Below are 55,812 nucleotides of genomic sequence, written 5' to 3' on the forward strand. Positions count from 1 at the left end.
ACCTACGACACCGAGGCCTACAAGCGCCGCAACGTCGTCGAGCGCGGATTCAACATCTTCAAGCAATGGCGCGCCTTGGCCACCCGCTACGACAAACTCGCCCTGACCTATCGCGGCGGCGTCGTCCTACGCGCCATCACCATCTGGCTCAAGGCTTTAAGAGACACGCCCTAGTGGCCGCGGTGTCCTACGCTGGAGAGATGACATCCGATTCGGACGACGCCCTGAGCTGGGAGGGCGACGACAGCGCGGAGCGACGCCCCCGGGACGCCGCACGGCGCACCACGCCGGCTCCGGAACCGACCCCGGCCGAGGCCGTCACGCCCGCGGCGTCCGCACCGGCGTCGGGGGACGAGACGACCGCGGCGCCCTCCGGGCTCAGCAACGCGATGCTGGTACTCGTCGGCGTCGTCGGCGGCGTCTACCTGCTCTACACCCTCGGCTGGATCGCGGGCGGTCTCCGGCTGCAGCCGCTCGCCTCGTTCCTCGTCGCGGATTTCATGTTCCTGCCCTGGTTCGTGCTGGCGATCGCCGCCCCCGCGCTGTGGTTCCTCGCGACATGGGTGCTGACGCGGGGCCGGGCCTCCTGGATCCGCGCCGCCGTGCTCCTGGCGGGCGTCGTGCTGCTCGTGCCGTGGCCGTTCGTGACCGTGGGGGTGATCGGCTCATGACCGCTCCGAAGTCCCCGTCCGCGGTGGCGACCGGCTCGCCGCGCTGGCTCGTATGGACCGTCGTCGCCCTCGCCGGGCTCTTCTACGCCTACGCGGTGTGGAACGCGGTCGCCCACCTCATCACCATGGCCCAGACCGGCCTCACCGGCACCGGATGGGCGACGCTCCTGTTCGGCGTGGTGTTCCCCGTCCTCGTGTTCGGGTTCGCCTTCGCGATCGGTCGGCGGCGGCGGGTGGGCGAGCTCGCTCTGACGTTCCTCGCCGGACTCGGGATCGTCGCGGTGTTCTGGATGAGCCTGCTCGCGCTGAGTCTGACGCTGCCCAGCGCCTGAGCAGGATCCGTCACGCCGTCACACGGCACGGAGCGGTCCCGGCGCTCCGGTAGAGTTGTCGCGATCGCGCCCCCGACGGTGTGCGGCGCATCGGCCCCTCCCGCCTGTCGCGCTGCCCCGAAGGATCCACTGTGCCGAAGCCTGTCGTGCTCATCGCCGAAGTACTCTCTCCCGCCACGATCGAGGCGCTCGGCCCCGACTTCGACGTCCGCCACGTCGATGGCACCGATCGCGAGGCGCTCTTCGCCGCCCTCGCGGAGTCGGACGCGGTGCTCATCCGCTCCGCTACCCGCATCGATGAGGAGGCGCTGTCGCACGCGCCGAAGCTCAAGGTCGTCGCGCGGGCCGGTGTCGGCCTCGACAACGTCGACATCAAGGCCGCGACTGCGGCCGGCGTCATGGTCGTCAACGCACCGACGTCGAACATCGTCTCCGCCGCCGAGCTGACGGTCGGCCACATCCTCAGCCTGGCCCGCCGGATCCCGGCCGCGCACGCCTCGCTGTCCGCCGGGCAGTGGAAGCGCAGCTCCTTCACCGGCGCCGAGCTCTTCGAGAAGACCGTCGGCATCGTCGGACTCGGCCGGATCGGCGCTCTCGTCGCCGCTCGCCTCGCCGCCTTCGACATGCGCGTGGTCGCGTACGACCCCTACGTCACCTCGGCGCGCGCCCAGCAGCTCGGCGTGCAGCTCCTCTCGCTCGACGAGCTCGTCGCCGAGGCCGACTTCCTCACGATCCACATGCCGAAGACCCCGGAGACGACGGGCATGATCGGCGCCGAGCAGTTCGCCGCCATGAAGCCGACCGCCTTCGTCGTCAACGTCGCCCGCGGCGGGCTCATCGACGAGGAGGCGCTGCACGAGGCGCTCGTCGCCGGCGAGATCGCCGGCGCCGGCCTGGACGTCTTCACCTCCGAGCCCCCGGCCGAGGGTGGCAGCGCCCGCGCTCTGCTCGACCTCCCGAACGTCGTCGTGACCCCGCACCTCGGTGCGAGCACGGAAGAGGCGCAGGAGAAGGCCGGCGTCTCGGTCGCGCGCTCGGTGCGGCTCGCGCTCGGCGGCGACCTCGTCCCGGACGCGGTCAACGTCGCGGGCGGCGTCATCGACCCGTACGTGCGTCCCGGCATCTCGCTCGTGGAGAAGCTCGGCCAGATCTTCGCCGCGCTGGCCACGTCGCCGCTCACGAGCCTCGACGTCGAGGTGCACGGCGAGCTCAACGACTACGACGTGAGCGTGCTCAAGCTCGCCGCCCTCAAGGGTGTCTTCACGAACATCGTGAGCGAGACCGTGTCGTACGTGAACGCGCCGCTCCTGGCGGAGCAGCGCGGCATCACGGTGCGCCTGCTCAAGGACGACGTGAGCGAGGAGTACCGGAACGTCATCACCCTCACGGGGGCGCTGTCCGACGGATCGCAGCTCTCGGTGTCGGGCACGCTGACCGGACCGAAGCAGGCCGAGAAGCTCGTCGGCATCAACGACCACGCCCTGGAGCTGCCGATCGAGAAGCACCACGTCGTGATGCTCTACACCGACCGCCCCGGCATCGTGGCCGTCTACGGGCAGAAGTTCGGCGAGGCCGGGATCAACATCGCCGGCATGCAGATCTCGCGGCTCGCAGCGGGGGACCAGGCGCTCAGCGTGCTGACGCTCGACTCGCCCGTCTCCGAGGAGTTGCTGGACGACGTGCGCGGCGCCATCGACGCCGACCTCTTCCGCCAGATCGAGATCACCGAGGTCTGACACCGCAGAGCGGGGGAGAAGGGCGGGAGCGCGATGCTCCCGCCCTTCTCCGTATCTGCAGCCTTTTCCGGCGTCAGGCGGTGGCCCGCAGCACGAGCGCGATGAGATCGGCGAGCTCGTCGCTCCGCGGGACCAGGCGCTCCGGGCCGTGCACGTCGAGCGAGTTGTTGAAGTAGAGGCCGTCGCTCACGAGCATCACGAGGTCGAGGCTGGCGGTGTCGCGGACGTGCGGGCGGATCGTCTCCGCCCAGCGGCGCCGGGTATCCCGGAGCATGTCGGACGCGGCGCTCGAACCGCCCTGGGCCAGCCGGGTCGTGGCGATCAGCGCCCGATCGAGGGCGTCGTCCTCCATCACCGAGGTCCGGACGTAGTACGCGACGGGGCCCTCCTCGGCGGCGCGCATGCGCTCCAGGTCGAGCGTGGTCAGGTGGTCCAGGCGCTCCAGGAGCCCGGCCTCGAGGTCGTCCTTGGAGCGGAAGTGGTAGAGCAGGCCGCCCTTCGACACGCCCGCGGCCTTCGCCGTGGCCTCGAGCGTCGCGGCGCGTTCGCCGTCGTCGATGAGGATCGCCTCGAAGGCGTCGAGGACCTTCTCGCGGGCGAGGGGAGGGCGGGGCATCGGTCATCCTCTGAGCGGAAACGGGAGGGCAGCATCTGTTACTATACCAGCCGGACGGTTTAGTAACGAGTCGTCCGCAGGAAGGAAAGGTGTTCCATGACCCGTACTGCGTCGATCCCGACGACAGAGACGGAAGCTCCCCGCGTCGGGGCTCGGGGGTGGGCGGCGCTCGTCGTCCTCATGCTCCCGGTGCTGCTGGTGTCGGTGGACAACACGGTGCTGAGCTTCGCGCTGCCCGAGATCTCGATCTCGCTCGCGCCGAGCGGGGCCGAGCAGCTCTGGATCATCGACGTCTATCCGCTCGTGCTCGCCGGACTCCTGGTGACCATGGGAACGCTCGGGGACCGCTTCGGGCGTCGCCGCCTGCTCCTCATCGGCGCCACCGGATTCGCCGTGGTCTCCGCGCTGGCCGCCTTCGCGCCGACCGCGGGCCTACTGATCGCCGCCCGTGCCCTGCTCGGCTTCTTCGGCGCCATGCTGATGCCGTCGACGCTGTCGCTGCTGCGATCGATCTTCCAGAACCGCGACCAGCGCCGCATGGCCATCGCGGTCTGGGCGTCCGCGTTCTCCGCTGGATCCGCGCTCGGCCCGATCGTCGGGGGCTTCCTCCTCGAGCACTTCGCGTGGGGCTCGGTGTTCCTCATCGCCGTCCCCGTCCTCATCCCGTTGCTCATCGCCGCACCGCTGCTCGTGCCGGAGAGCCGTGACCCGAACCCCGGCCGTATCGACCCGCTCAGCATCGCCCTCTCGATGGCCGCGATGATCCCGGTCGTCTACGCGATCAAGTCGTTCGCGGTCGACGGTCCGTCGCTGTACGCCGGGGGATGGGCTCTGCTCGGTCTCGTGATGGGGACGCTGTTCGTGCGCCGTCAGCTCCGCGCCGACACCCCGATGCTCGACATGGCGCTGTTCCGCCGTGGGTCGTTCTCGGGCGCGATCCTGGTGAACCTGCTCAGCGTCGTGGCCCTCGTCGGGTTCCTCTACTTCGTCTCGCAGCACCTGCAGCTCGTGCTGGGGCTCTCGCCGATGGTCGCGGGCCTCGCTCTCGTGCCCGGGATGGCGGCCATGATCGTCGCCGGACTCACGGTGGTGCCGATCTCGCGGCGGGTGCCGCCGCACGTCCTCATCCCGGCGGCACTGGTGTTCTCCGTCGCGGGGTACCTCATCGTCGCCTTCACGACGCACGAGCACGGCGTGGCACCGCTCATCCTCGCCTTCGTCGTCCTCGGCATCGGCATCGGTGCGGCCGAGACCATCTCGAACGAGCTCATCCTCTCCAGCGCCCCCGCGGCGAAGGCGGGTGCCGCGAGCGCGGTGTCCGAGACGGCGTACGAGCTCGGCGCCGTGCTGGGTACCGCCATCCTCGGCGGCATCATCACCGCGTTCTACCGCGGCGCGCTGGTGCTGCCCGAGGGGCTTCCGGCCGAGGTGGCCCGCGCTGCGCAGGAGACGCTGGCCGGCGCGTACACCGCCGCCCACGAGCTCCCGGCCGCGCTCGGCGACGCCCTGTGGCAGGCGGCGGCCGATGCGTTCGGCTCGGGAGTCACGGTCACGTCGCTCATCGGGGCGGGCCTCGTCGTCGTCGCGGCGGTCATCGCGGCCGTCACACTGCGCAAGGCACCCACGCACTGACCACTACGCTGGGGGGACCGGCCCGTTCGACCCGCGGTCGCGCCGCGGCCGGTCCACCCCCGTGCAGTGCGCAAGGAGTCTCATGTCGCGTGTCGTGAAGCTGGCCGTCATCCCGGGTGACGGCATCGGTCCCGAGGTCATCGCCGAGGCGGAGAAGGTGCTCGACGCCGTCACCGCCGACAGCGCCGTGACGTTCGACAAGACCCGCTTCTCGCTCGGTGCCGGCCGGTACCTCGAGACCGGCGACACGCTCACCGACGAGGACCTCGCCGCGATCTCCGCCCACGACGCGATCCTCCTCGGCGCGGTCGGCGGCACGCCGGGGGACCCGCGCCTGAAGGACGCGAACATCGAGCGCGGACTCCTGCTGAAGCTCCGGTTCACCCTCGACCACTACGTGAATCTGCGCCCCTCGAAGCTCTTCGCCGGAGCGCCCGGTCCGCTGTCCGACCCGGGCGAGGTCGACTTCGTCGTGGTCCGTGAAGGGACGGAGGGGCCCTACGTCGGCAACGGCGGAGCGATCCGGAAGGGGACGCCGCAGGAGGTCGCGAACGAGACCTCCGTGAACACGGCGTTCGGCGTCGAGCGGGTCGTCCGCTACGCCTTCGCGCTTGCCGAGCGCCGCCGTCAGAAGCTCACCCTCGTGCACAAGACCAACGTGCTCGTGCACGCCGGTGCGATCTGGCAGCGCATCGTGAACGAGGTCGCCACCGAGCACCCCGACGTCGCCGTCGACTACCTGCACGTCGACGCCGCCACGATCTTCCTCGTCACCGATCCGTCGCGTTTCGACGTGATCGTGACGGACAATCTCTTCGGTGACATCCTCACCGACCTCGCCGGCGCCGTCACGGGCGGCATCGGCCTCGCCGCCTCGGGGAACATCAACCCCGATGGCGCCTTCCCGTCGATGTTCGAGCCCGTGCACGGCTCGGCTCCGGACATCGCGGGTCAGCAGAAGGCCGACCCGACCGCCGCGATCCTCTCCATCGCGCTGCTGCTCGACCACCTCGGCCTGACGGCCGAGTCGGCGCGTGTGAGCGCCGCGGTCGAGGCGGACATCGCCGCCCGCAGCGGTGCCCGCACCACCGCGGAGATCGGCTCCGCGATCACTGCCCGTCTCTGAACGGCGGGCGTAGGCTGACAGGGCGCGAGGATGCGCCCACCCCACGAGGATTGGATGACGACATGACGACGATCGACGCCGAGACGAGCGTGGCTCCCCTGGAGTTCGCCGTGACGAAGAACCTGAACGCGGCCTCGCCGGCACGCGTCGCCGAAGTGCTGGAGAACCCCGGTTTCGGGGTCGTCTTCACGGACCACATGGTCGACATCTGCTGGTCGGCCAAGGGCGGCTGGCACCGTCCGCGCGTGCAGCCCTACGGCCCGATCCCGCTCGACCCCGCGGCGTCCGTGCTGCACTACGCGCAGGAGATCTTCGAAGGCATCAAGGCCTACCGGCACGCGGACGGTTCGATCCACACCTTCCGTCCCGACCGCAACGCCGCGCGCCTGCAGGCGAGCGCCCGCCGCCTGGCGCTGCCGGAGCTGCCGACGGAGTACTTCATCCAGTCGCTGCGCGAGCTCATCGCCGTCGACGGCCGCTGGGTGCCCTCCGGCGCCGACCAGAGCCTGTACCTGCGGCCGTTCATGTTCGCCAAGGAGGCCTTCCTCGGCGTGCGCGCGGCGCAGAAGGTCGCCTACTACGTGATCGCGAGCCCCGCCGGTGCGTACTTCACGGGAGGCGTGAAGCCCGTGCGGATCTGGCTCTCCGAGGACTACGCCCGCGCGGGTCGCGGTGGCACCGGCAAGGCGAAGACGGGCGGCAACTACGCCTCCAGCCTCCTGCCGCAGGCCGAGGCCAGTGCGAAGGGCTGCGACCAGGTCGTGTTCCTCAACGAGAACCGCGATGTCGAGGAGCTCGGCGGCATGAACGTCGTGTTCGTGTTCAAGGACGGTCGTGTCGTCACGCCGGAGTCGGACAGCATCCTCGAGGGCATCACGCGCGACTCGCTGCTGCAGCTCGCCGAGGACCGCGGCTACACGGTCGAGAAGCGTCCGATCTCGATCGACGAGTGGCGTGAGGGCGTGGCCTCCGGTGACATCGTCGAGGTGTTCGCGTGTGGCACGGCCGCGGTCGTGACCCCGATCGGAGCGCTCGTGGGCGAGGGCTTCGACGAGCCGCAGCCGCTGGGCGAGCTGGCGCTGTCCCTCCGCGAAGAGCTCACCGACATCCAGTACGGGCGCCGCGAGGACAAGCACGGCTGGCTGCTCCGCCTCGACGCCTGATCCGATTCCCCGAGACCCCGTCTTCCCGCCGACACCCCGCCGTGTCGCCGCGTGGAAGGCGGGGTCTCGGCGTGTACCCGGGGGCTCGCGCGCTGGGACTGTTCCTGCACAATGCGGGGGGAGTGGGGGAAGAGAGGTGGGGGGTGTGGAGAAGGAGAGGTGAGGGGAGTAGGCGGGGGAGAGTGAGGGGATGTCGCGGCGCCTCTCGTTCTCCGAAGCCTGGGATCTTGTGCGATCGCGGGAGGACGTCCTCGACACGGGGGTCACGGAACGGGAGCTGGGGGAGGCGGTCGCACACGGCAGGCTGCGGCGCGTGCACCGCGGGGCGTATGTCGACGGGGAGGTCTGGGACCAGCTGTGGCCCGAGGGAAGGCAGCTCGTGCGGGTGTGCGCCGTCCGTCGGGCCAGCCTCGGCGGAGGTCCGGTGTTCTCGCATCTCTCCGCGGCGGCGCTCTGGGGGCTGCCGCTCGTGGGGCCGATCCGGGACGACGTGCACACCGCGATCCGTAGCCGTCGGCACAGCAGGACCGAGGCCGGGGTCGTCCGACACCAGATGGCGCTCGACGAGGGCGACATCGTCCGGCGGCACGGGCTCCGGTGCACCTCGTTGATCCGTACCGTGGTCGACCTCGCCCGGCTGCTGCGTCCGGAGGCCGTCGTCGCGGCCGGGGACGCGGCTCTGCGGATGGTCTCGATCGACGGACACGAGGTTGACCACGGTGAGGTCGACGCCTGGCGGGCCGAGGTCGACCGGCTGTGCGTGGCGGGGCTCCGGGGCGTGCGTCGCGCGCGGTGGATCGGAGCCTTCGCCGACGGACGGGCGCAGCTTCCGGGCGAGAGCGTGAGCCGCCTGCAGCTCCACCGACTCGGCTTCCGGGACATCGATCTGCAGATCCCCGTCGTCGGCCCCGACGGCGCGCGGTACTTCGCCGACTTCGGGTTCCCGCGGTCGCAGGCCTTCGGGGAGTTCGACGGGGAGGACAAGTACCGGGACGCGGAGCTGCGGACGACGGCGGCCGATGCGGTGATGGCGGAGAAGCACCGCGAGGACGAGATCCGTGGGGTCACGGGGTGGCGCGTGGTGCGCTGGGGCTCCTCGCACATCCGCACCCCCGAGGATCTCGGGCGCCGGCTCGCCGCGTTCGGCATCCGCCCGCCCGGCTGAGGTCTGTCGAGCCCCCGGGGTCGCGTCGAGACCCCACCCCGCCTCCGCACGTGAGCCGGGGTCTCGACGAGAGAGCGGGGTCTCGACGGGGGAGCAGGGGATCTAGGGTGGAGGGATGAAGATCGCTCGGTTCCGCCACGACGACGCCATCATGTACGGGATCATCGACGACCGCGAGCTCGTGGTCCTCGCCGGGGACCCGATGTTCTCCGGGTACGAGACCACGGGCGCGCGTATCCCGCTGACCGAGGCCACGCTGCTCGCGCCCGTGATCCCGCGCTCCAAGGTCGTGTGCGTCGGGAAGAACTACCACGACCACGCGGTCGAGATGGGCGGAGTGGCCCCCGAGGAGCCGTTGCTGTTCCTCAAGCCGAACACCGCCGTGATCGGCCCGGACGACGCGATCGTGCGTCCTGTCGCGCTGTCCGAGCGGACGGAGTACGAGGGTGAGCTCGTGGTCGTGATCGGGCGGATCGCCAAGAACGTGAAGGCGGAGAACGCCCTCGACCACGTGCTCGGCTACACGATCGGCAACGACGTCACGGCGCGCGACCTGCAGCGCAAGGACGGACAGTGGTCGCGGGCGAAGGGCTTCGACACGTTCTGCCCACTCGGCCCCGCGATCGAGACGGACTTCGACCCCGCGCAGGCCACGATCGAGACGCGGGTGAACGGCGAGGTCCGCCAGCATGCGCCGCTCACCGACATGATCCACTCGGTCGCCGCGATCATCGAGTACGCCTCCGCGGTGTTCACGCTCCTTCCGGGCGACGTCATCATGACGGGGACCCCCGCCGGCGTGGGCACCTTCGAGGCGGGTGACACGGTCGAGGTCGAGATCTCCGGACTCGGCATCCTCCGCAATACCGCGCGCGACGCCGCTCCCGCGTCATGATCGAGGTCGCCCTCACGGCGACGCAGCAGCAGGCGGTCCAGCGCCGCACCGTGCTCGTGCTGTCGCTGGGGCAGGTGCTCGGCGGCATCGCGTTCGGAGCCACCGTGTCCCTCGGTGCGCTGCTCGCCGCGGACATCTCCGGCAGCGACGCGCTCTCCGGACTAGCGACGGCGTCGGTGACCCTCGGAGCCGCGGTCTGCGCGATCCCGCTGGCCCGGATGGCCGCGCGCCTCGGACGGCGTCGCGCCCTCACCCTCGGCAACCTCTTCGCCCTCGTCGGCATCGCCGTGGTGATCCTCGCGGCATCCGTGCGCGTCTTCCCGCTCCTGCTCGTCGGCATCCTGCTGATCGGTGCGGGGAACGCGGGCAACCTGCAGTCCCGGTTCGCGGCGACGGACCTCGCGGCGCCGCAGCATCGCGGGCGCGACCTCTCGATCGTCGTGTGGTCCACGACGATCGGCGGCGTGGCGGGCCCGCTGCTGCTCGGTCCGGGGGAGATCGTCGGTCAGGCGATCGGCATGCCGCCGCAGACCGGCTCGTACGTCTTCTCGTTCGTCGCGCAGTGCGCGGCGCTCGCGCTCTACCTCGTCGCCCTCCGCCCGGATCCGCTGCTCGCCGCGCAGCGACTCGCGCAGGCGGCGGCCGCCGCGACGAGCGCCGCCGTGGCGGACCGCCCGCGCGTGGCCCGCTACGCGATCTTCGCGATTGCGGGCTCGCACGTGGTGATGGCGTCGGTCATGGCGATGACCCCCGTGCATCTGTCCCACATGGCGCACGGCGCCCACGGTGCGGCGGCGACCCCGGCCGACGTCTCGGCGCTCGTCGGGATCACCATCGCGCTGCACGTCGGCGGCATGTACGCGCTCTCGCCGGTGTTCGGCGTGCTGGCCGACCGCTGGGGGCGGCTGCGCGTGGTGCTGCTCGGGCAGGCTCTGCTCGGCGGTGCCCTGGCCTTCGCCGTCTTCGCGGGAACCGAGGCGTGGGGCGTCATGGTGGCGCTCATCCTCCTCGGCCTCGGGTGGAGCGCCGCCACGGTCGCCGGCGCCGCCCTGCTCACCGAGGCCTCGGCCCCCGACGTCCGCACGCGGCGGCAGGGACGCAGCGACTCGCTGATGAGCCTGTCGGCCGCCGCCGGGTCCGTCCTCGCCGGCGTCGTGCTGTCGAACTTCCAGTACGCCGGACTCGGCATCGCGGCCTCCGTACTCGTCCTCGCGATCGTCGCGCTGTCGCCGCTCGCCCGGAGCAGCGCGCGGTGAAAGCCTGGGACGGCGTCGGGGAGGCCTATGCCGCCTCGTACGCCGCCCTGTGCGCGGGCACGGTCGATGTCCTCGCCTCCGCCCTCGGACCAGCGGAGGGTCGCAGCCTCCTCGACGTCGGGGCGGGGGAGGGTGGCCTCGCGGCCCGCTTCGCCGGTCTGGGGTGGAACGTCACGGCCTGCGAGCCCGAGCCGACCATGCGCGCCGTCGCCCACCGGAGGCACCCGACGCTGCGCATCATCGACGGCGGCCTGCCGACGCTGCCCTTCGACGACCGTTCCGTCGACGCCGTCGTGGCGAACTTCGTGCTGAACCACGTCTCCTCCCCGCGGACCGCCGCCCGGGAGCTGGGGCGGGTCGCACGGGAAGCGGTCGCCGCGACGACTTGGACCCGTTCCCCGTCGTGGTTCTGGACAGAGGTCGTCGAACGCGCGGGGCTGCCGCCGTCTGCGGGGGAGAGGCTTCCGGCCGAGGAGGACTTCGATCGCACGGCGGACGGCTTCGCGGCCATGCTCGTCGAGGCCGGACTCCCGGAGGTGGCGGTCAGCGAGCACACCTGGACCTGGCGCGCCGACCCGGACGCCCTGTGGGTCTCGGTCGAGGGCGGTGTGGCCGGCGCCGGGGCGCAGTATGCCGGGCTCTCCTCCGCCGAGCGATCCCGGTTCCGCGCGGGGTTCGAGGAGACCGTCGCGGCGCATCGGGTGGGAACGGTGCTGCCCCTGGAGCACCGCGCGGCCGTGGCGGTCTCGCGCCGGGGCTGACCGGCCCGCACCCGTAGAATCGAAGGGCTATGGCTACTCCGCATCCCCTCACCACGACCGCCAGCGGCGCCGACGTCCGCGTCCGCTTCTGCCCCTCCCCGACGGGGCTGCCGCACGTCGGCATGGTCCGCACGGCTCTGTACAACTGGGCGTACGCCCGTCACAACGGCGGCAAGATGGTGTTCCGCATCGAGGACACCGACGCCGCCCGCGACAGCGAGGAGAGCTTCCGCCAGCTCGTCGACGCGCTCACGTGGCTGAAGATCGACTGGGACGAGGGCGTCGAGGTCGGCGGACCGCACGCCCCGTACCGCCAGTCCGAGCGGCACGACATCTACCGCGAGGTCATCGACAAGCTCCTCGCGACGGGCGCGCTCTACGAGAGCTACTCGACAGCCGAGGAGATCGACGCCCGCAACGAGGCCAACGGCCGCGCGAAGCAGCTCGGCTACGACAACTTCGACCGTGACCTCACCGATGAGCAGAAGGCCGCCTTCCGCGCCGAGGGCCGGCAGCCCGCCCTCCGCCTGCGGGTGCCGGACGAAGACCTCACGTACGTCGACCTCATCCGCGGCGAGGTCACCTTCCCCGCCGGATCCTTCCCGGACTTCGTCGTCGTGCGCCCCAACGGTGTGCCGCTGTACACCTTCGTGAACCCCGTCGACGACGCGCTGATGGGCATCACCCACGTGCTCCGCGGCGAAGACCTCATGCCGTCCACCGCGCGCCAGCTCTCGCTCTACGCCGCTCTCATCGACGCGGGTGTGACGACGTTCGTGCCGCGGTTCGCCCACATGCCGCTCGTGCTGGGCGAGACCGGCAACAAGAAGCTCTCCAAGCGCGACCCGCAGGCCGATCTGTTCCTGCACCGGGAGCGCGGCTTCATCCACGAGGGCCTGCTGAACTACCTCGCGCTGCTGGGCTGGTCGATCGGCCCGGACCGCGACGTCTTCTCGCTCGACGAGTTCATCGCCGCGTTCGACATCGAGAACGTGAACCCCAACCCGGCCCGCTTCGATCAGAAGAAGGCCGAGTCGATCAACGGCGACCACATCCGCATGCTCGACGTGAAGGATTTCGCCGAGCGCACGGTGCCGTACCTCGCCGCGGCCGGCCTGTTCGACGAGCCGACCCACGAGCAGCTCGTCCTGGCGTTCCGTGCGGCTCCGCTGGTGCAGGAGCGCGTGCAGCTGCTGGGCGAAGTTCCGGGCATGCTCGGCTTCCTGTTCCGCGACGAGGTGTCGTACGACGCGGATGCGCTCAAGGGGCTGCCGGCCAACGCGGCCGAGGTGCTGGACGCCTGCGTCACCGCCCTGGAGCCGGTCACGGACTTCACCCCGGAAAGGATCCAGGAGGCGCTGTCGACGGCGCTCGTGGAGAACCTCGAGCTGAAGCCGCGCGTGGCCTACGGGCCGCCGCGTGTGGCCATCACCGGCCGCCGCGTCTCGCCGCCGCTGTTCGAGTCGATGGAGCTGCTGGGCAAGGACGAGTCGCTGCGCCGCCTGCGCGCGCTCTCGGCGTTCCTCGCCGACTGATCCGCGACGCGCCCGAGCGGCGACACGACACCGGTGGTTTTGGTGATCGGTCGCCGCTCGGGTAAGCTTGACTCTCGGTGCGAGGCTCCGGTTTCGCCCTTGGGGTATGGTGTAATTGGCAACACGGCTGATTCTGGTTCAGTTGTTCTTGGTTCGAGTCCAGGTACCCCAGCACTTCGAAAACCCCCGCTCCGGCGGGGGTTTTTCGTTTCCGGCACGGGCCCTCAGTGCACGAAGACCTTCAGCACGATGAAGACCATGCCGAACGCCGCGGTGCCCGCAGCGCCGAGCAGGCGCACCCACCAGACGCTGCCCCGTCTGAGGAAGGCGATGTAGCCGAGCAGCGCCAGGATCACGACGCCGGACCAGAGGGCGGCATCGTTGGCGAGGTCGTCGGGGATGAGCCGCGTCGTCCCGGCGGTGAGGATGAGGCACGGTATGGCCGCGGCGCCGAGCATCCCCAGGGAATCGGCGAGGGAGTGGCGGAGGGCCGCACCGATGCCGATCACCTGGCCGTCGACCTCACCGTGCCGGGCCACCGTGCCGGCGTACACGTGGGCACCCCAGAAGACCAGCACCGTCGCGATGACCGTGAAGAGCACCGACGCCGACGTCTCGCCATGGGAGGAGGACAGCGCGACCAGACCGCTCACCAGGATGGTGCCGTATACGGCGGACTCGGTGCCGAAGCCGGGACGCAGGGTGCGGCTGGCGTTCAGCAGGGCGGCGCTGGCGGGGGCGGGTCGCGGAGCCGGGTCGCTCATCGTCGTCACCTCCCTCCTCGCGGCGTCGGCCGTGGCCGTGCGGCGCGCACGCCGACGCGTCGAACCGTAGCGGGGAACCGGTCGGGGCACATCACCCCGGGAGTGTGACGACTCAGGTCTCCGCCGCGCGGCCGGGATCGTCATCGACGGCGTCCTCCCGCACCCGCGGGCGCCGTTCCCAGCCCGTCACGACGCGCGCGACGACGGTGACGAGGAAGAGCTGCCCGACGACGGCCTCGCAGATCGCCACGCTCTGGGCGCCGGCCTCGACCGGGACGACGTTGCCGTAGCCCGTCGTCGTCATCGTCGTGAACGAGAAGAAGAGCACGTCGGTGATGGCGTCCGGCTCGCGTCCTCCGAAAAGCGGGCCGCCGGTCAGCGCGATCGCGCTGAAGACGTAGGTGAAGAACATGCCGATCAGGAGGTAGGCGCAGACCGCCGCCCAGAGGGTCCGGGCGTCGATGCGCCGCCCCCGCAGCTCCGAGGCGATGATCACGACCAGGGCGAACAGGTAGGCGGCGGCCGCGGCGACGCTCAGCCCGACCGCGAGCACGGTGCCGGGCTGTCCCATCGCGAAGGCGGCGATGGTGACGAGCAGGACGATCCCGAGCGCGGCGTCGCCCACCGCTTCCGTCCTCCGCCGCACCCCGGCGGCGTGCAGCGCCGCCGCGACGGTGAGCAGTTGCGCGGCGAGCGCGACGAGACTCGGGCTCGCCGACGCCTGCGCCGCCGTGAAGCCGTACGACACGACGATCGAGGCCAGGACCAGCGGGTAGCCGCGCAGACGCCTCCACGTCGATCGCGTGCCCATGGCCTCAGCGCGCTCGATCGAGCCGGTCGTTCAGCGACAGTGCCGCGTCGATGAGGGCGAGATGCGTGAAGGCCTGCGGGAAGTTCCCGATCTGCTCCCCGGTCGGCGAGATCTCCTCCGAGAACAGCCCGACGTGATTGGCGTAGGTGAGCATCTTCTCGAAGACGAGCCGTGCCTCGGCGACGCGCCCCGCACCCGCGAGCGCCTCCACGTAGAGGAAGGTGCAGAGGGAGAACGTGCCCTCCGAACCGGCGAGCCCGTCGGGGGACGCCGCGGGGTCGTATCGGTAGACGAGGCTGTCCGAGAGCAGCTCGTCGCCCATGGCGTCCAGCGTGGACAGCCACATCGGATCCCTCGGCGCGATGAAGCCCACCTGCGCCATCTTCAGCAGTGAGGAGTCGAGCACCGTGTCGCCGTAATGCTGCACGAACGCCTGCCGCTCCGGGTTCCAGCCGTGGGCCATGATCTGCTCGTACACGGCGTCCCGCTCGCGGATCCACCGATCGAGCGGCGCCGGCCGACCGTGCACCGTCGCGAGACGGATGCCGCGGTCGAAGGCCACCCAGCACATCAGCCGTCCGTAGGTGAAGTCCTTGCGGCCGCCTCGGGTCTCCCAGATGCCCTCCTCGGGCTGATCCCAGTTGTCGACGAGCCAGTCGAGCAGTTCGCAGATGGTGACCCATCCCGGATGGCCGATCGGCGCCCCGTGCTGATCGAGGTACCAGATGGCGTCCAGGGCCTCCCCGTAGATGTCGAGCTGCAGCTGGTCGGCCGCGCCGTTGCCGATGTGCACGGGGGAGGAGCCGCGATAGCCGCTCCAGTGGTCGAGGGTCTCCTCGCGGAGGTCGGGGGATCCGTCCACCCGGTACATGATGGCGAGCGGGCCGGCGGCATCCGGCGCGCGTTCCGCGACCCGGCCCTTCAGCCAGCCGCCGAGCGTCACCGCCTCGTCGTGGAACCCCATCCGCAGCAGCGCGTGGACCGAGAAGGAGGAATCCCGCACCCAGGTGTACCGGTAGTCCCAGTTGCGTTCGCCGCCGATCTGCTCCGGCAGCGCCGCGGTGGGAGCGGCGACGAGGCCGCCGCTCGGCGCGTAGGTCATCAGCTTCAGGGTGATCGCGGAGCGGTGCAGGAGTTCGCGCCAACGGCCCGAGTACGGCGACTGGCCCACCCAGTCCTGCCAGAATCTCGCGGTGTCGTCGTGGAGCCGCTGGATCTCCTCGGGGCTGATCTCCCTCGGGACGGCGTCCGGGCTGGTCTCGAGGACCACGCCTCGGACATCGCCGGCGCGGAGCGACACGCGGAGGGTCAGGTCTCCGTCGTCGTCCGTGAACGCACCCGCCGACCGCTGATCGGTGGGATGGCGGACCACGCTGACGGCGAGCCGTGCGTCCTCGGCGACGAAGAGCGCACCGGCGTCGCTCACCTCGAGCGTGTGCGCGTGCCGGCCGTAGTCGAACCGCGGGGCGATCTCGACCGCGAACGTCACGGTTCCGCGGACGCAGCGGAGGAGACGGATCAGGCTGTGGCCTTCGCGGGCGGATTCCCCTGCCGTGGGCATGAAGTCGACGAGCTCGGCGACGCCGTCGTCCGTGAGGAACCGGGTGATCAGGATCGCGGTGTCGGGGAGATAGAGCTGCTTCTTCGTGAAGGAGTCGGTCTCCGGGCGGATGCGGAACCTCCCGCCGTCCTCGTCCAGCAGGCCGCCGAAGATGCTGGGCGAGTCGAACCGCGGGCTGCAGAACCAGTCGATCGTGCCGTCGGTCGCGACGAGGGCGGCCGTCTGCAGGTCGCCGATGAGCCCGTGCTCGGCGATGGACGCCGGCGCCTCGGGGGCAGGGGCGTTCATCTCTGCCGTCCCGGCTGGTCGTGCCGCGCGTCGGCGGGTGGCGGTGCGGCACCGTCCGCCTCCTGGCGCAGGAGCGCGGAGATGTCGATCGGCTGCGTGTCCGTCGGGGTGGGATCCATCGTGCGCATGGCTACTCCCTCGTTCGCGCGCCCCCGGTGGGCGCACGGCGCCACCGTACGTCCGGGGCGTACGGAGTCGGATCACTCGGAAGGGGTGATAGTGGGACGGCGGACCGCGTCAGGTGCTCGACGGCAGCGAGCCGCGGTGGATCTCGTAGGTGCGCGTGACCCCCGGCGCCTCGGGATCGTCGACGATGGGCCGATCCGCCATGAACAGGCGGATGACGTTCGCCAGCTCGCGGGGGTTGCTGTAGTTGATGGCGTGCGCCGCCCCTTCGATGACCACCGCGAGGACGTGGTTGTCCGTGCGCGACGCCACCGCTTGCAGCCGCTCCGGTCCCGGCATCAGCGGATCCCGGTCGCCGATGACCACCAGGGTGGGGATGTCCAGGGCGAGGAGCCGCTCCAACGACGGGTAGTGGGTGAGGGCCCGGAACAGGCGCACGGTGCTCGACACCCCGAAGCGGAGGTAGTCCGGGCCGGCGATCCGCATGAGTCCCGGCGGCTCGCGCACGCCGTCCCTGGCGAGCTGCAACATGGCGCGCTGCACAGGCTGGTTGTGCACGCCGCCCGCGGGCGACACCAGGACCGCCCGGTCGATGCGGTCGGGATGAAGGCGCGCGAACTCGCAGATGACGGGGCAGCCCATCGAGTTGCCGACCAGCGTCGCGCGCTCGACCTGACGGTCGTCGAGGAAGCGGGCGACGGCGTCGGCGAGTCCCGGGACGTCGAGAGGGGTGCGGGGCCTCGCGCTGCGACCGGAACCCGGCAGATCGGGCACGAAGGTGTGGAAGTCGTGTCGGAGCACCTCCGCGGTGGGGAGCAGGTAGCGGCCGGACAGACCGAAGCCGTGGATGTGCATCATCGTGCGGGAGACCGCGGGTGCGGGGGCCTCGCGATAGAACACGTCCACCCCGTCGATCGTGGTCCAGCACTCCTCGAGAGCGGAGGCGCGGTGGCGGGGCAGACGGCGCGCACGGGGCGGAGCCGGCGCGAGGGCGGGCGCCGGGCGCGCGGCCAGCCACCGCCGGTAGTCGTCGTACGGGTCGTCCGGTTCGTTCTCGGGGCTCGTGTTCCAGGGGTGCCCCCGGCGTCGGCGGTGGCTCATGGCGATGCCTCACCTCCTCCGACCGGACGACGGATCGCGCAGCACCTCGCGTGCGGTCGAGGGTACTCACGACACGCGCCGCCGACGTCATCCGTCGCGGATGATGATGGCGGGCCGACCCACTCCGGGAAAGTCACCCTGATCGGGTGATCCGCATCTCCCGGGGTGGTGTCACCCTCAGTAGGCTCCATCGCCACGGGAACTTCGCTGTCCCCCTCTCACGGGACCTCAGAGGAAGCGTCGCTGAATGTGCTGAAGGTCGTAAGCGGTCAGTTCATCCCCTCCTACGCCGTCGACAGGCCGGCGGCGCGCGGTGAACTCGACGGCGCGCTCCTGCGGCCGCTCACGCTCGTCACCGCGCCCGCCGGCGCGGGCAAGTCCGTCCTCCTGAGCCAGTGGGTCCGTGCGCATCCCGAGCGCCGGTTCGCCTGGGTGGACCTCAGCGACGACGACAACGATCCGCACCTCTTCGTGAAGCACCTCATCGACACCGTGCGGCGGATCGCCCCGGAGATGCGGTCGGTTCCGGAGCCCGATCGCCGCGGGGGCGCCCCGGACGACGATCCTCTCCTGCTGCGGGGCGTCGCCGCGGGTCTCGGAGCCGTCGGCGAGACCGGGATCGTGCTGGAGAACCTGCACGCCGTCCACAACAGGTCGATCGTCACGGAGCTGAGCACGGTGGCCGCCCTGCTCCCGCCGACAGTGCACCTGGTCATCTCCAGCCGGATCGACACCCCGGAGGTGTGGAACGAGAACAGGCTTCGCGGTGAGGTGGGGGAGATCGGGCAGTCCAGCTTCGCGCTCGACCTCGACGAGGCCGCCACGCTCCTCGCCACTCTCGCGGGCCGTCGTCTGGACGCCGAGGAGGTGGCGGTGCTGCTGGAGCGCACCGAGGGGTGGGTGACCGGCCTGCAGCTCGCGGCGTCGGAGCTGCGCCAGCGCTCAGACACTGCCCGGTTCGTCGCCGAGTTCCACGGGGCGGATCGCCTGGTCGCGGGCTATCTGACGAGGGAGGTCCTGGATCCGCTGGCGCCCGCGGCCCGCCGTACACTGCAGGAGCTGTCGGTGGTGGACCGCTTCGACGTCGATCTGGTCACCGCGCTCGGCCACCCGCCGTCCACGTGGGATCTCGTCGGCCGACTCGAGCAGGGGGAGCTGTTCGCGACGCCCCTCGACGACTCCCGGGAGTGGTTCCGTCTGCATCCGCTCCTGCGTGAGCTCCTGCAGCATCAGCTGCGCGCGGCGGACGCGGGGGCGGAGACGCGCGTGCTGCTGCGCGCGGCCACCTGGCACCTCGATCGCGGAGAGTCCGGCACCGCGATCGAGTACCTCCTCCGCGCGCACGCCTGGGATCGCGCGATCGACGCGATCGTCGCCTGCAACGTCGATCTGTTCGAGCAGATCGACACCGTCGCGGTGGCCCGCCAGCTCAACGAGATCCCCGACTCCGCCCTCTCCGGCCGCATCGACGTGCAGCTGCTGCGTGCGGTCCTGACCGCGACGACCGGTGCCACCGCGCTCGCCGAGGACCGCCTGCGGGCGATCCTGGCGACGCCGGGCATCACGGCGGGGGAGACGACCTACGCCCAGACGTTCCTGGCGAGCCTCGTGCACTGGCGCTCCCGGCCCGACGTCTCGATCGAGTTCGCGGAGCGCGCCCTGGAGGGAATCGACTCCCTCGTCGCCCCGGAACTGCCGGCCACCTTCCTCTCACCTGCCATCCTCCGCACGATCGCACTGATGTCCCGGGGACGCGCGTACCTCTTCGTCGGGGACTTCCCCCAGGCGCAGCAGTCTCTCGAGGAGGCGCTCCGGTCGGAGGGCGCCGGCTACTCCGTCCTGCGGATCGGTGCCCTGGGCGCCCTCGCGCTCGTGCATGCGTGGTGCGGGCGCACCAGGGAGGCGAGCGACTTCGCGGCGGAGGCGCAGGCCCTGGCCCGGGAGCGCGGGCAGCAGGACCACCCCGCTACCGCGGAGGCGCATCTGGCGACCGCGCTGGTCGCCCTCACCAAAGGACGGCTCGACCGCGCCGAGGCCGCGCTGCGTGTGGGAGCGCGACTGGCGAGCACGGACTGCCGCGCCTCGCTGAGCTGGGTGGCGTTCGCCGCGGGGTCCTCTCTCGATGACCTCCGCGGCAGCGACCAGATCCGTACGACGCCGCTCGGCTCACCACCCCCGCTCGTCGCGGAGGCGCTGCTGGCACGCCGCGCCAGGGCGATGCGGCTGAACGGCTCTCCGGAGGGCGCGCGTCGTCTGCTGAGCACCGCACCGACGCTCACGACCGCTGTGATGTTCGAGAAGGTCGCGGCCGAACTGACGCTCGGACAGCTCCCGGAGGCGCAGACACTGCTCCGGGAGTTCACGACGCTCCCCGATGCGCGGAGTCCGCTCGGCCGCGTCCGCGGTCTGCTCCTCGCGTCGTGGTGCGCCGCGGAGGGCGCGATGGGCGGTCGCGCCCGTGCGCTTCTCCAGGAGGCCCTGCAGCTCGCCGAGGCGGACGTGCTGGTGACGGTGTTCGTCCACGCCGGTCCCTCGACGCTGCGGAGAGTGGTCGAGCTGACCGAGGGGTACCCGGCACCGATCGCCGAAGCGGTGCGGGCGCTCGCGCCGTACGGGATCGAGGCCCAGCGCGCCGACGGGCCGCCCGTGCACCTCACCGAGCGCGAGCGGGAGCTGCTCGCGCTGCTCCCCACGCGCTTCACCAACGTCGAGCTCGCGGAGAGGTTCTACGTCTCGGTCAACACGATCAAGACGCACACCGCCCACATCTACGGGAAGCTGGGCGTCTCCACGCGGAGCGAGGCCATCGCCCGCGCCACGCAGCTGGGTCTGCTGAGCACCCGCAGCACCCCCGTCCTGTCGTTCGTCGACCGCGACTACTGATCTCCCGCCTCATTCTCCGCGGGTGATGTCGGTCGTCCGCCCTGCGACCTACCCTCGATCGGGAAGGGAGCGGCACGATGACAGATTTCCCGTACGGACCCGTCGAGATCTACCTGATCGGATTCGACGGTGACCGCCCGGGCAGGGAGGTCGCCGCCGCGATCATCGACCTCGTCGGGGCCGGCACGGTGCGGGTGCTCGACCTGCTTTTCGTGTCCCGGCAGTGGGGCGGGACGATGACGGTGCGGGAGCTCGAGGAGGTCATCGACGATCACGGCCTCGCGGGGCTCGAGTTCCTCGAACTGGGCCTGACGGGCGAGGAGGACATCCGGCAGCTCGGCGCCGCCATCGAACCCGGCACCTCGGCGGCGATCCTCGTCGTCGAGCACGTCTGGGCACGGCGTTTCGCCCAGGCCCTGTTCGACGCGGGTGGGCGCGTGCTCCAGACGCACGAGATCCCTGCCGCGGTCGTCAACGAGTTGGTCGCCGTCACCTGACGGCCGTGCACAGGAGAGGAGGGGGGATGTTCGGTCGCAGAGCGGGTCGGGGAGGGCTCATCCGCGCAGCCGCGGCCACGACGGTGGTCACGGGGACGGCCACGGCGGTCACCGGGGGCGTCCGGGCCCGTCAGGATTCGCGGGTGCCGCAGGACGTCCTCGACGAGGCGTATGCGCAGCAGCGGCAGCAGGCGCAGATCGACCTGACGGCGCAGCAGGCCGTGAGCGCGCAACGGCAGCGGTGGGGGTCCCCGTTACCGGAACCTGTCTCGGCGAGCAGGGCCGGGAGCGAGCTCGTCGCGCAGATCCAGGCGCTGGCTGATCTCCATGAACGCGGACTCCTCTCGGAAGACGAGTTCATCGCCGGCAAGGCCCGCCTGCTGATCTAGCCGCTCGTCGGAAGGTCGACGGCGCGGCCGGGCGAGCGCGGCGCGCCACGGGGGCGCGGCCATCGGCGTTCCGGCGCGGGAGGCGGGGCGGCCGTCGTCTCGCGGGCGGCGGCGGCGATCACGTCCTCGCGCGACCCTCCCGCGGCGAGCACAGCCCGCTGCCGGGCGGCGCCGGTGCCCCCGGCGAGGACCTCCTGCACCACGCCGACGGCGAAGCGCTCCTCCGCGTCGTCGACGAAGTGGGCGCGGACGTGGGCGAGCAGAGCGTGCACGGCGGCGGCCGCCGGGACGGGGAGCAGGGTCCGCGGATGCAGGAGCACGTCGTCGAGTCCCGATTTGCTGGCCCGCCAGGACGCCAGGCGCAGCAGGGCGGCGGGGACCGGATCGGCGTGCTCCCCGGCTCTCCACCGGTCGGCGGAAGAGTCGACGAGCGCCCGCGTGATCACGGCGAGCGCGGCGGACTCCTCCGCACGGAGGCAGACGTCCATGATCCGCGTCTCCACCGTCGGGGCGTGCCGCGACAGACGGGCGTCGGAGTAGATCATCCCGGCGTCCAGGGAGACCCCGGTCCTGAGCATCGCCTCGGCCGCCGCGTCATACGCCGCCGCCGAGCCGAAGACCTCGTAGGCGCCGGCCGAGGGCCAGCGGCTCCAGGCCTGGTACCGATAGCTGGCGAAGCCCGTGTCGATCCCCTGGAAGAGCGGCGAGTTCGCGCTGATCGCGAGGAGCACCGGGAGCCAGGGACGGATGCGGTCTAGCACCCCCACGCCCTCCTCGGCGGACTCGACGGCGACATGGACGTGCAGTCCGCAGGTGAGCTGCTCCGTCATGGTGAGGCCGAAGCGCTCCTGCATACGGCGGTAGCGCAGTACGGGGGCGAGGTGCGATTCGAACGGGACGGTGCCCGTCGCCAGAGCGACCGCGCGGGCGCCGACCGTTCGCGCTGCGGTGTCCGCGGCCGCCCGCCCTCGACGTACGGTCGCGACGATCTCCTCGACCGTGGTCAGGGGTGGGCTCACGACCTCGATCTGCTCCTGCTTCACCTCGAACTCCAGGGCGGGGCCGACAGAGTCACCGTCCGCGGTGGCCGCCGCCCGGACGATCCGTCCGGCGACCGGCACCGGGATCAGGGTCCGGGCGTCGACGAGGAGCAGCTCCTCCTCGATGCCGACGGTCCGCGGCGGACGCGCCGGGCCACCGGAGCTGCGGGAACCCTCACGCCGCTTCGAGGAAGGGCTCATGGCGATAGCCCGTGTCGTCGAGGATCGAGACCGTCGACTCGGGAACCTCCTGGAACACCCCCGGCAGGTCGTTCAGCGGTTCGGAGACGATGACGTGGGCGCGCCGGCCGAACGCCCGCAGCCGCTCGGCCTCGGGGTACATCTGGCGAAGGGTCTCGATGTCGGTCGAATGGTAGAGCGAGCGCGAGCGGCCGACGCTGGAGTAGCGAAAGGCCCACAGGGTGGTGCCGTCGGACACGGCGAAGGTCCCCTGCACCGGGAAACGGATGTCGTGCGCGTGCCCGATCCGCTCGGTCTCCCGGATCGCGGCCCGCATCCCCGCGATCGGATCGTCCTGCAGGCCAAGGGTCAGCGCGAGGTAGAAGAGCACCTCGGAGTCGGTGGTGCCCTGGATCTCCGGGTACAGGGAGGGGTCGACGGCGAGAGTGAGGTCGCGCTTGATCGTCAGGAAGTCCGCCAGGCCGCCGTTGTGCATGAAGAGCCAGTTCGCGTGCCGGAACGGGTGGCAGTTGGTCTGCTGGACCGGAGGGCCGGCCGCCGCGCGGACGTGGCTGAGGAACAGCGGGCTCCGGACCGTGCGGGAGATCTCGCGCAGGTTCTGATCGTTCCAGGCCGGCTCCATGCTGCGGAACAGGGTGGGCTTCGGAGGCTGCCCGGCATCGTCCGGGCCCGGCTCGGGATACCAGCCGAGACCGAACCCGTCTCCGTTCACGGTCTCCGCGCCGAGCGGCGAGTCCAGCGACTGCGCCACGAGGGAGTGCCGCGAGTCGAGGATCACCTCCGAGGGGTGCAGCGGTTCTCCTGCGTACGCCAACCACCGACACATGTCGACACCTCATCCCTGACCCGGTCGGGTCCTGGCCCGACGATACGATCGGTCGGCCGCCGGGTCGTCATCCGCCGCGGGTGATGCTGACCGCCCCGCGCCACGGGCGGGGCGCGATCTTCTCACCCGGCGAGGATGAGATCCCTCGGGAGCCGGCGGGAGGCCTTCCGCTTCCGCGTCCGACCTGGCTACTCTGCCGCTGAGCGCCGGAGCGGCGGGGTCGAAGGAGCGGGCGATGATCGATGACGGCACCCTCACCGCCGAGGCGCGGGTGGTCTCGCTGGACGGACGCCGCTTCCAGTTCGCCGGGCCGTTGGAGCCGGGCTTCGAGCCGGGAGGTTTCGTGACGCTGCGCCCGGCCACCGGAGCGCTCCAGCTCGGCCAGGTCGAGGACGTCGGGTTCACGATCGGCGGTGACGTGCACGGTGGTGGACGGATCCTGGGGGCGATCCCCGGGGAGGGCGGCGCCCCCGACAGCCGGCTGTCCGTCCCGTTCCCGATGGCCGACATGCGCCCGGCCGCGGCCTCGATGATCGCGGCGCTGTACGACGGCGTCGCGGCGTCGCTCGACATCGGGTCGCATCTCGTCGACGGCGACGTCCCCGCGCACCTGCTGCCGCGCCGCCTGAACCGGCACACGTTCTGGTGCGGTCAGAGCGGCTCGGGCAAGACGTATGCTCTCGGCGTGCTCCTCGAGCAGATCCTCCTGCGGACCGCCCTTCCGATGGTGATCTTCGACCCGAACGCCGACTTCGTCCGCATGCGCGAGTCCGATGGGGGGAGCGCGCCGCCCGCGGCCCGGCGCCTGCTGGCGGAGCGCGACATCCGTATCCTCCGGCCGACCGCCGACGGTGCGGATGCGCTGCGCGTGCGGTTCGTCGACCTTCCGATACAGTCCAGGGCGGCGGTGCTCCGTCTGCATCCGCTGGACGATCGGGCCGAGTACAACGAGCTGGTACGTCTGGAGGAGACGGTCGGCACGCTCGACTCGCACGCGGTGGTGCCGCGGCTGCTCGAACGGCGGACTCCGGCGGCCCTGGATCTCGCGGCCCGCATCCAGAACCTCGGTCTGATCGACTGGAACGTCTGGGCGCGGGGGTCGGAGCCCGTCACCGCGGTGATCGATGCGCGTCCGGATGCGACCGTGCTGGATCTCGGAGGGTTCACCGCTCCGGACGAGCCTCTGGTCGTGGCCCTGGCGGTGCTGGACGACCTGTGGGCGCAGCGCGAGCGACGGCGGCCGATCCTGATCGTCATCGACGAGGCGCACAACCTCTGCGCCCCCGACGGCGGCAGCCCGTTGCGCGCCCTCGTCCGGGAGCGCATCGTGCAGATCGCCGCCGAGGGCCGCAAGTTCGGCCTCTGGCTCCTGCTCTCCACGCAGCGGCCCTCGCGGATCGATCCGAGCATCCTGTCCCAGTGCGACAACCTCGCGCTCATGAAGATGACCTCGGCGGTCGACCTCGACGACCTCGCCAGGACGTTCGGGTTCGTCCCCGCGGGCATCCTCGCGCGGGCGACGGGGTTCCGCCAGGGCGAGGCCCTCTTCGCAGGGGGGTTCGCACCGGCGCCGTCGGTGGTGCGGGTGGGGGCACGCCTCACCCGTGAGGGCGGCGCGGACGTCCCGGTGCCGGTGCGGGGCGGCTGAGGTTCACAGCGGCTTCGCGCGGCGCTGCCGTTCCTCCTTGCGCGCCACCCGCGTCGCCTTCCGGTCGGCGTCTCTGGCCTCGATCAGCTCCTTGGCCTCGTCGATGTCCCCGGTCAGCGGGCGCCACAGTCTGGCGCGCGGATCGGCATCGATGAGGATGGTCCGCACCAGCAGCGTCAGCGGGACGGCGAGCAGAGCGCCGACGGGGCCGAGGATGACGGCCCAGAACAGCACGGACGCGAAGGTGAGCGTCTGGTTCAGCGCCACGACGTTGGCCACCAGGAGGGGTTGCACGATGGACTGGACGATTACGTTGATGATGCCGTAGACGACGATGACCGCGATGCCGGTGGGCCAGCCGCCCGCGAGGAACCCGAAGACGGCCGGCGGGATGATGGCGATGAAGTAGCCGACGTTGGGGATGAAGCTGCAGATGAAGGACAGCAGCGCCCAGAGGAAGGCGGCCGGCACCTGGAGCACCGCCAGCGCGATCCAGTTCAGGGTGCTCTGCAGGACGCCGAGTCCCGTGGCGGCGATCATGTAGCGGCGCACGCTCGTGGCGAAGCCGGCGAAGGCCCCCACGAGGTCGGGACGGCGCGGACGCATCTGGTCCAGGAGTGCGGGCAGGTAGGCCCCGTCCATCGCCATCAGCATCACGAGGGTCAGGATCACGACGAGTCCGAACACGATCCCTGTCACGCCGCCGAGGAGCCCGGCGGCGAAGTCCAGGAGGTTCGACGGCTCGAGACCCGAGACGATCGTCTCCGCGGACGCCGCGTCGATCCCGAGGCCGGACAGCCACGCGCCGATGTTCGCGCCGATCTGCTGGAGCTGAGGCGTGTACTCCGGGATCAGCGTCGTGAACTGGGCGAGCGCGATGACCAGCGCCGCGGCGAACGCCGCCAGCAGGGCGAACACGAGGAGCATGGCGATGACCGTCGCCGCGCCGCGGGGGACGCGGATCCGCTCCAGGACGGCGCGGATCGGGTGGGCGCAGATCGTGAGGACGAGAGCGAGCAGGACCGGTGCCGCGATCCCGCGCACGGCCCAGAGACCGAACGCGGCGGCTGCCGCTCCACCGCAGCCCATGAGGATGAACGCCACCCGGGGCGGACTCGACGTGGTGGGGAGGGGGTCGGCAGCCACCGGCGGGGCTGCGCCCCGGTCCGGAGCAGCGCCCGCCCCACGCCGCCAGAAGCGGAGGTTCATGGTCCGACCCCTGGCGCGGTGCTCATCCCGCCTGGAGCGCTCTGCGCTTCAGATCCGCGAACTCCTCGGCGGTGATCGCTCCGGCATCGAAGAGCGACTTCGCCTTCGCGATCTCGTCGACGGAGCTGGAGCCTGCGACGCCCCGGATGTAGTCGTCCGTGGCCTGGCGGGTCTCGATCGCCTCCCGGGTGCTGCGTTCGGCCATGGAGCGCCCCCGGGCGATGAGATACACGAACAGGGTGAGGAAGGGCACGAAGATCAGGAAGATCATCCACAGCGCCTTCAGCCAGCCGTTCAGGTCGGGATCGCGGAAGATGTCGCCGATCACGGTGAACAGCGCCATGAGGTAGGCGACGAAGACGAAGCCCCAGAAGAACAGCCAGAGGATGTCCCAGAAGGAGTACCAGAAGTTCATGATCCGCCCTTTCGTCATGTGACGAACCCAGCGTGGCCGGGCGGTCATCCGCGGGCATCATCCGGGCGGGGTGATTCGGCGCACCGGGATATCACCCCGGGCGGGTGAGGCGGCGGCTGCGCGCGGAACGCCACCCTGATCTCACCATTCCGGGCCTCTCAGGGCCGTGTCGACGAGCGTCCGGAGCAGCGGCTCAGGACGACGAGGAGCGAACATGTCAACTGTCGACTCGCAGGCCGGAGGGACGCCGTCCGTGCCCACCGGCCGGGTGGCCGGACGGCCCAACTACATCAGCTGGGCCGCGCTCGCCCTGATGACCGTCTCCTCGGTCGCCAGTCTGCGCCCCGCCCCGACCATGGCGATCTACGGACTCGCCGCCGTCTTCCTCTACGTCCTGCCGGCGATCATCTTCCTGATCCCGACGGCACTGGTCTCCGCGGAACTGGCCTCCGGATGGTCCGGAGGCGTCGCCCGATGGGTCGGCGAGGGCATCTCGCCGAACATGGGTTTCGTGGCCGCCTGGCACCAGTACGCGATGACGATCTTCTACTATCCGACGCTGCTCTCGTTCGTGGCCAGCACCCTCGCATACGTGATCTATCCGCCGTGGGCGTCGAGCGGCGTGTGGACGGCCGTGGTCATCATCTCCGTCTACTGGCTGGGCGTGATCATCGCGCTGCGCGGCGGCATCGGCGTCATCGCCAAGCTCGCCTCCAGCGGCGTGATGGTCGGCACCCTCATCCCCGGCTGCCTCCTGGTCGTCCTCGGGGTGATCTACCTGGGGCAGGGGAACGCGTCGGCGGCGCCGATGACGCCGGACCACCTGCTGCCCGCCTGGACCGGCATCGCCAGCATCGTCCTCATCGTCAGCAACTTCGGCGCCTACTCCGGGATGGAGATGAACGCCGTGCACGTCAACCGCCTCAAGGATCCGGGGAAGCAGTTCCCGAAGGCCATGTTCCTGGCGATGATCCTGGTGCTGCTGGTGCTGACCCTGCCGCCGCTGGTGATCAGCTGGTTCATCCCCGCGGAGGAGCTGAGTCTGACGGCGGGGGTGATGCAGGCGTTCGACGCGGTCTTCGCGCACTTCGGCATCCAATGGTTCACGCCGATCGTCGGTCTGGCCATCGTCTCCGCGTCCCTCGCCGGGTTCCTCACCTGGCTGTCCGGTCCGTCCAAGAGCCTGCTGCTGGCCTCGCGCGGGGGAGGGTACATGCCGCCGTGGTTCCAGAAGACGAACGCCGAGGGCGTGCAGATCAACATCCTCGCGGCCCAGGGCATCGTGACGACCATCCTGGCCCTGCTGTTCGCCTTCGTCCCGGCGGTGTCCGACGCGTACTGGATGTTCATGACCATCACGACCTCGGTCTATCTGCTCATGTACCTCTGGCTCTTCATCGCCGCGATGAACCTGCGCCGGCGCCAGCCGGATCACCCCCGGGGCTACCGCGCGCCGTTCCTCAACCTGCTCTGCGTGGTGGGCTTCACCGCCTCGCTCGCCGCGATCCTGATCAGCTTCGTGCCGCCGTCCCAGTTCGGTGACGGGAACCCCCTGATCTTCGTCGCCATCGTCGGCGGCGGAATCCTCCTGCTCGGCTTCGTCATTCCGTTCCTGCTCGTGAAGCTGCGGCGTCCGAGCTGGCAGGTCGCCCCGGCGACCACGTCCGAGGAGGCACCATCATGACCCATCGAATCATCTATTGGAGCGTCGGCGCCGTGATGGCCCTGCTCCTGGTGACGATGCTGATCACCTTCAATTACAACCGATCGACCGAGGAGGCCCTCGACAAGGCGCAGGAGCTCAACGTGGCCTTCCAGGAGGCCGGGTTGCCGGAGCTGCGGGACCCGGTCGAGGTGGCCAGGGTGCTCGGCACGGACGGCGGGTCGGTGTGCGACGCGGTGGAGCCGGGGGTGGGGCGCGGACTCGCGAAGCTGAACATGTCGGTCGGGGGTGCGTTCTTCACCCGCGCCGTCATCGCCGACCGCACCCTGGCCACCGGCCTGCTGGCCATCGTGCAGACCTACTGTCCCGACAGCATCCCCGACGCCGAGGACTTCATCGACGGCCTGAATCTCAGCGACACGATCCGCCGCTGAGTCGGAGGCCGGTGCGGAACCCGACGAGAGAGAAGACCTGATGTCCGAAGAGAAGCTGCGATCGACCATCCACGACCTCATGCCGCAGGCGCAGCGCGACCTCGCATCCATGGTGGCCTTCCGGTCGGTGCACGATGCGGAGCAGTTCCCGCCCGAGGAATGCCAGGGGATGATCGACTTCCTCGTCGACACCTTCCGCGACCTGGGCTTCCAGGACGTCCGGGGATACGAGACGCCCGACGGCAGCCAGGCGGTCTGCGGGCACAGACCGGGTCCGCCCGGCGCGCCGACCGTGCTGCTGTACTTCCACCACGACGTGCAGCCGCCGCTCGACGACGCGGCATGGGACAGTCCGGTGTGGGAGCTGACGGAGCGGAACGGCAGATGGTTCGGACGGGGAGCGGCGGACTGCAAGGGGAACATCGCGATGCACCTCACCGCGTTGCGCGCGCTCGGCGACGATCTCCCGGTCACCGTCAAGATCGTGGGGGAGGGCTCGGAGGAGCAGGGCACGGGAGGCCTGGAGGCGTTCGTCCCCGAGAACGCCGATCTGCTGCGGGCCGACGCGATCCTGGTCTGCGACACCGGCAACTTCGCGGTCGGAGTGCCGAGCCTCACCACCAGCCTGCGGGGCATGACCAAGGTCGTCCTCACCGTCCGCGCCCTCACCAGTCCCATGCACTCCGGCATGTTCGGAGGCGCCGCGCCGGACGCGCTCGCCGCGCTCATCGCCATCCTCGCCACTCTCCGTGACGAACGGGGGAACACGACCGTGACCGGGGTGGACGCCTCGCAGCGGTGGGACGGCGCCCGGTACGATGCCGAGCGGTTCCGTGCGGATGCGAACGTCATCGACGGGGTGGACCTGCTCGGCGACGCCGTCGCCGACATGGTGTGGGCGCGCCCGACCGCGACGGTCCTCGGGATCGACTGTCCCGACGTCGTCGGCTCCTCCGCCGCGATCCAGGGCTCGGCCCGTGCGCGGATCGAGCTCAGGATCCCGCCGGGCACCGACCCCGCCGAGGCGCAGGAGGCCCTGATCGCGCACCTCACCGCCGCGGCACCGTGGAACGTGGAGGTCGAGATCGAGCCGGAGGCGGAGGGGGCGCCGTTCCAGTCGACGCTCGCCGGCCCGGGCTTCGAGACGATGCGTGCGGCGATGCACGACGCGTACGGTCGCGAGCTCATCACGCAGGGTCAGGGAGGATCGATCCCGCTGTGCGCCGTGTTCGCCGAGACGTTCCCCGACGCGGAGATCATGCTGATGGGGGTCGAGGAACCGCTGTGCCTCATCCACGCGCCGAACGAGAGCGTCGATCCCACCGAGATCGAGAACATGGCACTCGTCGAGGCGCTCTTCCTCGAACGGTACGCGGCGGCGGTCGCGGGCGATGCCTGAGCGCACCGGTCCGCGCGGACGCAGAAGGGAGTGGCGATGAGCAGCACACCGACCGCAGCGCGGACCGGAGGGGTGCTCGCGGCGACCTGCCTGTCGACCCTCGTGGTCAACGCCAACACGTCCGCCGTCAGCATCCTGCTTCCGGCGATCAGCGAGGACACCGGCATGTCCGTGACCGACCTGCAGTGGGCGGTCACCGGGTACTCCCTCGTCGGAGCGGCCGTCATCATCACGTCCGGCTCGCTCGGCGACGTGTTCGGTCGCCGACGCGTCTTCCAACTGGGTCTGCTCCTCTTCGTCGCCTCCTGCGTCCTCATCGCGCTGTCGCCGAACGGGGGGATGGTGATCGCGGGCCGGATGATCCAGGGGGCGGCGGGTGCGACGATCCTCGCCTGCGGCATGAGCCTGCTGTCGGTGGCGAACAGCGGTCAGGCACAGCTGCGCGCCGTCTCGCTGTGGGGGGCGGCGGCCGCGGTCGGTGCGGCGGCGGGACCGTTGCTGGGGGGCCTGCTGGTCGGGATCACCGGCTGGCAGGGCCTGTTCTGGGTGGATGCCGTCGTCGGCGTCGTGTGCATCGTCATCACCGCCGCCACGGTGTCCGAGTCCCGGGATGAGAACCGCTCGCACTCGATCGACTACGCCGGCACCGCCCTGGTCGCCCTCACCCTCGCTCCGATCATCCTCGCCATGAGCAAGGGGGCCGAGTGGGGCTGGGGCTCGCCGGCGACCCTCGGGTCCCTCGCCGTCGGCATCGTCGCCGGCATCGCGTTCGTGCTCGTCGAGCGCCGGGTGAAGGTCCCGCTCCTGGATCTCGCCCTGCTGCGAAACCGGGTCCTGGTCGGCTCCACGGTCGCGATCCTGATCGGCGCCGGCACCGTGAACGCCCTAATGTACCTCCTGAGCCTGTACTTCCAAGACCCGGCGAGCCTCGGATTCAGTCCGCTCCAGGCGGGTCTGGCCACGTTGCCCGCCACGGTCGGCCTCGTCCTGGTCGCGCCCCTCGTGCCCCGCCTCGCCGCACGTCTGGGCGGCAGACAGGTCGTCGGCGCCGGGTTCGCCATCTCCGCGGCGGGCTTCGCGGTCATCGGCTTCACCGGTGCCTCCTGGACGTACGCCGTCTTCGTCCTCCCGCTGATCGCCGTCGCGGTCGGCATGGGACTCTCGAACGGTCCTGCGTCGTCGGCGGCGACGGCGGCGGTGCCCGCGAATCAGGTCGGCGAGGCGTCCGGCGTCTCGAACATGGCGCGGTACATCGGCGCCGCCGTGGCCACGGCACTCGCGGCGTCGATCTACGGCTCGGTGATCGCGTCGCGGACCGCGGGCGGCGTCGACGCGTCCGACGCGCTCGCGGACGGTCTGGCGGCGACCTCGTGGGTGATGGCGGGATTCAGCCTCGCCGGCGTGCTGATGGCCGTCGTCATGGGGCGGCACCGTCCGGCGGAGGGAACCGTCGCGGATGCCGCCGCCGCGGCCGCGGCGATCAGCATCACCCTGCCGACCTCGGCGACGGCGTCCGGCGACGGCGAACGAGCCGGGGGACCGGCGGGCCGGGGTCGCTGACGGCTCGCCGGGTCGGGATCCGGCGAGCCGTCCACGTCACTCGTACGCGCCGTCGACGGCGCTGTCGAGCTCGTCCTGATCGACGGAGAGCTCGCGCCGCGTCACCCGGGTCGCGTGGACCAGCAGCTCCTCGACCTCGGCCGCGTCGGCGGGGTCGACGACGAAGACGATGCCCGCGCTTCCCGCGTCCAGGGTCTCGCTGATGGCCTCGAGGTCTTTGGAGGGCGTCTTTCGGCCGATGTGCCCGGCGACGGCTCCGATACCGGCGCCGGCCCCTCCGGCGGCCACGACGGCCGTGCCTACAGCGACGGCGGGGAACAGCGCGAGCGCGAGCCCGCTCGCGAGTCCGATGGCCAGGCCCTTGCGGGCTCCGTGGCTCCTGCCGCCGTCATCGCGCTCGACGATCGTGAGCCGTCCGTCCAGCGCGCGGGCGATCACCGCCGCGTCGAGCGGGCCGTGTTCGTGCCTGTCATCCTCTCGGTAGTGCGCGCGGATCGCGCCGAAGTCCTCGACGGCGCGCTCCTGGTCGGCGTACTGCGCCGCGACCGCGACATAGGTCTCGTCGGACATGGTCACTCCTTCTCGTCAGCATCGACATCACGGGACCCGGCGGGTCGTCCCCGCGCTGGTCACGCGAAGCCTAGGACCGCGCGGGAGTCCGCGACATCATCCCGATGAGGTGACGTCCGACGGGGGAGCACGGGGCCCCGAGGCGCTACTCGCACTCCCCGAGGAACCCGAGATAGCACACGGCCTCATGCGTGACGGCCGGCTCGGCATCGTCGTTCGAGACCTGGCGCGTCGCGGTCTCCGGCGTCCGGGTGAGGTGCCCGAAGTCGCCGAGGGAGGCCACGTACATCCCGTCCGCGTCCTCCGCGATCATCCGGTCGATCTCGGTACGGTGCTGCGCGCACAGGTCCGCGGAGGCCGGGACGAGGTCGACCCCGGCGCATGCTCCCGCGTACTCGGCCTCCATGAGCCCGATGCAGTCCGTCCAGTCCTGGTCCACCGCGCACGGGCTCACGCCGTCGTCGGCGACGAGGTACTTGCCGGTCTCGTACTCCTCGCTGTGGAAGGTCTCGGGCTTCTCCGGCACGTCGATCTTGGTCCAGTGGCGTGCGGTCGCGAAGGCGAACACCGTCACTATCGCGGCGATCAGGAGCAGCGCGCCCACGATGCCCAGCGTCACCCAGAGTCCGACCCGGCTCTTCCGCTCCGGGCCCTCCGCGGGCGTGGGGGTCCACGGGGCGGCGACCGGTGCCGGCGGGGGTGCCGCGGCGAATCCCGGCGCGGCGGCGACGGGGAGCTCGTGTCCCCCGAGCGGTGCCGCCGCCGCGGGGGCGGGCGCCGCCGTGGCCGTGGTCGCGAGGAAGTAGTCGTACCACGCCCGGCTCGCCTGCTCGTCCGCGGCGACCTGCTGCGCCTCGGCGTCGGTGAGCACGAGGCCCCACGCGTCACGGGCCGGTGCATGGGGGAGGGCGGAGCGGAAGTCTTCGAACGACACGGGCATGTTCGCAGAATATCGGCTTCTTCCCCGCGACCCGGGCGGTCATCCGATGTCCCCGGCTCCTGGAACAATGACGAGGTGATCGGTATGAAGTCCTTCTGGAACGCGTTGCCCACCGAGGGACGCTGGCTGCTGTCGACCGTGGCGATCCAGACCCTCGGGCGGGGGATGACGCTGCCGTTCACGATCATCTACCTCCACGAGGTCCGCGGCTTCGACCTCGGGTTCTCCGGAGCGCTCATGAGCCTCATCGCGATCACGGGGCTCGTGGTCACGGGTCCCGGCGGCACGCTCATCGACCGCTTCGGCGCCCGGCGCGTGCTGATCGTGGGCCTCCTGGCGATGATCGCGGGGTGCACGCTCCTCGCCTACGCCACGCATCCCGCCGTCGCGACGGTCGCGGTCGTGCTCATCGGGATCAACTTCGGGGTCTCCTGGCCCGGCTTCAACGCCCTCATCGCCTCGGTGGTCGACGGCGAGGTCCGTCAGCAGTACTTCGGCGTGAACTTCGCCCTCGTCAACCTCGGCATCGGCGTGGGCGGGATCATCGGCGGCTTCTTCGTCGACGTGACGGAGCCGTCGACGTTCACCACGATCTTCCTCATCGACGCCGCCACGAGCCTCATCCCGCTCGCTCTGCTCCTCGGCCCGCTCCGGCACGTGCGCACCCAGGCGGACCCGGACCCTGCGGTGACCACCGAGGGCGGTTACCGGGAGATCCTGCGGCGCCCCGCGGTGCTCTGGATGACGCTGCTGACCTTCTTCTCCGTCTTCATCGGCTACGGACAGATCGAGGCGGGCTTCCCCGCCTACGCCCGTCAGATCGCCCAGGTCTCGACCGCCGTCGTCGGCATCTCGTTCGCGGTGAACACGGCCGTCATCGTGCTGCTGCAGTTCGCCGTCCTCCGGCTCATCACCGGGCGCCGGCGCACCAGGGTCATGCAGGTCATGGCCCTCATCTGGGCCGTCTCCTGGGTCATGCTCGGCGCCGCGGGCCTGCTTCCCGACTCGGTCACGGCTGCGATCGCCGTCATCGCGTTCATGGGCGTGTTCGCCTTCGGGGAGACGATGATGCAGCCGACGATCCCGGCCATCTACAACGATCTCGCGACGGACCGCACCCGCGGGCGCTACAACGCCCTCAACTCCGCGGCCTTCCAGGGTGGTGCCATCCTCGGCCCGCTCGTCGCGGGAGTGCTCCTCGGAGTCGGCGTCAGCGGTTGGTTCATCGCGGTCATGGTTGCGGGCAGCCTCGCCGTCGGCGTGCTGGCGGTGGTGCTGGAGCGGGTGCTCCCGGCAGCGGCCAACGGCAGCAGCGCCGAGGTCCATCGAACGGACGAGGTCGAACGGACGCCGCCGGTCTAGGCTCCGAGCATGGCCCTCGAACCGCTCTTCCTCCGTCTCGACCGGATCGCGGGTGGGCGGCAGGCCGGCGTGCTGATCAGCGACGCCGGTCGCACCCATCCGCGGACCGTCCGCGCCTTCACCTGGATCCTCTGGCTCCTCGTCGCCGAGCTGGTGCTCGGGGTCGGCGCCGTGGTGGTCGCCCTGGTGCTCGCCGCCGACGGCGACAGCGTGCCCTTCGCCGTGTGGATGCGCACCCTCGTGGTGCTGGCGATGACGGCGACGCTGTTCTACTTCGCCTGGCGCGCGCGCCGCGGATGGCGCTGGGCCTATCTCCGCCTGCGGCTGTTCGCGCAGATCTTCCCCGTCATCACGCTCGTCATGGCGGCGATCCCCGGCCTCTACCCGGTCTGGATGGTCACCGAGCAGATCGTCTTCAGCCTGATCATGATCGGCATCGCGGACTTCCTCACCAGCGACCACATGCGGGCGGTCTTCGCGAAGGACGCCGACGCGGATAGCACGCCGGCGGGGTGAGACGCCACTCCCTTCCCGCCGAGACCGCGGTCACTCCACACTCGGAGGAGCTGCACGGCGGGAGGAGAGACGCATGGCGCGACTGGTGCGAGTGGTACCCGGCCAGGACCCGGGTTTCACACGGAAGCGGACGAGCTCGGGATTCCGGTACGTCGATCCGACGGGGGAGCCGGCGCCCGAGGCGGATCGCGAACGCATCAGCGACCTGGTGATCCCGCCGGCATGGCAGGACGTGTGGATCGCGGCCGACCCGCTCGCGCACATCCAGGCCGTCGGGATCGACACCGCCGGGCGCAAGCAATACCTCTACCACCCGCTCTGGCGGGTCTCCCGCGACCGTCGCAAGTTCGTCCGTGCGCTGGACCTCGCCGCAGCTCTGCCCAGCGCTCGGGCTCAGGTCACCAAGGCGCTCAAGGAGGACGGGCAGACCAAGGAGCGCGCCCTCGCGATCGCCTTCCGCCTCCTCGACGACGCCGCGCTGCGGATCGGTTCGGAACGCTACCTGGCGCGTCACGGCAGCCGGGGCCTGACCACGCTCCGCCGCCGCGACGTCCGCATCGACGGCGGCGACGTCGCCCTCTCCTTCCCGGCGAAGAGCGGACAGACCGCCGCGATCGAGATCACCGACGAATCCCTCGCCGAAGCCCTCACCGACTTCGCGAGCGGCGCCTCGACCGCCTTCCTCCTGGCGTACCGGAAAGGCCGGCGGCGGGTGAAGATCACGCCCGCCGAGGTCAACACGTACCTCAAGGACGTGCTCGGGGCCAGCTTCTCGGCCAAGGACTTCCGGACGCTGCACGGCACGATCATCGCCGCAGACGCCCTCGCCCGCATCGGAGCCCTCGACCGCCGCGGTCAGCGGAACCAGGCCGAACGTCTCGCGGTGCAGGCGGCGGCGACCGCCCTCGGCAACACGACCGCGGTCGCCCGCAACAGCTACATCGATCCCCGTGTGTTCCGGCAGTACGGTCGGGGGCGGACGCTCGACCTCGACGTGACGCCGGAGACGGCGATCCGGCGACTGCTGGGCGGACCGGAGACGTCGCGGAAGGTCAACCGGCGAGGAACGGGGCGGCGCGGCTGAACGCGCAGACGCTCCCCGGTCGTCGCCGGGAAGATGCCAGGATGGGGGGATGCACACCGCGAACCTGACCCGTGAGGAGACCGCGGCGCGATCCGCTGCGATCACCCTGCACCGCATCCGCGTCGAGCTGGACCTGACCGGAGCCCCGGAGCGAGCGCGCACGGGGTTCCCGACCACGACCGTCCTGGAGTTCGATGCGACCGTCCAGAGCACGTGGCTGGACTTCATCGGCGAGGAGGTCGTCCGCGTCGAGGTGAACGGGGAGCAGCGGGACGTCGTCTACGACGGGGCGCGCCTGACGATCGACGGCCTCGCGGCCTCGAACGTCGTCCTGGTCGAGGCGGTCGGTGCCTACAGCCGGTCGGGGGAGGGTCTGCACCGGTTCCACGACCCGGCAGACGACCGCACCTACCTGTACACCCAGTACGAGCCCGCGGACTCCCGCCGGGTGATGGCCTGCTTCGAGCAGCCGGACATGAAGGCTGAGTACACCTTCGTCGTCGACGCGCCGTCCGGGTGGGAGGTGCTCTCGAACCAGTCGCCGGCTCACGTCGACCTCGGCGTCGGCGTGCAGCGGGTGCAGTTCGCCCCCACCCTGCCGATCTCGAGCTACATCACGGCGATCGCGGCCGGCCCCTATGCCCGCGTCGACGGGGAGTGGACCAGAGACGAGCAGCAGGTCGCCCTCGGGGTGTTCGTCCGCCGCTCGCTCGTCGATCACCTCGAGGCCGACGAGATCCTCGAGGTCACCCGGCAGGGGCTCGACTTCTTCACCGACGCCTTCGCCTATCCCTATCCGTGGGGCAAGTACGACCAGGTCTTCGTCCCCGAGTACAACCTCGGTGCGATGGAGAATCCCGGTCTGGTCACCTTCACGGAGGGCTACCTCTCGCGCGGCGCCGCCACCGAGGCGCAGCGGGCGAGCCGGGCCAACACGATCCTCCACGAGATGGCGCACATGTGGTTCGGCGACCTCGTCACGATGACGTGGTGGGACGACCTCTGGCTCAAGGAGTCGTTCGCCGACTACATGGGCTCGCACGCCTCGGCGGTGGCCACCCGGTTCCACGACGCGTGGGTGACGTTCGCCATGCGTCGCAAGGCCTGGGCCTATCAGCAGGATCAGCTCCCCACGACCCACCCCATCGTCGCCGACATCCCCGACCTCGAGGCCGCGAAGCTGAACTTCGACGGCATCACCTACGCCAAGGGCGCGTCGGTGCTGAAGCAGCTGGTCGCCTTCGTGGGCGACGAGGCGTTCTTCGAGGGGGCTCGCCGGTACTTCGCCGCCAACGCCTTCGGCAACACCACTCTCGACGACTTCCTCGTCGAGCTCAGCGCGGTGTCCGGCCGGGACATGACCGACTGGGCGGCCGCGTGGCTGCAGACGACGGGCGTCTCGACGATCTGGACGGAGACCGACGCCGACGGAGAACACCACCTCGTGCAGGATGACGTCCGTCCGCACCGCCTGCGGATCGGGCTGTACGACCGCGTGGATGGCCGCATCGTGCGGCGGGAGCAGCGGGAGCTGGACCTGATCGGGGAGCGCGTGGACATCGACCTCCCCGAGGCCGATCTCGTGCTGCTCAACGACGACGACCTCACCTATGCGAAGGCGCGCCTCGACGAGCGGTCCCTCCGCACCGTCGAGGAGTCGCTGTCCGACATCGAGGACCGGCTCGCCCGTGCGCTCGTGTGGTCGTCGCTCTGGAACGCCACCCGTGACGGCGAACTCGACGCGGCTCGCTTCGTCGCGATCGTGCGGGCGCACGCGCCGCGGGAGTCGAACGGCGGTCTGCTGGCCGCAGCGCTCCTCGACGCCGCTTTCGCGCTGCGGCATTTCGTCCGCGACGACCGACGCGACGCGGAGCAGCGCGCCTGGACCGAGGCCACGTGGTCGACGCTGCAGCAGGCGGACGCCGGCAGCGACGCCCAGCTCTCCTGGGCGCGCGCGCTGGCGGCGGCCTCGGCTTTCGATGACATCCATCACGCCGAGGTCCGTGCCCTGCTCGACGGCGATGTGCCCGAAGGGCTCGTCGTGGATCCCGACCTGCGCTGGCAGCTCCTCACGGCCCTCGTGACGACCGGCCACGCCGATCTCGCGGACATCGCCGCGGAGGAGGAGCGGGACGACACCGGCGACGGACGCACCGCCGCCCGCCGCGCTCGCGCCTCCGTCCCCGACGCGGCGGTGCGCGCGGCCGCCTGGACGGCCGCGTGGGACGACCGGTCGCTCACCAACGACCACCTCGATGCCGAGATCGGGGGCTTCCGCGCCGGCGGCCGCCGCGAACTCATCGAGTCCTTCGACGAGGAGTACTTCGAGCGGATCGGGACCGCGTGGTCGGAGCGGAGCATCGAGATCGCTCGTCGCCTGGTGATCGGTCTGTTCCCCGCGCGGTCCTCGCTGGACCTGGTCGATGCCTGGCTGTCGGCCACCCCCGAGGCCCCGGCGGCGCTGCGACGACTCCTCATCGAGCAGCGCGACCACCTCGCGCGTGACCTGCGGGTGCGGGGCGCTCAGGGCTGACCGACAGCGATCCCGGCAGCGGTCAACGCCTCAGGCTCTTCGCGATGGCCTTGCCCTCAGGGGACTCTGCCAGCGTGTCCCAGAGGTCTGCGGAGCTCAGCGACACGTACACCCCTGGCGCGCCCTGCTCGCCGCAGCCGTCCCCGTAGGACACGACGCCGATCTGGTAGGCGGTGTCGCGCGCCGGAGGTCGGCGGAAAAGCGGCCCGCCGCTGTCTCCCTGGCAGGAGTCCTTGCCGACGACGCCGGCACACATGTTCACTCCCGGGCGGAAGGAGTCGTAGCTGAGCTCGCACTCCTCCGTCGCGAGCATCGGCACCTGGACCTGACGGAGCCGGTCCGGGAAGTTCCCGAGAGCGGTGTCGGTGTTGCCCCAGCCGATGACCGTCGCCGACTGTCCAGGACGGAGGAGGGCGTCCGTCCCCTTGGTGGGCAGCTTCACGGGCACGATGCCCGAGACCGGGCGGTCGAGCGTCACGAAGGCGAGGTCGTAGGCCTCATCCCCCTGGAGGTACCGCGGGTGCACGACGACCGGGCCGCCGGCGTCCGCGCCGGCGAGACCGCGATCCTGACCCTGACTGCCGTCGGACAGCACGGTGCGGCCGACCGTCACCGTCACTCCGTCCACGTCGGGCACCGGGAGCCCGCTGAGGGGGTCGGCGCCCGTGACGCAATGCGCGGCGGTCATCACGACGCGCGGCGCCACCAGCGAGCCGCCACAGAAGGCCTCGCCGGCGAACTGGAGGGACGCCATGAACGGATAGGCGTCGTTCGGCACCGCCGTGCCTCCGATGATCCGCGAGCTGGCCCGTTCCTCGCGGTCGCCGAAATCGTCGTCCGCCCGTGCCGTCGCCGCCGTCGTGCCGACGAGGCCGGACGCGACGAGGGCGACGCCGGCGAGGGCGAGCCCGATCCTCTTCCTGCTCTGGTGAACTCCGGTCATCATCATGAGGACTGTTCCTTTCGTGACAGGTAACACGTTACGAGCGCCCAGTACAGCATCCGGTCACGACCGGAGCAAGAGTGCCCCGGTATCCTGGCCCGCAGTCAGGAGGCGCGGCCGGCCGCGTCCTCCACGGTCATGCCCATCACGGTCCGCACGATCCATGGATGGGCGTGGTCATCGGCGATGTGGCTCATGCCGAGCTTCTCCGCCACGCCTCGTGACGCCTGGTTCTCGGGGTGGATGATGGCGGTGAGGAGTATCGGCGCGAACGTCTGCGCGACGAGGTCGACGCAGGCGCGCGCCGCCTCGGTCGCATAGCCGCGCCGCTGGCGGTCGGCGCGGACGTGATAGCCGACTTCGAGGACGGGGGAGTCGTTCACCGACTGCCAGGTGAGACCGCAGTCGCCGAGGAACTCCCCGTCGTGCGTCTCGATGATCCAGAGACCGTGGCCGTCCTCGCGGTAGCGCTGCTGCATGCGCGCGATCCACGCGGCGGCTTCGGTTCGCGACTTCGGCGCCGGGTAGTAGGCCATGACTTCCGGATCCCCGAGGAGCGCCGCCATCTCGTCGAGGTCGTCGGCGGTCATCTCCCGGAAGGCGAGCCGCGGCGTCGGGGCGGGCAGGAGGCGTCGCGGTGCGGTCACAGATCCACGGCGTCGCCGGGTTCGAGCACGAGGAACTCGCCGCCGCCCTGCTCGGTCGCCCACTGCAGCCGCTGGCGGTGCATGTTCTTGCCGACCACGGACAGGGTCATGTCGTGCGTGCCGAACGCGCGGCGGGGCTTCACGGCGAGCACGTAGTCGATGGCTTCCCCGATCTTGAGCCACGGGGCTCCGAGCGGCGCGGCGAGGGTGCCGACCTCGACGCCCTCGGGCACCGCATAGGAGTCGCCGGGGTAGTAGAACGTGTCGTTGACGAGCACGCCCACGTTGTCGATGGTCGGGATCGACGAGTGGATCACCGCGTGCGTGCCGCCGAAGAAGCGCAGGGTGAAGGCGCCGACCTCCACGGTGTCGCCGGGGGAGACGACGGTGACCTCGTAGCCCTCCGCCGCCTTCGCCACGCCCTCCGGTCCGAAGATGGGGGTGCCTGGGGCCGCGCGGAGGATCCGGTCGAGGTGCTCCGGCGTCCAGTGGTCGGGGTGCTCGTGCGTGAGCACGATGGCGACCAGTCCGCTGAGATCGTGCAGCGGGGCGGTGAAGGATCCCGGATCGATCAGGAGGGTGTCGTCGTTCTGGTCCAGGCGAAGGGTGGCATGTTCGAACTTGGTGACGCGCATGAGAAGAGTCAACTCCTTCCCGGGGTCTGCGGCAAACGGAAATCGGCGCGCCACGCCCGGGATCTGGGGTGAAGCGGCCTCGATTTGGCGCAGTGAGAATCGCCGTGGCATACTTGAACGGTTGTCGCGGAACGGAAAAGTTCCGCAAGACGGCCCCATCGTATAGCGGCCTAGTACGCCGCCCTCTCACGGCGGTAACGCGGGTTCGAATCCCGCTGGGGTCACACAACACGACGAAAGCCCTCCGGTTCTCCGGGGGGCTTTCGTCGTTCCCGACCGTGCGCGTCAGTCGTCCGCGCGCAGCGACAGGGTCCGGAACGCGCGGGCCCGGAGCGGCACGAGCATGAGCGTCATCATCGCGCCACCGGCCACGACGAACGGCACCCAGACGGCGGTGAGGGAGGCGAGTGCGCCGAAGCCCGCCATCGCGAGCGGCATCAGGCAGTCGTCGCCGAGCCGGGTGAGGGAGCCCATCCGACCGAGGAACGCGGTGTCCACCGTCGCGGCGAACGTCGCGCTCAGCAACACGGAGGCGTATCCCGCGGTGGCACCGACCACAGCCGCGGCGACGGCCACCGTCCAGACGGGGCCGAACCCGAGCGCGACGATGCCCGCTCCCTGGACGAGGAGAGCGCCGAATCCGCTCCGCGCCTCGTGGTGCGGCCGCCATCTCGCGACCGCGGCAGCCCCCACGGCGGCACCGAGGCCGAGGAGGCCCTCGAACAGGCCGACCGCGGGAGCTCCCCAGCCTTCGGCGTGCGCCCGCAGGGCGAGGCCGATGCCGACGGCCGGCCCGACCGCGAGGTTGAGCCCGGAGAGGGCGATGACGAGCGTGCGCGTCGTGGGGTTCGCCCCGAGGTGGGCGAACGCCGCGCCGATCGCGCGCAGGGACGACGTGCGCGGGGCCCGGGCGAGCCGGAACCGCGGGCGCAGGGCGATCGCCAGGAATCCGACGACGAGGGCGAAGGTCACCGCGTTCGCCGATGCGCTCCCCGCGAGACCGGCCTGCGCGACGAGCAGGCCGCCCAGCGCGGCGCCGCCCATCGTGCCCAGGCGTGATGCCGTCTGGATGACAGCCGCGTAGGAGGGGAGATCGTCCGTGCGCACCAGCTGTCGCCCGATGGTGCCGGCCGAGGGCTCGTAGAACGCGTCGCACACCCCGAACGCCACGGCGGCGGCGAGCAGGACGGGCACGGTCGGCGCCTGCGAGACCGTCCACACGGCAGCGGCGACGAGCACGCCCACACGCGCCGCGTTGCAGACCATCATCACCCGGCGGGCGTCGGCGCGATCCGCGATGACTCCGCCGAAGAGCAGGACCATGGCGCGCGGAATCGTGCCGGCGGCGACGATGAGTCCGGCGACGGCGGGGGAGGCGATCTGCACGGCCGTCCACGCCACCGCGATCGTCCACACGGCGTCGCCGGCATCGGACAGGGCCTTCACGCCGATCCACGCGTGCACCATCCGGTCGCGCCGGAACGGAGGAGGGGCCGAGAGCTCGAGGGGCGGGGTGAGTGCGGTCATCACGGTTCCGTGGGGAACGCGTGGGCGAAGAAGAACACGGGCGTGCGCTCCTGGCCGTCGTCCTCGTCGATCGATGCCTGCCAGTCCCGCAGCGCCTGCAGGACGCGTGCGGAGAGATCGCGCAGCTCGTCCGGGGTCGCCCAGGCGGTGGCCTCCGTGTTGGAGGCGTCGTAGTCAGCCACGGCGGGATCGCCTCGTCGGCGATGCCAGCGCTGCAGACGATCGATCTGCATACGGATGCCCTGGCGTTGTGCCTCCCTGGCGAGGAGCGCATCGGCGGGGGAGTCGGCGAAGTCCTCCACCGACCAAGTGAGGCCGCGTCGTGCGACGGTCCACCAGCTCGTGCGCCGATCGCCGGTCGGGTCGGGGGCACGCGCGACGATCCCGGCGCGCTCCAGCATCCGGAGGTGATGGCTGATGCTGCCGACCTGGCTGTCGAGCGCGCGGGCGATCGCCGTCACCTGCGACGTGCCGTAGAGCAGGAGGTGGTCGTAGATGCGACGCCGCAGCGGATGGTGCACGGCGGTGATCACGGAGATGTCTTCCACGCCCCGAAGGCTATGCAGCGGTTCGGAGACGCACAAGACTTCTTGTATACCGCGGAAAGTCGGGTTAGTCTTCCGCGCGGGGCTCAGCGGACGCGGCCCTCCGGCGCCGTCGGCCGCGGCGGACGAGCCAGACGACCAGGACGACGACAGCGGCCACCGCGAGCCAGGGGAGGAGGAAGCCGAACGCGATCACCAGGGCGTTGAGCGAGACGACCAGACCATTCCATCCGGCCCGCAACCCGTCGCCGAAGCCCGCGGGGTCCGCTGCGGCCGGAGCGTCCGCCCGCGACAGCTCCACCGTGAGGGACGACAGGGCCACCTGATCCTCCAGTGCGGCGAGCTGCTGTTCGTACGACTCGAGCTGCGCCTGGCGATCGGTGAGTGCGACCTCGGCCTCGATGAGATCGGCGACCGAACCCGACTGGCTCATGAGCTCCGTGAGCCGCTGCACCGAGGCGCGGGTCGACTCCACGCGGGCGCGGAGATCGATCGCGGTGGCGGTGACGTCCTGCTTCGTGACGGAGGACGACAGGACCTCCCCGGTGTCGCCGAGGGCGGCGATCACCGTGGTCAGGTCGTCGGCGGGGACGCGGACCGTGATCCAGCCGTACCCGGAATCCGCAGGGACCCGCTCGGCGGGAGCATCCGTCGCGAGCGCCTTACCGACCTCGGTGCTCTCGACGTAGCCGCCGTGTTCGACAGCGAGGTCGCCGATGGCGGCGGCGGCATCGGCGATGTCCTTCACCCGCAGAGAAGCCTGGGCCGTGGCGACGATCTCCCTGGCATCCTCGGCGGATGCCGCCGCGTCCGATCCGACGGCCCCAGGGAGGGTCGCCCCTTCGACGGCCCGGTCCGGCACGGCCGAGCCCGCCTCGTCGGTCGACCAGCCCACGACGCCGTCCGCGGTGGATACGGACGAGCCGCCGCCTCCCACGGCACCGAGGATCGGCGGCGTCACCAGGACCCCGACGACGAAGGCCGCCGCGATCCCGCCGGCCGTGAGGCACCGGCGTCGACGTCTCCTGGCGCGCTCTGCGCGCGGCGGAACCGGCGGCCGCTCACCCTGGATCTCGCTGAAGACGGCGTCCTCGATCCGCGCGACGGTCGCGTCGGACACGGGCGGGAGGCTCTGCTGCGGGGTCTGGTCGTTCATGCGTCCCTCACTTCCTTGACGGCGCCGCGCAGCTGGGTGCGCACGCGCGAGAGACGGTTCCGGACGACGGCGTGCGTCACGCCGAGCTCGTCGGCGGCGGCCTGATAGGCGTAGCCCTCGGACGCGCACAGCCGGAAGATCTCCCGGTCGAGCTCGTTCAGGGTGCCCACCTCCGCGGCGATCCGCGCGGCGAGCGCCGCCGTGATCACCTGGTCCTCGACGCTGACGACGTCGGGGAGCTGGTCGTCGGCCGCGTCCGTCGTGTGCGCCTGGTCGCGGCGCCGCTGACGCAGACGGTTCGCCGCTTGGAAGCGGCAGATCGTCGCGAGCCAGGGGAGGATCGATTCTCCCTGCAGCTCCAGCCCTGGAAGCTTGCGCCAGGCGACCACGAAGGTCTCCTGCGTCACGTCCTCCGCGTCGACGGCGGCGCCCAGGATGCCGTGGGCGATCCAGTACACGGGGCGCACGTGGGCACGGTACAGCGCGCGGAACGCGCTCTGATCGCCGGCCGCCGCTTGGGCGGCCCAGCGCTGGTCACTCGTCTGTCCGGGCATCCTGGTTCCGTTCGGTGTCTCTCCCTCGAGAGTGTCGGCGGATGTCCCATCGTCTCAGCAAGGATGCGGATCCGCCGCCGTGTGTCGACATCCTCGTCCCGATGACCCCCACCTCCGGTAGCATGGCCCGGGCGAGAGGGAGTATCCCGAATCCGCGCGTAACGTCATCACGAGCACCGACATCGCTGCTCCGGGCGCGCGCCGCACATCTGCGGGGGAGAGACTTTCGACTCATTCCCGACCCCTCGCGAAAGGTGCACAGCGCCCGTGGACATCCCCGTCTGGTTCGAGATCACCTCGATGGTCGTCCTCACGATCATCCTGATCGGCGACCTGCTCCTCATCCGGCTGCGCCCGCACATCCCCTCCACCAAGGAGTCGACCCTCTGGGTCGTGTTCTATGTGGGTCTCGCCCTGCTCTTCGCGGTGCTGCTGGGGACCGCGGGCGGATGGCGGAACGCCGGGGACTTCATCACCGGGTGGGCGCTGGAGTACAGCCTCTCCGTCGACAACCTCTTCGTCTTCGTGCTGATCATGGCGCAGTTCGCGGTGCCGCGACGTCTGCAGCAGCAGGTGCTGATGGTCGGGATCATCATCGCGCTGGTCCTGCGCGGGCTGTTCATCCTCGTCGGCGTGACGATCATCGAGAACTTCTCGCCGATCTTCTACCTGTTCGGCGCCTTCCTCGTCTACACCGCCATCCGGCAGGCGATGCCGGAAGGCGAGCACGAGGACGACGTCAAGCGTGAGAACTTCATCGTCCGGCTGCTCCGCCGCCGGATCGACATCAGCGAGACCTACGACGGCTCGAAGATCCGCACGACCGTCGACGGGAAGCGGATGTGGACGCCGATGATCATCGTGTTCATCACGATCGGCGTCACCGACCTCATCTTCGCGATCGACTCGATCCCCGCGATCTTCGAGATCACGACCAACGGCTTTCTCGTCTTCGCCGCCAACATCTTCGCGCTCATGGGGCTGCGCCAGCTCTACTTCCTCCTCGGCGACCTCCTGGACCGCCTCCGCTACCTGCACTACGGCATCGCCGTGATCCTCGGGTTCATCGGCATCAAGCTGATCCTGCACGCGCTGCACGTCAACGAGCTCCCGTTCATCAACGGCGGTGAGCACGTGGAATGGGTGCCGGACATCGACAACATGGTGTCGCTCGCCGTGATCCTCGTGTCGATGACGGTCGCGACGATCGCGAGCCTGATCGCCTCGTCCCGGGAGAAGCGCGCCGAGAAGCGCACCATCCCGGTCGGCGACTGAGTCCGCGCGGAGCGGGTCAGAACGCCTGCAGATTCGCCTGCAGGCCGCCGTCCGCGTACTCGCGGCGGAGGAGCCCGCGGCGGCGGAGGATCGGCACCAGCTCGTCGAGGGTGCGGTGCAGGGTCACGGGATGGAAGTCGCCCCAGAGTAGTACGCCGTCGTTGCCCCACTCGCCGAGTTCCTCGACGAGATCGGCGAACTCCTCCGCGGTGCCCACGAAGCCGCTGCGGTCGCGCAGGCGGCCGGTGCGGGCGAGTGCGGTCAAGTGCGCGCGGAGCGGGGCGTCCTCGCCCCGATCGCCGATCAGGCGCTGGATGCTGCCGCGGGAGACGTGCGCTCCGAAGATCGACGTGTCGAGGGGGCGGTCCAGATCGAGGGTCGTGAGATCGGTCTCCAGATCACTCGACTGCTTCCGGGCGATCTGCGCGAGTGCGGCGTCGTCCGGGTGTGCGGAAGCGGCCACGATCCGGTCGGCCTCCTCGGCGGACGCCGTGATCACGGGCTGGATCGCGAAGAGGATCTTGACGTCCTCGGCCCGGCGTCCGCGGGCGAGAGCCGCGTCGTGCACCCGCTGCCGATACTCCCGCACCGACTTCTCGTGCAGGGGAGCGAGCGCCAGCTGGACGTCCGAGTTCGCCCCCGCGAACGCCAGGCCGCGCCCGGAGCCGCCGGGGGAGACGATGGCCGGCTCGCCGTCCGTGAAGGGCAGGGCGTTCAGAGGGCCGTCGAAGTCGTAGTGGGGGCCGCGGTGCTGCACCGGACGCATGCGCGTGCCGTCCGCGTAGACCCCGGAGACGGGATCGGCGACCAGCGCACCGTCGTCCCAGCTCCGCCAGAGCGCGCGGATGCCGGCGAGCCATTCCTCGGCACGGTCGTACGCCTCGTCATGGCCGAGTTGCGGGGCCGCCGAGAAGTGCCGGGCGCTGCCGGTGTCGGTGACCACGTTGAGGCCGAGCCGGTGCCCGCTCAGGTGCTGCAGGGTCGCGAACTGCCGGGCCGAGGTGTAGGGCAGCGAGGCCGCGGGGTTCACGGTGGGCACCACCCCGAGATGACGGGTCGCCTGGAAGAGGTACGGTGCGAGCAGCAGGGGATCGTGCTTCGGGCCGCCGAACGCATGACGCACGCGCAGGTCGATCGTGTCCGCCGAGCCGAGCGAGGGGCTGTCCTCGATGATCACGAGGTCGAAACCGGCCTGCTCCAGGGTGCGGGCGGCTTCCTGGTAGACCTCCGGTCGCGTCCAGTCGTAGTCCCAGTCCAGGGACGGATATCCCCACCCCTGAGGACCGAAGCCTCGGGCGAGGAACCACCCGAAGTGCTGCAGGCGGCTCATGCCACCGTCTCCCTGACGCTCTCGAGCACCCGCGCGAGGTCGCCGATCAGGTCGTCGACATCCTCGATGCCGATCGACAGCCGCAGCGTGCCGGGGCCGACGCCGAGGATCCGACGCTCCTCGTCGGTGCGCTGCGCGTGGCTGGTCGTGCCGGGGTGCAGCACGAGCGACCGCACGTCGCCGATGTGCGTCATGTGGGTGAACACGGACACCTCCTCCACGAAGCGACGGGCCGCTGGGAGACCGCCGCGCAGCGTGAAGGTGAAGATGGAGCCGAATCCGCCGTCGAGGTAGCGCAGCGCGGTCTCGTGGTGAGGATGCGAGGGCAGGCCGACGTAGTCCACGCTCTCCACGGCGTCGTGTGCGGCGAGCCAGCGTGCGACGGCGAGGGCGTTCTGCGACTGGCGCTCCACGCGCAGGCTGAGCGTCTCGGTGCCCTGGCCGATGAGGAACGCGTTGAGGGGCGAGGGCGAGGCACCGAACCGCGGAGCCACCGACTCCCTGGCGTATCCGATGCGTGCGCGGCCGCCGTGCCGGGCGAAGACGCTGGGTGCGCCGCCCCGCCCCGGCAGCACGAGGTGCGGGGCGTTGTGCCCGGCGCGCTCCGCATCGAACCGGCCGTCGTCGATCACCACGCCGCCGAGCACCGCGCCCTGGCCCGCGAGGAACTTCGACGCGGAGTGCACGACGATGGCCGCGCCGTGCTCCAGCGGCCGGAGGAGGGCGGGCGTGGCCAGGGTGTTGTCGACGATCAGGGGGACGGCGATCTCGTCGGCCACGGCGCTCACCGCCGCCACGTCGAGCACGTCGTTGCGGGCGTTGGCGAGCGACTCCGCGAACAGCGCCCTGGTCGTCGGGCGTACGGCCTCCCGCCAGGCATCCGCGTCGGCGATGTCGTCCACGAACGTCGTCTCGATGCCGAGGCGGGCGAGGTTGTCCAGGAACAGCCCGCGGGTGCCCTCGTAGATGTGGGTCGAGGAGACGATGTGGTCGCCCGCCCCCACGACCGAGAGCAGAGCGGTGGTCACCGCGGCCTGTCCGCTGGCCACGAGCACGGCGTCGGCACCGGACTCCAGGCTCGCGAGCTGCCGCTCCACCGCGTGCACCGTGGGGTTGCCGGTGCGGGTGTACCCGAATCCGGTGCCGGTGCCGAAGTGGTCGGCGGCGTGATCGAAGTCGTCGAACTCGAACCCGGCCGTCAGGTAGATCGGCGTCACACGGGAGGCGGCAGCGGCTCGGCCTCTCGCGGCGTGGACGGCGCGGGTGGCGAAGCGGGCGGTCTCGACGGTCATGCGGGGGCCTCTCGGTCGATCGGGTGAGCAACAGAGTGTCACGGCGTGTCTCGGCGTGTCCGAGCGGTGGTAACCTGACGTCATGCGGACCGTGCTCCTTCTTAGCGGCCGCGGCGAGACCTCGATCTGAGCCCCTCCTCGTCGCGGAGTCCATCGTGGGCCGAACCGCCATCCACAGGAGACACGCCATGACCACCACCGCCGGTGCGGATTCCGCACGCCCCAGGACGCTCGCCGAGAAGGTCTGGGACGACCACCTCGTCGTCAAGGGCGAGGACGGCCAGCCCGACCTCATCTACATCGACCTGCACCTCGTGCACGAGGTCACCAGCCCGCAGGCCTTCGACGGCCTCCGCAGCGAGGGACGGCCGCTCCGCCGGCTCGACCTGACCATCGCCACGGAGGACCACAACACGCCGACGTGGGAGATCGACAAGCCCATCGCCGACCTGACCAGCCGCACGCAGATCGAGACGCTGCGCCGCAACGCCGCCGAGTTCGGCGTGCGTCTGCACTCACTGGGGGACGCGGAGCAGGGGATCGTCCACGTCGTCGGCCCGCAGCTCGGCCTCACCATGCCCGGGATCACCGTGGTCTGCGGCGACTCGCACACGTCCACGCACGGCGCGTTCGGCGCGATGGCGTTCGGCATCGGCACCAGCGAGGTCGAGCACGTCATGGCGACCCAGACGCTGCCGCTGAAGCCGTTCAAGACGATGGCCATCAACGTCGAGGGCACGCTGCGTCCCGGCGTCACGGCGAAGGACATCATCCTCGCCGTGATCGCCAAGATCGGCACCGGCGGCGGTCAGGGCTACGTGCTCGAGTACCGCGGCAGCGCGATCCGCGCGCTCTCCATGGAGGGCCGCATGACGATCTGCAACATGTCGATCGAGGCGGGCGCCCGCGCCGGCATGGTGGCTCCGGACGAGACGACGTTCGCCTACCTCGAGGGGCGTCCGCACGCGCCGAAGGGCCAGGACTGGGACGACGCGGTCGCCTACTGGCGCACGCTGCCGACCGACGAGGGCGCCACCTTCGATGCCGAGGTCTTCATCGACGCCGACGAGCTGGAGCCGTTCGTGACGTGGGGGACGAACCCCGGCCAGGGCAGCTCGCTCTCCGCCTCGGTGCCGAACCCGGCGGAGATCGCCGACCCGAACGAGCGGGTCGCCGCCGAGCGGGCGCTGGAGTACATGGACCTGACGCCGGGCACGCCCCTGAAGGAAGTGCCGGTCGACGCGGTGTTCATGGGCTCGTGCACGAACAGCCGCATCGAGGACCTCCGGGCGTTCGCCTCCATCATCCAGGGCAAGAAGAAGGCCGACGGCGTCCGGGTGATGGTCGTCCCCGGCTCCGCCCGCGTGCGACTGGAGGCCGAGGCCGAGGGCCTGGATCAGGTCATCAAGGACTTCGGAGCGGAGTGGCGCTTCGCAGGATGCTCGATGTGCCTCGGCATGAACCCCGATCAGCTCGCCCCGGGGGAGCGCTGCGCCTCCACCTCGAACCGCAACTTCGAAGGGCGCCAGGGCAAGGGCGGCCGCACGCACCTCGTGTCGCCGCTCGTCGCGGCGGCGACCGCCATCCGCGGCACCCTGTCCAGCCCGAGCGATCTGGAGGCCTGACCATGGAGAAGTTCACCACCCACACGGGCATCGCCGCGCCGCTGAAGCGGTCGAACGTCGACACCGACCAGATCATCCCCGCGGTGTTCCTCAAGCGCGTCACCAAGACGGGCTTCGAGGACGCGCTGTTCCACGGCTGGCGGCAGGACCCGGAGTTCGTGCTCAACCAGGCGCCGTATCAGGGGGCCTCCGTCCTCGTCGCCGGGCCGGACTTCGGCACCGGTTCCAGCCGTGAGCACGCCGTCTGGGCCCTTCGCGACTTCGGCTTCAAGGTCGTGCTGAGCCCGAGGTTCGCCGACATCTTCCGCGGCAACGCGGGCAAGCAGGGCCTCCTCGCGGCGACCATCTCCGAGGCGGATCTGGAGCGGTTCTGGGCGATCATGGACGCCGATCCCGGCGCGCGCATGACCGTCGACCTCGAGGCGCGCACCGCCGCCATCGGCGACCCCACCGGGGGCGCGGAGGCCCGCTTCCAGGCCGACATCGGGATCGACGATTACACTAGATGGCGGCTCCTCGAAGGGCTCGATGACATCGGGCTCACGCTGCGCAACGAAGACAAGATCGCGCAGTTCGAGGCCCGTCGCGAGTCGTGGCGGCCGCGGACCCTCCCCGTCCAGTGAGACGGAGGGGGCGGGGGAGCCAGGGGTAACCCCGCCCCCGATGAATGAAGTGAGGCCCCGAATGACGACACCCGTGCGCGACGCTCTCTCCGACGACGTCCCCGCGCTGACCGGAGACGTCCTCGCCATCCGCGGAGGTCGTCCGCTGCGCGGACGGGTCGACGTGAAGGGCGCGAAAAACCTCGCCACCAAGGCGATGGTCGCGTCCCTGCTCGGGGAGACCACGAGCGTCCTGCGCGACGTGCCGGCCATCAGCGACGTCGCCGTGGTGCGCTCGCTGCTCGAGGTGCACGGCGTCCGCGTGTCGGAGGGCGACGAGCCCGGCTCCCTGGTGTTCGACCCCAGCGATGTCGAGTCGGCCCACTTCGAGGAGATCGACGCCCACGCGGGCGCCTCCCGGATCCCGATCCTGTTCTGCGGCCCGCTGCTGCACCGCCTCGGCCAGGCCTTCATCCCCGACCTCGGCGGGTGCCGCATCGGGGACCGTCCGATCGACTTCCACCTGGACGCGCTGCGCAAGTTCGGCGCGATCGTCGAGAAGCTCCCGAGCGGCATCCGCCTCTCCACGGGAGGAACCCGTCTGCACGGGGCGAATATCCACCTCCCGTACCCGAGCGTCGGCGCGACCGAGCAGGTGCTGCTGACCGCCGTCCGCGCCGAGGGCGTCACGGAGCTGCGCAACGCGGCGATCGAGCCCGAGATCATGGACCTGATCGCCGTCCTGCAGAAGATGGGCGCGATCATCTCCTACGAGCCGAACCGCGTCATCCTCATCGAGGGCGTCGAGAAGCTCCGTGGCTACGACCACCGGTCGATCTTCGACCGCAACGAGGCGGCCTCGTGGGCCTCGGCCGCTCTGGCCACGGACGGCGAGATCTTCGTCGGCGGCGCCAAGCAGCAGGAGATGCTCACCTTCCTCAACGTCTTCCGCAAGGCGGGCGGCTGGTTCGACATCCAGGAGGACGGCATCCTCTTCCGCCGCGACGGCGACATCAAGCCGGTCGTGATCGAGACCGACGTGCACCCGGGCTTCATGACCGACTGGCAGCAGCCGCTCGTGGTCGCCCTCACCCAGGCGCACGGCCGCTCGGTCGTGCACGAGACCGTGTACGAGAACCGGATGGGCTTCACCGAGGCACTGGTCAAGATGGGGGCCGACATCGTCGTGCATCCGCGCGGCCTGCAGGACGGCCCGCGGCGCGTCCCGCGTCGTGACCTGGAGCAGGCTGCCGTCATCACCGGTCCCACGCCCCTGCACGGCGCCGACATCGTGGTGCCGGACCTGCGCGGCGGCTACAGCCACGTGATCGCGGCGCTGACGGCCACCGGCGAGTCGAAGGTGTCGGGCGTCGACATCCTGAGTCGCGGATACGAGAAGTTCCTCGCCAAGCTCGACGCGCTCGGCGCCGACTTCGACGTCCTCCGGTGAGCCCGATGGCTTCCCGGTCGCCGGAGAAGACACGGCCGAGCGTGTTCTGGCCGCTCGCGGCGATCGTCGTCCCGTTGGTGTCGCTGATCGCGAAGGTCCGCATCATCGGGGCGGAGAAGCTCCCGCGAGAGGGTGCTTTCGTCCTTGCGCCGAACCACTACTCGGAGTTCGATCCGCTGATCGTCGCCTTGGCGGTCTGGCGGATCGGGCGCGCTCCGCGGTTCATGGCCAAGGAGAGCCTCTTCCGCGTGCCCGTGCTCGGGTGGTTCCTGCGCAAGACGGGGATGATCCCGGTCGCACGCACCTCGTCGGCGTCGTCCGCGAAGCAGACGATGGCCCAGTCGGCAGCCCTCGTGGAGCACGGCCGCGGTGTCATCGTGTACCCGGAGGGCACGCTCACCCGAGACCCCGACATGTGGCCGATGCGCGGCAAGTCGGGCGCGGTGCGGCTCGCCCTCGCCGACGGCATCCCGCTCATCCCCATGGCGCAATGGGGCACGCAGGCGATCATGGGCCGCTACCAGAAGGGGCTGAGCCTCTGGCCGCTCCGCAAGCCCGTCACCTTGATCGTCGGCGACCCCGTCGACGTCTCCGATCTCCGCGGCCGCGCGGGTGAGCCGGCGGCGCTGACGGAGGCCACCAACCGACTCATGAACGCGATCACCGCGCTGCTGGAGCAGGTGCGCGGCGAGAAGGCCCCCGCGGAGCGCTGGAACCCGGCGAGCCACGGACAGAAGGAGACCGGACGCCTTGACCCCTAAGAGAACCGTGCCGGCCGGACCCCGCGTCGCCGTGATCGGCGCCGGCAGCTGGGGCACCACGTTCGGCAAGATCCTCGCCGACGGCGGCGCCCACGTGACGATGTGGGCGCGTCGGGCCGAGCTGGCGCATGAGATCGACGAGGCGAAGCGCAACTCGCGTTACCTGCCGGGAATCAACCTGCCCCGCACGATGGCGGCCACGCACGAGCTGGCGACCGCGCTCGACGGCGTCGACCAGGTGTATCTGTCCGTGCCGAGCCAGTCGCTGCGGGAGAATCTCAAGGCACTGCGCCCGCTGATCGCTTCGGGCGACGCCAAGATCGTCAGCCTCATGAAGGGCGTCGAGCGGGGCACCGGCCTGCGCATGAGCCAGGTCATCCAGCAGGAGCTGCAGTGCGATCCCGACCGGATCGCCGTGGCCTCCGGACCGAATCTCGCCCTGGAGATCGCGCGGGAGCAGCCGACCGCAGCCGTGATCTCGTCGCGCAGCCAGGAGACCGCGGACGTCGTGGCTCGGGCCGCGCGCAACTCCTACTTCCGGACGTTCGTGAACACGGACGTCATCGGCACGGAGTTCGGCGGAGTGCTCAAGAACCTCATCGCCGTCGCCATCGGCATCGTCGACGGCGTCGGGTACGGCGAGAACACCAAGGCGTCCATCATCACCCGCGGCCTCGTCGAGATGACCGACTTCGCGGTCGCGAACGGCGCCCAGCCGGAGACCCTGCAGGGACTGGCTGGTCTCGGCGACCTCATCGCGACCTGCCAGTCGCCCCTGAGCCGCAACAACACCGCCGGGCGGCTGCTCGGGCAGGGCTACAGCTTCCAGGACGTCGTGAAGCAGATGCAGCAGACGGCCGAGGGGCTCGCCTCGGTCGCGCCGGTGCTGCAGCTCGCCCGCGAAGCCGATGTGCACATGCCGATCGTCGAGCAGGTGAAGATGGTGCTCGACGGCAAGATGGATCCCCGGGACATCGCCCCGCATCTCACGACGGACGACGACACCCCGCAGGGGGAGAGGACCAACCATGGACAAGCAGACGGTGGTGGTGCTCTTCGGAGGGCGCTCCAGCGAGCATTCGATCAGTTCCGCAACGGCGGGGGGAGTGCTGGGCGCGATCGATCGTGACCGGTATGCCGTGATCCCGGTGGGGATCACCCGCGAGGGTGCCTTCGTCCTCGAGGACGACGACCCGGCGAAGTTCCCGCTCGACGCCGCCCATCTCCCGGAGGTCGTCGACAACGGCACCCGGGTGCTCTGGCCGGAACCCGGGGGCGACCGCACCCTGCGGGTCCTGCATCCGGGCGGCGAGACCGAGGGGCTCGGCGAGATCGACGTCGTGCTGCCGATCCTGCACGGACCGCACGGTGAGGACGGCACGATCCAGGGCTACTTCGACACGCTCGAGGTCCCCTACGCCGGGGGCGGCGTGCTCGACTCGGCGCTGTGCATGGACAAGCACTTCATGAAGATCGCCCTCCAGGCCAGCGGGATCGCGGTGGCGCCGGGTGTGACCGTGCGCCGTCGTGACTGGGACGCCGACCCCGATGCCCTCCGCGCCCGCGCCGCCGACTTCGGCCTGCCCGTCTTCGTCAAGCCCGCTCGCGCCGGGTCGAGCGTCGGCGTCTCGAAGGTGTCGGCGCCGGAGGAACTCGACGCCGCCCTCGCCATCGCCTTCGCCGAGGACGACAAGGTGCTCATCGAGGCCGGTGTCACCGGGCGGGAGATCGAGGTGGCCGTCCTCGAGACGGCCGACGGCGTCCGCGCCTCCCTCCCCGGCGAGATCGTGCTGACCGACCGCGGCTTCTACGACTTCGAGGGGAAATACCTCGGCGGCGACGGCGTCGACGTGGTGTGTCCGGCAGAGCTGACCGAGGCGGAGGTGGCCGCCGTCCAGGAGGCCGGCGTCCGGGCCTTCCAGGCGGTCGACGGTCGCGGCCTCGCCCGGGTGGACATGTTCCTCACCCCGACCGGCGAGCTCGTCGTGAACGAGCTCAACACCATGCCCGGATTCACGCCCATTTCGATGTTCCCGAAGTGCTGGGTGGCATCGGGACTGAGCTACGGCGACCTCATCACGGAACTGGTCGAGGCGGGCCTGCGCCGCTGACGGCGTGGTTCCCCGCGCGTGCTCAGCCCGCGGGGAACTCCACCCGGTCGGTGCACTGCGCGGTCGCCGGGGCGAGCCCGGACTGGATGTTCGACGACAGGCTGTCGACGATCGACTGGAAGTCGACCTGCTCGCCGCGGCGGATGATCACCTCGATGGCCGGTTCGCGACCGTAGGTGACGAGGCGCTGGCGCTCCTCCTCCTGCTCCAGGACGAGCCAGTCGACGCCGCCGAGGGTGGTGCAGACGAGATCGGACGGGGCGGGCGGCTCCACGCCGCAGCGCAGGACGACCGTGGGGTCTCCCCAGGCGCCCGTGCCCTGCGCGTCGGTCCACACGCGCTCGTACCCGCCGACGGTGTCCGGCAGGAGCACGGAGACGTTCGCGCAGGCCGGGTCGTTCGCGTCGGCGGCCGGCTCGAGATGCACGGTCGTGGAGCATCCGGCGAGTCCGGCGGCGAGAGCGATCGCCCCCGCGACGGCAGCGAGGCGGCGGGAACGAAGCATGTATCCAGGCTACCTTTGACGACATGCCCTCCCGACCCGACTCCGACGATCCGCGCCTGGGAGATCTCTCGGAGGGTCGCATCCTCCGCGCCATCCTCCAGCGCACCGCGCCGGGCGCGCACACGCTCCTCGGTCCCGGTGACGAT

54 protein-coding genes and 2 tRNA genes (1 of these 56 only partly in view) are annotated in these 55,812 nt (G+C 70.8%); 34 read left to right on the top strand and 22 right to left on the bottom strand.

Annotated elements, in window-relative coordinates:
- From B7W94_RS12815 to serA, 4 genes are all read left to right on the top strand, one after another.
- Window positions 1-174: transposase (locus B7W94_RS12815; protein WP_139833328.1), on the top strand; the 174-nt coding region annotated here is incomplete at its 5' end.
- Between the two features lie 26 nt (window positions 175-200).
- Window positions 201-671, top strand: coding sequence for a hypothetical protein (locus tag B7W94_RS12820; protein ID WP_025103281.1), 471 nt, complete (start codon window positions 201-203; stop codon window positions 669-671).
- Complete coding sequence (locus tag B7W94_RS12825) at window positions 668-1,003, top strand: hypothetical protein (RefSeq protein ID WP_085606921.1); 336 nt, start codon at window positions 668-670, stop codon at window positions 1,001-1,003. The genes B7W94_RS12820 and B7W94_RS12825 overlap by 4 nt, the downstream gene beginning before the upstream one ends.
- Window positions 1,004-1,134: 131 nt before the next feature.
- Window positions 1,135-2,739 carry a phosphoglycerate dehydrogenase gene (gene serA / locus B7W94_RS12830; protein WP_025103283.1) on the top strand — a complete coding sequence of 535 codons (1,605 nt, stop codon included), beginning with the start codon at window positions 1,135-1,137 and terminating at the stop codon, window positions 2,737-2,739.
- 73 nt (window positions 2,740-2,812) lie between these two features.
- On the opposite strand, the gene B7W94_RS12835 is transcribed toward serA, so the two are convergent.
- Complete coding sequence (locus tag B7W94_RS12835; RefSeq protein WP_085606923.1) at window positions 2,813-3,355, bottom strand: TetR/AcrR family transcriptional regulator; 543 nt, start codon at window positions 3,353-3,355, stop codon at window positions 2,813-2,815.
- A 96-nt stretch (window positions 3,356-3,451) separates the two neighbouring features.
- Between B7W94_RS12835 and B7W94_RS12840 the strand changes: the two genes are divergently transcribed.
- The 9 genes from B7W94_RS12840 (at window position 3,452) to B7W94_RS12880 (ending at window position 13,060) form a co-directional block, all read left to right on the top strand.
- A complete protein-coding gene (locus tag B7W94_RS12840) occupies window positions 3,452-4,987 on the top strand; it encodes an MFS transporter (RefSeq protein ID WP_085606925.1) in 1,536 nt (511 codons plus the stop codon).
- A gap of 82 nt (window positions 4,988-5,069) precedes the next feature.
- Window positions 5,070-6,113, top strand: a complete 1,044-nt coding sequence (locus tag B7W94_RS12845; protein WP_025103286.1) for a 3-isopropylmalate dehydrogenase — start codon at window positions 5,070-5,072, stop codon at window positions 6,111-6,113.
- Between the two features lie 62 nt (window positions 6,114-6,175).
- Window positions 6,176-7,276: a branched-chain amino acid aminotransferase gene (locus B7W94_RS12850; protein WP_062634807.1), complete on the top strand. Its 1,101-nt coding sequence runs from the start codon at window positions 6,176-6,178 to the stop codon at window positions 7,274-7,276.
- Window positions 7,277-7,466: 190 nt separating this feature from the next.
- Entirely contained in the window at window positions 7,467-8,441 is a 975-nt protein-coding gene (locus B7W94_RS12855) for a hypothetical protein (RefSeq protein ID WP_085606927.1), read from the top strand.
- Window positions 8,442-8,556: 115 nt separating this feature from the next.
- Window positions 8,557-9,336, top strand: coding sequence for a fumarylacetoacetate hydrolase family protein (locus B7W94_RS12860; protein ID WP_085606929.1), 780 nt, complete (start codon window positions 8,557-8,559; stop codon window positions 9,334-9,336).
- Window positions 9,333-10,592 (top strand): MFS transporter, encoded by a 1,260-nt coding sequence (locus tag B7W94_RS12865; RefSeq protein WP_085606931.1) that lies wholly within the window; start codon window positions 9,333-9,335, stop codon window positions 10,590-10,592. The genes B7W94_RS12860 and B7W94_RS12865 overlap by 4 nt, the downstream gene beginning before the upstream one ends.
- Window positions 10,589-11,353: a class I SAM-dependent methyltransferase gene (locus tag B7W94_RS12870; RefSeq protein WP_085606933.1), complete on the top strand. Its 765-nt coding sequence runs from the start codon at window positions 10,589-10,591 to the stop codon at window positions 11,351-11,353. Before B7W94_RS12865 ends, B7W94_RS12870 begins: the two co-directional genes overlap by 4 nt.
- 29 nt (window positions 11,354-11,382) lie before the next feature.
- Window positions 11,383-12,888 carry a glutamate--tRNA ligase gene (gltX, locus tag B7W94_RS12875; RefSeq protein WP_085606935.1) on the top strand — a complete coding sequence of 502 codons (1,506 nt, stop codon included), beginning with the start codon at window positions 11,383-11,385 and terminating at the stop codon, window positions 12,886-12,888.
- 100 nt (window positions 12,889-12,988) lie between these two features.
- Window positions 12,989-13,060 (top strand) — tRNA-Gln (locus B7W94_RS12880).
- A 52-nt stretch (window positions 13,061-13,112) separates the two neighbouring features.
- Here the strand turns inward: B7W94_RS12880 and B7W94_RS12885 are convergent.
- The 5 genes from B7W94_RS12885 to B7W94_RS12900 all read right to left on the bottom strand — a co-directional run bounded on the left by B7W94_RS12885 (window position 13,113) and on the right by B7W94_RS12900 (window position 17,539).
- Complete coding sequence (locus B7W94_RS12885) at window positions 13,113-13,652, bottom strand: hypothetical protein (protein ID WP_139833329.1); 540 nt, start codon at window positions 13,650-13,652, stop codon at window positions 13,113-13,115.
- Between the two features lie 112 nt (window positions 13,653-13,764).
- Window positions 13,765-14,463, bottom strand: coding sequence for an ion channel (locus B7W94_RS12890; protein ID WP_085606939.1), 699 nt, complete (start codon window positions 14,461-14,463; stop codon window positions 13,765-13,767).
- Between the two features lie 4 nt (window positions 14,464-14,467).
- The gene (locus tag B7W94_RS12895) at window positions 14,468-16,312 is read right to left on the bottom strand and encodes a glycoside hydrolase family 15 protein (RefSeq protein ID WP_085606941.1); all 1,845 of its coding nucleotides are present in this window, start codon (window positions 16,310-16,312) and stop codon (window positions 14,468-14,470) included.
- Window positions 16,309-16,440, bottom strand: a complete 132-nt coding sequence (locus tag B7W94_RS18500) for a hypothetical protein (protein WP_301178378.1) — start codon at window positions 16,438-16,440, stop codon at window positions 16,309-16,311. The genes B7W94_RS12895 and B7W94_RS18500 overlap by 4 nt, the downstream gene beginning before the upstream one ends.
- Before the next feature lie 109 nt (window positions 16,441-16,549).
- Window positions 16,550-17,539, bottom strand: coding sequence for an alpha/beta fold hydrolase (locus B7W94_RS12900; protein ID WP_085606943.1), 990 nt, complete (start codon window positions 17,537-17,539; stop codon window positions 16,550-16,552).
- 249 nt (window positions 17,540-17,788) lie between these two features.
- On the opposite strand from B7W94_RS12900, the gene B7W94_RS12905 reads away from it, so the two are divergent.
- The 3 genes from B7W94_RS12905 to B7W94_RS12915 all read left to right on the top strand — a co-directional run bounded on the left by B7W94_RS12905 (window position 17,789) and on the right by B7W94_RS12915 (window position 21,308).
- Window positions 17,789-20,422, top strand: a complete 2,634-nt coding sequence (locus tag B7W94_RS12905; protein ID WP_085606944.1) for a LuxR C-terminal-related transcriptional regulator — start codon at window positions 17,789-17,791, stop codon at window positions 20,420-20,422.
- Window positions 20,423-20,499: 77 nt separating this feature from the next.
- A complete protein-coding gene (locus B7W94_RS12910; RefSeq protein ID WP_085606946.1) occupies window positions 20,500-20,919 on the top strand; it encodes a DUF6325 family protein in 420 nt (139 codons plus the stop codon).
- Between the two features lie 26 nt (window positions 20,920-20,945).
- Window positions 20,946-21,308, top strand: a complete 363-nt coding sequence (locus B7W94_RS12915; RefSeq protein WP_085606948.1) for an SHOCT domain-containing protein — start codon at window positions 20,946-20,948, stop codon at window positions 21,306-21,308.
- On the opposite strand, the gene B7W94_RS12920 is transcribed toward B7W94_RS12915, so the two are convergent.
- Entirely contained in the window at window positions 21,305-22,549 is a 1,245-nt protein-coding gene (locus B7W94_RS12920) for a glutamate--cysteine ligase (protein WP_085606950.1), read from the bottom strand. The two genes, B7W94_RS12915 and B7W94_RS12920, sit on opposite strands and share 4 nt — an antisense overlap.
- On the bottom strand, window positions 22,524-23,375 hold the full coding sequence (locus B7W94_RS12925; protein WP_085606952.1) for a class II glutamine amidotransferase: 852 nt from the start codon (window positions 23,373-23,375) through the stop codon (window positions 22,524-22,526). Before B7W94_RS12925 ends, B7W94_RS12920 begins: the two co-directional genes overlap by 26 nt.
- A 235-nt stretch (window positions 23,376-23,610) precedes the next feature.
- Here B7W94_RS12925 and B7W94_RS12930 point away from each other — a divergent pair, with 235 nt between their 5' ends.
- Window positions 23,611-25,023: an ATP-binding protein gene (locus tag B7W94_RS12930; protein WP_085606954.1), complete on the top strand. Its 1,413-nt coding sequence runs from the start codon at window positions 23,611-23,613 to the stop codon at window positions 25,021-25,023.
- Between the two features lie 3 nt (window positions 25,024-25,026).
- Here B7W94_RS12930 and B7W94_RS12935 read toward each other — a convergent pair whose 3' ends face one another.
- On the bottom strand, window positions 25,027-26,232 hold the full coding sequence (locus B7W94_RS12935) for an AI-2E family transporter (RefSeq protein WP_085606955.1): 1,206 nt from the start codon (window positions 26,230-26,232) through the stop codon (window positions 25,027-25,029).
- A 22-nt stretch (window positions 26,233-26,254) separates the two neighbouring features.
- Window positions 26,255-26,665: an SHOCT domain-containing protein gene (locus B7W94_RS12940; RefSeq protein ID WP_247640846.1), complete on the bottom strand. Its 411-nt coding sequence runs from the start codon at window positions 26,663-26,665 to the stop codon at window positions 26,255-26,257.
- Window positions 26,666-26,861: 196 nt separating this feature from the next.
- On the opposite strand from B7W94_RS12940, the gene B7W94_RS12945 reads away from it, so the two are divergent.
- The 4 genes from B7W94_RS12945 to B7W94_RS12960 are packed head-to-tail and all read left to right on the top strand — an operon-like array spanning window position 26,862 to window position 31,703.
- The gene (locus B7W94_RS12945; RefSeq protein ID WP_085606959.1) at window positions 26,862-28,331 is read left to right on the top strand and encodes an APC family permease; all 1,470 of its coding nucleotides are present in this window, start codon (window positions 26,862-26,864) and stop codon (window positions 28,329-28,331) included.
- Window positions 28,328-28,744 carry a hypothetical protein gene (locus tag B7W94_RS12950; RefSeq protein ID WP_085606960.1) on the top strand — a complete coding sequence of 139 codons (417 nt, stop codon included), beginning with the start codon at window positions 28,328-28,330 and terminating at the stop codon, window positions 28,742-28,744. Before B7W94_RS12945 ends, B7W94_RS12950 begins: the two co-directional genes overlap by 4 nt.
- Window positions 28,745-28,784: 40 nt before the next feature.
- Window positions 28,785-30,143, top strand: coding sequence for a dipeptidase (locus B7W94_RS12955; protein ID WP_085606962.1), 1,359 nt, complete (start codon window positions 28,785-28,787; stop codon window positions 30,141-30,143).
- A 36-nt stretch (window positions 30,144-30,179) separates the two neighbouring features.
- Window positions 30,180-31,703 (top strand): MFS transporter, encoded by a 1,524-nt coding sequence (locus B7W94_RS12960; RefSeq protein ID WP_085606964.1) that lies wholly within the window; start codon window positions 30,180-30,182, stop codon window positions 31,701-31,703.
- A gap of 36 nt (window positions 31,704-31,739) precedes the next feature.
- Here the strand turns inward: B7W94_RS12960 and B7W94_RS12965 are convergent, their stop codons facing one another.
- Window positions 31,740-32,273, bottom strand: a complete 534-nt coding sequence (locus tag B7W94_RS12965; RefSeq protein ID WP_085606966.1) for a DUF1269 domain-containing protein — start codon at window positions 32,271-32,273, stop codon at window positions 31,740-31,742.
- A gap of 145 nt (window positions 32,274-32,418) precedes the next feature.
- Entirely contained in the window at window positions 32,419-33,213 is a 795-nt protein-coding gene (locus tag B7W94_RS12970) for a hypothetical protein (protein WP_085606968.1), read from the bottom strand.
- An 84-nt stretch (window positions 33,214-33,297) separates the two neighbouring features.
- Between B7W94_RS12970 and B7W94_RS12975 the strand changes: the two genes are divergently transcribed.
- The 4 genes from B7W94_RS12975 to pepN all read left to right on the top strand — a co-directional run bounded on the left by B7W94_RS12975 (window position 33,298) and on the right by pepN (window position 38,708).
- Window positions 33,298-34,575, top strand: coding sequence for an MFS transporter (locus B7W94_RS12975; RefSeq protein ID WP_062634792.1), 1,278 nt, complete (start codon window positions 33,298-33,300; stop codon window positions 34,573-34,575).
- Window positions 34,576-34,584: 9 nt separating this feature from the next.
- Complete coding sequence (locus B7W94_RS12980) at window positions 34,585-35,091, top strand: hypothetical protein (protein WP_071328486.1); 507 nt, start codon at window positions 34,585-34,587, stop codon at window positions 35,089-35,091.
- A 73-nt stretch (window positions 35,092-35,164) separates the two neighbouring features.
- Complete coding sequence (locus B7W94_RS12985) at window positions 35,165-36,175, top strand: DNA topoisomerase IB (RefSeq protein ID WP_062634787.1); 1,011 nt, start codon at window positions 35,165-35,167, stop codon at window positions 36,173-36,175.
- A 49-nt stretch (window positions 36,176-36,224) separates the two neighbouring features.
- Window positions 36,225-38,708, top strand: a complete 2,484-nt coding sequence (gene pepN / locus B7W94_RS12990) for an aminopeptidase N (protein WP_085606970.1) — start codon at window positions 36,225-36,227, stop codon at window positions 38,706-38,708.
- Between the two features lie 22 nt (window positions 38,709-38,730).
- On the opposite strand, the gene B7W94_RS12995 is transcribed toward pepN, so the two are convergent.
- The 3 genes from B7W94_RS12995 to B7W94_RS13005 all read right to left on the bottom strand — a co-directional run bounded on the left by B7W94_RS12995 (window position 38,731) and on the right by B7W94_RS13005 (window position 40,933).
- Window positions 38,731-39,657, bottom strand: coding sequence for a S1 family peptidase (locus tag B7W94_RS12995; protein ID WP_238695577.1), 927 nt, complete (start codon window positions 39,655-39,657; stop codon window positions 38,731-38,733).
- Window positions 39,658-39,755: 98 nt separating this feature from the next.
- Window positions 39,756-40,298 (bottom strand): GNAT family N-acetyltransferase, encoded by a 543-nt coding sequence (locus B7W94_RS13000; RefSeq protein WP_274543239.1) that lies wholly within the window; start codon window positions 40,296-40,298, stop codon window positions 39,756-39,758.
- Window positions 40,295-40,933 (bottom strand): MBL fold metallo-hydrolase, encoded by a 639-nt coding sequence (locus B7W94_RS13005; protein ID WP_085606972.1) that lies wholly within the window; start codon window positions 40,931-40,933, stop codon window positions 40,295-40,297. Before B7W94_RS13005 ends, B7W94_RS13000 begins: the two co-directional genes overlap by 4 nt.
- 151 nt (window positions 40,934-41,084) lie before the next feature.
- Between B7W94_RS13005 and B7W94_RS13010 the strand changes: the two genes are divergently transcribed.
- Window positions 41,085-41,157, top strand: a tRNA-Glu gene (locus B7W94_RS13010).
- A gap of 61 nt (window positions 41,158-41,218) precedes the next feature.
- On the opposite strand, the gene B7W94_RS13015 is transcribed toward B7W94_RS13010, so the two are convergent.
- The 4 genes from B7W94_RS13015 to B7W94_RS13030 all read right to left on the bottom strand — a co-directional run bounded on the left by B7W94_RS13015 (window position 41,219) and on the right by B7W94_RS13030 (window position 44,715).
- A complete protein-coding gene (locus B7W94_RS13015; protein ID WP_085606974.1) occupies window positions 41,219-42,460 on the bottom strand; it encodes an MFS transporter in 1,242 nt (413 codons plus the stop codon).
- Complete coding sequence (locus B7W94_RS13020; RefSeq protein WP_085606976.1) at window positions 42,460-43,008, bottom strand: winged helix-turn-helix domain-containing protein; 549 nt, start codon at window positions 43,006-43,008, stop codon at window positions 42,460-42,462. Before B7W94_RS13020 ends, B7W94_RS13015 begins: the two co-directional genes overlap by 1 nt.
- Before the next feature lie 64 nt (window positions 43,009-43,072).
- On the bottom strand, window positions 43,073-44,161 hold the full coding sequence (locus B7W94_RS13025; protein ID WP_085606978.1) for a DUF4349 domain-containing protein: 1,089 nt from the start codon (window positions 44,159-44,161) through the stop codon (window positions 43,073-43,075).
- Window positions 44,158-44,715 carry an RNA polymerase sigma factor gene (locus B7W94_RS13030; protein ID WP_085606980.1) on the bottom strand — a complete coding sequence of 186 codons (558 nt, stop codon included), beginning with the start codon at window positions 44,713-44,715 and terminating at the stop codon, window positions 44,158-44,160. The genes B7W94_RS13025 and B7W94_RS13030 overlap by 4 nt, the downstream gene beginning before the upstream one ends.
- Window positions 44,716-44,982: 267 nt before the next feature.
- Here B7W94_RS13030 and B7W94_RS13035 point away from each other — a divergent pair, with 267 nt between their 5' ends.
- Complete coding sequence (locus tag B7W94_RS13035) at window positions 44,983-45,990, top strand: TerC/Alx family metal homeostasis membrane protein (RefSeq protein ID WP_085606982.1); 1,008 nt, start codon at window positions 44,983-44,985, stop codon at window positions 45,988-45,990.
- A gap of 16 nt (window positions 45,991-46,006) precedes the next feature.
- Here B7W94_RS13035 and B7W94_RS13040 read toward each other — a convergent pair whose 3' ends face one another.
- Window positions 46,007-47,320, bottom strand: coding sequence for an LLM class flavin-dependent oxidoreductase (locus B7W94_RS13040; RefSeq protein ID WP_085606984.1), 1,314 nt, complete (start codon window positions 47,318-47,320; stop codon window positions 46,007-46,009).
- On the bottom strand, window positions 47,317-48,612 hold the full coding sequence (locus tag B7W94_RS13045) for an O-acetylhomoserine aminocarboxypropyltransferase/cysteine synthase family protein (RefSeq protein WP_085606986.1): 1,296 nt from the start codon (window positions 48,610-48,612) through the stop codon (window positions 47,317-47,319). Before B7W94_RS13045 ends, B7W94_RS13040 begins: the two co-directional genes overlap by 4 nt.
- A 188-nt stretch (window positions 48,613-48,800) precedes the next feature.
- Here B7W94_RS13045 and leuC point away from each other — a divergent pair, with 188 nt between their 5' ends.
- From leuC to B7W94_RS13075, 6 genes are all read left to right on the top strand, one after another.
- Entirely contained in the window at window positions 48,801-50,237 is a 1,437-nt protein-coding gene (gene leuC, locus B7W94_RS13050; RefSeq protein ID WP_085606988.1) for a 3-isopropylmalate dehydratase large subunit, read from the top strand.
- A 2-nt stretch (window positions 50,238-50,239) separates the two neighbouring features.
- Window positions 50,240-50,860 (top strand): 3-isopropylmalate dehydratase small subunit, encoded by a 621-nt coding sequence (leuD, locus tag B7W94_RS13055; protein WP_025103309.1) that lies wholly within the window; start codon window positions 50,240-50,242, stop codon window positions 50,858-50,860.
- 61 nt (window positions 50,861-50,921) lie between these two features.
- Complete coding sequence (murA, locus tag B7W94_RS13060; RefSeq protein WP_025103310.1) at window positions 50,922-52,289, top strand: UDP-N-acetylglucosamine 1-carboxyvinyltransferase; 1,368 nt, start codon at window positions 50,922-50,924, stop codon at window positions 52,287-52,289.
- A 5-nt stretch (window positions 52,290-52,294) separates the two neighbouring features.
- Window positions 52,295-53,050: a lysophospholipid acyltransferase family protein gene (locus B7W94_RS13065; protein ID WP_085606990.1), complete on the top strand. Its 756-nt coding sequence runs from the start codon at window positions 52,295-52,297 to the stop codon at window positions 53,048-53,050.
- Entirely contained in the window at window positions 53,040-54,179 is a 1,140-nt protein-coding gene (locus tag B7W94_RS13070) for an NAD(P)H-dependent glycerol-3-phosphate dehydrogenase (RefSeq protein WP_085606992.1), read from the top strand. The genes B7W94_RS13065 and B7W94_RS13070 overlap by 11 nt, the downstream gene beginning before the upstream one ends.
- Entirely contained in the window at window positions 54,079-55,161 is a 1,083-nt protein-coding gene (locus B7W94_RS13075) for a D-alanine--D-alanine ligase family protein (protein WP_085606994.1), read from the top strand. Before B7W94_RS13070 ends, B7W94_RS13075 begins: the two co-directional genes overlap by 101 nt.
- Window positions 55,162-55,183: 22 nt before the next feature.
- On the opposite strand, the gene B7W94_RS13080 is transcribed toward B7W94_RS13075, so the two are convergent.
- On the bottom strand, window positions 55,184-55,666 hold the full coding sequence (locus tag B7W94_RS13080; RefSeq protein WP_085606996.1) for a DUF3515 domain-containing protein: 483 nt from the start codon (window positions 55,664-55,666) through the stop codon (window positions 55,184-55,186).
- A gap of 23 nt (window positions 55,667-55,689) precedes the next feature.
- On the opposite strand from B7W94_RS13080, the gene thiL reads away from it, so the two are divergent.
- Window positions 55,690-55,812 carry the beginning of a thiamine-phosphate kinase gene (gene thiL / locus B7W94_RS13085; RefSeq protein WP_085606998.1) on the top strand. 873 nt of this gene lie beyond the right edge of the window, so only the first 123 of its 996 coding nucleotides appear in the window; its start codon is at window positions 55,690-55,692; its stop codon lies off the right edge, out of view.

The organism is Microbacterium sp. LEMMJ01 (assembly GCF_002114135.1).
In the GTDB taxonomy this organism is placed as follows: Bacteria; Actinomycetota; Actinomycetes; order Actinomycetales; family Microbacteriaceae; genus Microbacterium.

Bases quoted from the DNA above. Each gene is read 5' to 3' on its own strand.
- B7W94_RS12820 (WP_025103281.1), top strand. From the start codon at position 201: ATGACATCCGATTCGGACGACGCCCTGAGCTGGGAGGGCGACGACAGC.
- B7W94_RS12825 (WP_085606921.1), top strand. From the start codon at position 668: ATGACCGCTCCGAAGTCCCCGTCCGCGGTGGCGACCGGCTCGCCGCGC.
- B7W94_RS12835 (WP_085606923.1), bottom strand. From the start codon at position 3,355: ATGCCCCGCCCTCCCCTCGCCCGCGAGAAGGTCCTCGACGCCTTCGAG.
- B7W94_RS12840 (WP_085606925.1), top strand. From the start codon at position 3,452: ATGACCCGTACTGCGTCGATCCCGACGACAGAGACGGAAGCTCCCCGC.
- B7W94_RS12845 (WP_025103286.1), top strand. From the start codon at position 5,070: ATGTCGCGTGTCGTGAAGCTGGCCGTCATCCCGGGTGACGGCATCGGT.
- B7W94_RS12850 (WP_062634807.1), top strand. From the start codon at position 6,176: ATGACGACGATCGACGCCGAGACGAGCGTGGCTCCCCTGGAGTTCGCC.
- B7W94_RS12855 (WP_085606927.1), top strand. From the start codon at position 7,467: ATGTCGCGGCGCCTCTCGTTCTCCGAAGCCTGGGATCTTGTGCGATCG.
- B7W94_RS12860 (WP_085606929.1), top strand. From the start codon at position 8,557: ATGAAGATCGCTCGGTTCCGCCACGACGACGCCATCATGTACGGGATC.
- B7W94_RS12865 (WP_085606931.1), top strand. From the start codon at position 9,333: ATGATCGAGGTCGCCCTCACGGCGACGCAGCAGCAGGCGGTCCAGCGC.
- gltX (WP_085606935.1), top strand. From the start codon at position 11,383: ATGGCTACTCCGCATCCCCTCACCACGACCGCCAGCGGCGCCGACGTC.
- B7W94_RS12885 (WP_139833329.1), bottom strand. From the start codon at position 13,652: ATGAGCGACCCGGCTCCGCGACCCGCCCCCGCCAGCGCCGCCCTGCTG.
- B7W94_RS12890 (WP_085606939.1), bottom strand. From the start codon at position 14,463: ATGGGCACGCGATCGACGTGGAGGCGTCTGCGCGGCTACCCGCTGGTC.
- B7W94_RS12895 (WP_085606941.1), bottom strand. From the start codon at position 16,312: ATGAACGCCCCTGCCCCCGAGGCGCCGGCGTCCATCGCCGAGCACGGG.
- B7W94_RS18500 (WP_301178378.1), bottom strand. From the start codon at position 16,440: ATGCGCACGATGGATCCCACCCCGACGGACACGCAGCCGATCGACATC.
- B7W94_RS12900 (WP_085606943.1), bottom strand. From the start codon at position 17,539: ATGAGCCACCGCCGACGCCGGGGGCACCCCTGGAACACGAGCCCCGAG.
- B7W94_RS12910 (WP_085606946.1), top strand. From the start codon at position 20,500: ATGACAGATTTCCCGTACGGACCCGTCGAGATCTACCTGATCGGATTC.
- B7W94_RS12915 (WP_085606948.1), top strand. From the start codon at position 20,946: ATGTTCGGTCGCAGAGCGGGTCGGGGAGGGCTCATCCGCGCAGCCGCG.
- B7W94_RS12920 (WP_085606950.1), bottom strand. From the start codon at position 22,549: ATGAGCCCTTCCTCGAAGCGGCGTGAGGGTTCCCGCAGCTCCGGTGGC.
- B7W94_RS12925 (WP_085606952.1), bottom strand. From the start codon at position 23,375: ATGTGTCGGTGGTTGGCGTACGCAGGAGAACCGCTGCACCCCTCGGAG.
- B7W94_RS12930 (WP_085606954.1), top strand. From the start codon at position 23,611: ATGATCGATGACGGCACCCTCACCGCCGAGGCGCGGGTGGTCTCGCTG.
- B7W94_RS12935 (WP_085606955.1), bottom strand. From the start codon at position 26,232: ATGAACCTCCGCTTCTGGCGGCGTGGGGCGGGCGCTGCTCCGGACCGG.
- B7W94_RS12940 (WP_247640846.1), bottom strand. From the start codon at position 26,665: ATGACGAAAGGGCGGATCATGAACTTCTGGTACTCCTTCTGGGACATC.
- B7W94_RS12945 (WP_085606959.1), top strand. From the start codon at position 26,862: ATGTCAACTGTCGACTCGCAGGCCGGAGGGACGCCGTCCGTGCCCACC.
- B7W94_RS12950 (WP_085606960.1), top strand. From the start codon at position 28,328: ATGACCCATCGAATCATCTATTGGAGCGTCGGCGCCGTGATGGCCCTG.
- B7W94_RS12955 (WP_085606962.1), top strand. From the start codon at position 28,785: ATGTCCGAAGAGAAGCTGCGATCGACCATCCACGACCTCATGCCGCAG.
- B7W94_RS12960 (WP_085606964.1), top strand. From the start codon at position 30,180: ATGAGCAGCACACCGACCGCAGCGCGGACCGGAGGGGTGCTCGCGGCG.
- B7W94_RS12965 (WP_085606966.1), bottom strand. From the start codon at position 32,273: ATGTCCGACGAGACCTATGTCGCGGTCGCGGCGCAGTACGCCGACCAG.
- B7W94_RS12970 (WP_085606968.1), bottom strand. From the start codon at position 33,213: ATGCCCGTGTCGTTCGAAGACTTCCGCTCCGCCCTCCCCCATGCACCG.
- B7W94_RS12975 (WP_062634792.1), top strand. From the start codon at position 33,298: ATGAAGTCCTTCTGGAACGCGTTGCCCACCGAGGGACGCTGGCTGCTG.
- B7W94_RS12980 (WP_071328486.1), top strand. From the start codon at position 34,585: ATGGCCCTCGAACCGCTCTTCCTCCGTCTCGACCGGATCGCGGGTGGG.
- B7W94_RS12985 (WP_062634787.1), top strand. From the start codon at position 35,165: ATGGCGCGACTGGTGCGAGTGGTACCCGGCCAGGACCCGGGTTTCACA.
- pepN (WP_085606970.1), top strand. From the start codon at position 36,225: ATGCACACCGCGAACCTGACCCGTGAGGAGACCGCGGCGCGATCCGCT.
- B7W94_RS12995 (WP_238695577.1), bottom strand. From the start codon at position 39,657: ATGATGATGACCGGAGTTCACCAGAGCAGGAAGAGGATCGGGCTCGCC.
- B7W94_RS13005 (WP_085606972.1), bottom strand. From the start codon at position 40,933: ATGCGCGTCACCAAGTTCGAACATGCCACCCTTCGCCTGGACCAGAAC.
- B7W94_RS13015 (WP_085606974.1), bottom strand. From the start codon at position 42,460: ATGACCGCACTCACCCCGCCCCTCGAGCTCTCGGCCCCTCCTCCGTTC.
- B7W94_RS13025 (WP_085606978.1), bottom strand. From the start codon at position 44,161: ATGAACGACCAGACCCCGCAGCAGAGCCTCCCGCCCGTGTCCGACGCG.
- B7W94_RS13030 (WP_085606980.1), bottom strand. From the start codon at position 44,715: ATGCCCGGACAGACGAGTGACCAGCGCTGGGCCGCCCAAGCGGCGGCC.
- B7W94_RS13040 (WP_085606984.1), bottom strand. From the start codon at position 47,320: ATGAGCCGCCTGCAGCACTTCGGGTGGTTCCTCGCCCGAGGCTTCGGT.
- B7W94_RS13045 (WP_085606986.1), bottom strand. From the start codon at position 48,612: ATGACCGTCGAGACCGCCCGCTTCGCCACCCGCGCCGTCCACGCCGCG.
- leuC (WP_085606988.1), top strand. From the start codon at position 48,801: ATGACCACCACCGCCGGTGCGGATTCCGCACGCCCCAGGACGCTCGCC.
- leuD (WP_025103309.1), top strand. From the start codon at position 50,240: ATGGAGAAGTTCACCACCCACACGGGCATCGCCGCGCCGCTGAAGCGG.
- murA (WP_025103310.1), top strand. From the start codon at position 50,922: ATGACGACACCCGTGCGCGACGCTCTCTCCGACGACGTCCCCGCGCTG.
- B7W94_RS13065 (WP_085606990.1), top strand. From the start codon at position 52,295: ATGGCTTCCCGGTCGCCGGAGAAGACACGGCCGAGCGTGTTCTGGCCG.
- B7W94_RS13075 (WP_085606994.1), top strand. From the start codon at position 54,079: ATGGACAAGCAGACGGTGGTGGTGCTCTTCGGAGGGCGCTCCAGCGAG.
- B7W94_RS13080 (WP_085606996.1), bottom strand. From the start codon at position 55,666: ATGCTTCGTTCCCGCCGCCTCGCTGCCGTCGCGGGGGCGATCGCTCTC.